The organism is Microscilla marina ATCC 23134 (genome assembly GCF_000169175.1).
Lineage (GTDB): Bacteria > Bacteroidota > Bacteroidia > Cytophagales > Microscillaceae > Microscilla > Microscilla marina.
The window spans coordinates 1-41,579 of the sequence record NZ_AAWS01000068.1 but is presented as its reverse complement, the minus strand read 5'-3'; the positions used below and the strand labels follow the sequence as shown (position 1 = coordinate 41,579).

General features: G+C 44.3%; 41 protein-coding genes and 2 pseudogenes. 29 read left to right on the top strand and 14 right to left on the bottom strand.

Annotated elements, in window-relative coordinates; genetic code table 11:
* Positions 1-70: 70 nt before the first annotated feature.
* The 3 genes from M23134_RS34085 to M23134_RS34075 form a co-directional block, all read right to left on the bottom strand.
* A complete protein-coding gene (locus M23134_RS34085) occupies positions 71-568 on the bottom strand; it encodes a YceI family protein (RefSeq protein WP_002704755.1) in 498 nt (165 codons plus the stop codon).
* Between the two features lie 102 nt (positions 569-670).
* A complete protein-coding gene (locus M23134_RS34080; protein WP_002704753.1) occupies positions 671-1,078 on the bottom strand; it encodes a VOC family protein in 408 nt (135 codons plus the stop codon).
* A 451-nt stretch (positions 1,079-1,529) separates the two neighbouring features.
* Complete coding sequence (locus M23134_RS34075) at positions 1,530-2,933, bottom strand: neutral/alkaline non-lysosomal ceramidase N-terminal domain-containing protein (RefSeq protein ID WP_157558787.1); 1,404 nt, start codon at positions 2,931-2,933, stop codon at positions 1,530-1,532.
* A gap of 454 nt (positions 2,934-3,387) precedes the next feature.
* On the opposite strand from M23134_RS34075, the gene M23134_RS34070 reads away from it, so the two are divergent.
* Positions 3,388-6,387 carry a TonB-dependent receptor gene (locus M23134_RS34070; RefSeq protein WP_002704748.1) on the top strand — a complete coding sequence of 1,000 codons (3,000 nt, stop codon included), beginning with the start codon at positions 3,388-3,390 and terminating at the stop codon, positions 6,385-6,387.
* Positions 6,388-6,432: 45 nt separating this feature from the next.
* Here the strand turns inward: M23134_RS34070 and M23134_RS34065 are convergent, their stop codons facing one another.
* From M23134_RS34065 to M23134_RS41560, 5 genes are all read right to left on the bottom strand, one after another.
* Complete coding sequence (locus M23134_RS34065; protein ID WP_002704746.1) at positions 6,433-6,945, bottom strand: hypothetical protein; 513 nt, start codon at positions 6,943-6,945, stop codon at positions 6,433-6,435.
* Positions 6,945-7,463 carry a hypothetical protein gene (locus M23134_RS34060; protein WP_002704744.1) on the bottom strand — a complete coding sequence of 173 codons (519 nt, stop codon included), beginning with the start codon at positions 7,461-7,463 and terminating at the stop codon, positions 6,945-6,947. The genes M23134_RS34065 and M23134_RS34060 overlap by 1 nt, the downstream gene beginning before the upstream one ends.
* 3 nt (positions 7,464-7,466) lie before the next feature.
* The gene (locus M23134_RS34055; RefSeq protein ID WP_002704743.1) at positions 7,467-8,024 is read right to left on the bottom strand and encodes an alpha-ketoglutarate-dependent dioxygenase AlkB; all 558 of its coding nucleotides are present in this window, start codon (positions 8,022-8,024) and stop codon (positions 7,467-7,469) included.
* Between the two features lie 161 nt (positions 8,025-8,185).
* A protein-coding gene (locus tag M23134_RS34050; protein WP_085986349.1) for an IS3 family transposase occupies positions 8,186-9,303 on the bottom strand; the annotation gives its coding sequence in 2 pieces (ribosomal slippage) (positions 8,186-9,024 and positions 9,024-9,303; 1,119 coding nt in all).
* Between the two features lie 18 nt (positions 9,304-9,321).
* Entirely contained in the window at positions 9,322-9,480 is a 159-nt protein-coding gene (locus M23134_RS41560; protein WP_157558786.1) for a hypothetical protein, read from the bottom strand.
* A gap of 144 nt (positions 9,481-9,624) precedes the next feature.
* On the opposite strand from M23134_RS41560, the gene M23134_RS34040 reads away from it, so the two are divergent.
* The 11 genes and pseudogenes from M23134_RS34040 to M23134_RS40255 form a co-directional block, all read left to right on the top strand.
* Positions 9,625-10,209, top strand: coding sequence for a CRISPR-associated endonuclease Cas6 (locus M23134_RS34040; RefSeq protein ID WP_002704735.1), 585 nt, complete (start codon positions 9,625-9,627; stop codon positions 10,207-10,209).
* 701 nt (positions 10,210-10,910) lie between these two features.
* Complete coding sequence (locus M23134_RS34035) at positions 10,911-11,102, top strand: hypothetical protein (RefSeq protein ID WP_002704734.1); 192 nt, start codon at positions 10,911-10,913, stop codon at positions 11,100-11,102.
* An 836-nt stretch (positions 11,103-11,938) separates the two neighbouring features.
* Positions 11,939-12,433, top strand: a complete 495-nt coding sequence (locus tag M23134_RS34025) for a hypothetical protein (protein WP_045114892.1) — start codon at positions 11,939-11,941, stop codon at positions 12,431-12,433.
* Positions 12,434-12,451: 18 nt separating this feature from the next.
* Positions 12,452-14,071 carry a hypothetical protein gene (locus M23134_RS34020; RefSeq protein WP_002704732.1) on the top strand — a complete coding sequence of 540 codons (1,620 nt, stop codon included), beginning with the start codon at positions 12,452-12,454 and terminating at the stop codon, positions 14,069-14,071.
* Positions 14,061-14,678 (top strand): hypothetical protein, encoded by a 618-nt coding sequence (locus M23134_RS34015; protein ID WP_002704731.1) that lies wholly within the window; start codon positions 14,061-14,063, stop codon positions 14,676-14,678. The genes M23134_RS34020 and M23134_RS34015 overlap by 11 nt, the downstream gene beginning before the upstream one ends.
* Before the next feature lie 38 nt (positions 14,679-14,716).
* A complete protein-coding gene (locus M23134_RS34010) occupies positions 14,717-16,570 on the top strand; it encodes a phage portal protein family protein (RefSeq protein ID WP_002704730.1) in 1,854 nt (617 codons plus the stop codon).
* A 56-nt stretch (positions 16,571-16,626) separates the two neighbouring features.
* Complete coding sequence (locus M23134_RS39385) at positions 16,627-17,115, top strand: phage virion morphogenesis protein (RefSeq protein WP_002704729.1); 489 nt, start codon at positions 16,627-16,629, stop codon at positions 17,113-17,115.
* Positions 17,116-17,117: 2 nt separating this feature from the next.
* Complete coding sequence (locus M23134_RS34000) at positions 17,118-17,597, top strand: hypothetical protein (protein ID WP_002704728.1); 480 nt, start codon at positions 17,118-17,120, stop codon at positions 17,595-17,597.
* 291 nt (positions 17,598-17,888) lie between these two features.
* A complete protein-coding gene (locus tag M23134_RS33995; protein ID WP_002704727.1) occupies positions 17,889-18,077 on the top strand; it encodes a hypothetical protein in 189 nt (62 codons plus the stop codon).
* Positions 18,078-18,280: 203 nt separating this feature from the next.
* A complete protein-coding gene (locus M23134_RS33990; RefSeq protein WP_002704726.1) occupies positions 18,281-18,727 on the top strand; it encodes a WG repeat-containing protein in 447 nt (148 codons plus the stop codon).
* A gap of 112 nt (positions 18,728-18,839) precedes the next feature.
* Positions 18,840-19,073 (top strand): annotated as a pseudogene (locus M23134_RS40255) (energy transducer TonB); the annotation flags it as partial.
* Between the two features lie 100 nt (positions 19,074-19,173).
* On the opposite strand, the gene M23134_RS41555 reads toward M23134_RS40255, so the two are convergent.
* Both M23134_RS41555 and M23134_RS33985 read right to left on the bottom strand, forming a co-directional pair.
* Positions 19,174-19,332 carry a DUF1660 family phage protein gene (locus tag M23134_RS41555; protein WP_002704723.1) on the bottom strand — a complete coding sequence of 53 codons (159 nt, stop codon included), beginning with the start codon at positions 19,330-19,332 and terminating at the stop codon, positions 19,174-19,176.
* Positions 19,329-19,802 carry a hypothetical protein gene (locus tag M23134_RS33985; protein WP_002704722.1) on the bottom strand — a complete coding sequence of 158 codons (474 nt, stop codon included), beginning with the start codon at positions 19,800-19,802 and terminating at the stop codon, positions 19,329-19,331. The genes M23134_RS41555 and M23134_RS33985 overlap by 4 nt, the downstream gene beginning before the upstream one ends.
* A 184-nt stretch (positions 19,803-19,986) precedes the next feature.
* Between M23134_RS33985 and M23134_RS33980 the strand changes: the two genes are divergently transcribed.
* From M23134_RS33980 to M23134_RS33970, 3 genes are read left to right on the top strand one after another with little or no spacing between them, the layout of a single operon-like run.
* Positions 19,987-20,610, top strand: coding sequence for a hypothetical protein (locus tag M23134_RS33980; RefSeq protein ID WP_002704721.1), 624 nt, complete (start codon positions 19,987-19,989; stop codon positions 20,608-20,610).
* Positions 20,603-20,851: a hypothetical protein gene (locus M23134_RS33975; protein WP_002704720.1), complete on the top strand. Its 249-nt coding sequence runs from the start codon at positions 20,603-20,605 to the stop codon at positions 20,849-20,851. The genes M23134_RS33980 and M23134_RS33975 overlap by 8 nt, the downstream gene beginning before the upstream one ends.
* 33 nt (positions 20,852-20,884) lie before the next feature.
* Entirely contained in the window at positions 20,885-21,595 is a 711-nt protein-coding gene (locus M23134_RS33970) for a hypothetical protein (RefSeq protein ID WP_002704719.1), read from the top strand.
* A gap of 724 nt (positions 21,596-22,319) precedes the next feature.
* Here the strand turns inward: M23134_RS33970 and M23134_RS33965 are convergent.
* The 4 genes from M23134_RS33965 to M23134_RS33960 form a co-directional block, all read right to left on the bottom strand.
* On the bottom strand, positions 22,320-22,751 hold the full coding sequence (locus M23134_RS33965) for a hypothetical protein (RefSeq protein WP_002704717.1): 432 nt from the start codon (positions 22,749-22,751) through the stop codon (positions 22,320-22,322).
* 197 nt (positions 22,752-22,948) lie between these two features.
* Complete coding sequence (locus tag M23134_RS42365) at positions 22,949-23,104, bottom strand: hypothetical protein (protein ID WP_002704716.1); 156 nt, start codon at positions 23,102-23,104, stop codon at positions 22,949-22,951.
* The gene (locus M23134_RS42360; protein ID WP_232296861.1) at positions 23,088-23,180 is read right to left on the bottom strand and encodes a hypothetical protein; all 93 of its coding nucleotides are present in this window, start codon (positions 23,178-23,180) and stop codon (positions 23,088-23,090) included. Before M23134_RS42360 ends, M23134_RS42365 begins: the two co-directional genes overlap by 17 nt.
* A 159-nt stretch (positions 23,181-23,339) precedes the next feature.
* Positions 23,340-23,588, bottom strand: coding sequence for a hypothetical protein (locus tag M23134_RS33960; RefSeq protein ID WP_002704715.1), 249 nt, complete (start codon positions 23,586-23,588; stop codon positions 23,340-23,342).
* 522 nt (positions 23,589-24,110) lie between these two features.
* On the opposite strand from M23134_RS33960, the gene M23134_RS33955 reads away from it, so the two are divergent.
* The 14 genes and pseudogenes from M23134_RS33955 to M23134_RS40245 all read left to right on the top strand — a co-directional run.
* The gene (locus M23134_RS33955; protein ID WP_002694119.1) at positions 24,111-24,389 is read left to right on the top strand and encodes a hypothetical protein; all 279 of its coding nucleotides are present in this window, start codon (positions 24,111-24,113) and stop codon (positions 24,387-24,389) included.
* A gap of 10 nt (positions 24,390-24,399) precedes the next feature.
* A complete protein-coding gene (locus M23134_RS33950) occupies positions 24,400-25,677 on the top strand; it encodes a Clp protease ClpP (protein ID WP_002704714.1) in 1,278 nt (425 codons plus the stop codon).
* Positions 25,678-25,908: 231 nt separating this feature from the next.
* Positions 25,909-26,796 carry a hypothetical protein gene (locus M23134_RS33945; RefSeq protein ID WP_002704713.1) on the top strand — a complete coding sequence of 296 codons (888 nt, stop codon included), beginning with the start codon at positions 25,909-25,911 and terminating at the stop codon, positions 26,794-26,796.
* Positions 26,797-26,953: 157 nt separating this feature from the next.
* On the top strand, positions 26,954-27,424 hold the full coding sequence (locus M23134_RS33940) for a hypothetical protein (RefSeq protein ID WP_002704711.1): 471 nt from the start codon (positions 26,954-26,956) through the stop codon (positions 27,422-27,424).
* A gap of 228 nt (positions 27,425-27,652) precedes the next feature.
* Complete coding sequence (locus M23134_RS33935) at positions 27,653-28,867, top strand: DUF2586 family protein (RefSeq protein ID WP_002704709.1); 1,215 nt, start codon at positions 27,653-27,655, stop codon at positions 28,865-28,867.
* A 75-nt stretch (positions 28,868-28,942) separates the two neighbouring features.
* A complete protein-coding gene (locus M23134_RS33930) occupies positions 28,943-29,371 on the top strand; it encodes a hypothetical protein (RefSeq protein WP_002694114.1) in 429 nt (142 codons plus the stop codon).
* A gap of 122 nt (positions 29,372-29,493) precedes the next feature.
* Entirely contained in the window at positions 29,494-30,114 is a 621-nt protein-coding gene (locus M23134_RS33925; protein ID WP_002704706.1) for a hypothetical protein, read from the top strand.
* Positions 30,115-30,146: 32 nt separating this feature from the next.
* Positions 30,147-30,332: a hypothetical protein gene (locus tag M23134_RS33920; RefSeq protein ID WP_002704704.1), complete on the top strand. Its 186-nt coding sequence runs from the start codon at positions 30,147-30,149 to the stop codon at positions 30,330-30,332.
* 285 nt (positions 30,333-30,617) lie between these two features.
* Complete coding sequence (locus M23134_RS33915) at positions 30,618-31,214, top strand: DUF6046 domain-containing protein (protein WP_002704702.1); 597 nt, start codon at positions 30,618-30,620, stop codon at positions 31,212-31,214.
* A gap of 98 nt (positions 31,215-31,312) precedes the next feature.
* Entirely contained in the window at positions 31,313-32,374 is a 1,062-nt protein-coding gene (locus M23134_RS33910) for a DNA cytosine methyltransferase (protein WP_002704700.1), read from the top strand.
* A gap of 386 nt (positions 32,375-32,760) precedes the next feature.
* The gene (locus M23134_RS39380; RefSeq protein ID WP_002704698.1) at positions 32,761-34,236 is read left to right on the top strand and encodes an IPT/TIG domain-containing protein; all 1,476 of its coding nucleotides are present in this window, start codon (positions 32,761-32,763) and stop codon (positions 34,234-34,236) included.
* 100 nt (positions 34,237-34,336) lie between these two features.
* Positions 34,337-38,995 carry a T9SS type A sorting domain-containing protein gene (locus tag M23134_RS33895; protein WP_002704695.1) on the top strand — a complete coding sequence of 1,553 codons (4,659 nt, stop codon included), beginning with the start codon at positions 34,337-34,339 and terminating at the stop codon, positions 38,993-38,995.
* Positions 38,996-39,173: 178 nt separating this feature from the next.
* Entirely contained in the window at positions 39,174-40,787 is a 1,614-nt protein-coding gene (locus M23134_RS33890; protein ID WP_002704693.1) for a helicase associated domain-containing protein, read from the top strand.
* Between the two features lie 280 nt (positions 40,788-41,067).
* Positions 41,068-41,579 (top strand): annotated as a pseudogene (locus tag M23134_RS40245) (fibronectin type III domain-containing protein); the annotation flags it as partial.

The window sequence follows — 41,579 nt, the reverse complement described above, 5'->3', positions numbered from 1 at the left end:
ATATGGCGTTTACGGTTACGTCTACCCCTACCCCACGCACCGCCTGGATCACAGGTTTGCCATTTACTTTTCATAAGCCATATTTGCTAATGTCAGGAATATTGAACTGAGCAAAGCCTACTATTTCTTTTCTGCCAGTTTTAAGTTGTCCGGTAGCTTTGATAGACCTGGTTACTCCACGCATGGTCAGCTCACCTTCTATGACTATTGCATATTCCCGCTTTTTTCTAAGTTTAATTCTAGCAAAGTCAACAATTTTCCCTTTGAATTTAATGAAGGGATATTTTTTTGAATAAACCAATCCTGGGTAATTGAAATACTTTTGAACAATGGCTCGCTTAAACTTAAACGCCTGGACAGGTACCGTAAATAACATTTGTCCGGTTTTGGGGTTTAGAGCACTTGTAGCACTTTGGTTCTCACCTACAATACTCCCTGCTTTGGTGGCAAAATCAAGCTTAACCGTGGAGTTTTTGGCTACATACTGTTTTCTTTGGGCTTGGGAGTCAAAAGCAAACCCCAGGCAAAACAGGGTGAATAAAACAGGCAACGAATGGGTTTTCTTCATTTCATTATTTTTTAATTATATGTATCATCGTATTCAGTCTGCAGTTCATAGTCCCTCTGTAGTAAAATTTGCATGAGTTATTCAACACTAACTTACTTTTTGCTACTCGTTTATTCCTGCTTCTTTGGGTTCTACCAGGTCCCACAAGTTGCCATAGAGGTCTTCAAACACCGCTACTGTGCCATAAGTCTCCTCGCTGGGCTCCCTTACAAACCTGACCTTATTTTCGGTCATTTTTTTATAATCACGCCAAAAATCATCGGTATGCAAAAACAAAAATACCCTTTGTCCAGTCTGGTCTCCTACCCTTATTTTTTGGGCGTCGTTTTTGGCTTTTGCCAACAGCAAACGGCTCTCGGTAGCCCCTGGCGGCGACACTATGACCCATCTTTTGGTTTCACTCATCACGGTGTCTTCTATGAGGGTAAACCCTAAGCTTTTGGTATAAAACTCAATGGCTTCGTCGTAGTCGTTTACCAACAAAACAATATTGGCGATTTTCTGTGTCATATTTTTTTTATTCTATAGTTTAAGGTTCTAGGGACTAGATGCTAGGTTTTCGGTACACCTTACTACGTTAAGCTCATCACAGCAAGCTGCTGTAGATTCGGTTTATAGGCAACTAACAAAATCGAGAGTTTCTACCGATTTTATAAACCGCTAAAATCAACGAGTTATAAAACCAGTAGAAACTGGCAGAGCAAAGTGTAAAACCAAGTCTTATTGAAAACCCATACAAACTCACTTGTAGTGGTCTTAAAGCTTTTGGCAAGACCAACACAATGCATGTTCTTCGCTATCGTTACCCGCTCTCTTGGTCTTAAGACCAAGAGGAGGGGACAGTGATGGCTTTTAGACGTAGACATACAAAAAAATTAGTGTACAGGTAATGGCAACGATTTGGTATAAAACCCAAAATACTCAGCTCCTGGTGGACGCTGTAAAAGCTCCCAACTAACTACTACATGGTTTCAATTACTTTTTGGATTACTTCGGTAAAATAAGCCCCATTGTAAGGCCCAAACCAGTTCATGTGGCGGGTTTCAGGTTCGTTTACGTTGTACCACTTATCATAGGTAATGTAGCCTACATAGCCTCCGTTAAAACTGGTAATAATAGTTTCTACTCCTTTGCGCTGGCTCACAGCATCGAACTGGGGCACTAACTCACCCGAAAAGTCGCAAGGAGTGCCTACAAATACCAAATCACCCAGACGCAATGCCGTGATATAAGCCGGGTAATCGCCGTACAAGGCATAAAACAACCAGGGGCGTAAACGCCAATCTTCTGAGATTTTTACTTGTGGAGCACGCAAGTCTATCTTGAGCGAACGCATAAACAATTGCTTGTTGGCTTTGGTAGAAACACTGTCTATTTTATCGAGCACCAACGCCGACATTTTCGTCGATATATTTTCCAGTTGCTCATAGTCGTTGCCACCGGGCACATCTATAGGCGCATGGCTGCCCATGGCTCCAGCAAAAAATGCGGCAAAATCTATTTGAGGGCTTTTTTCCAACAACTGAATGACTCGATTGGGATAGTCACCCGAAATAGGTTTGCGCTCAGAGGCGAAGCAGGTAGAGTGGGCGGCAAAGGTAAAAAGTGTGGCTACCTTGCCCGATTGCTTTTTTATTTTTAGCAAGCGCAACCAAGGATCTACAATGCCTTTTTCGCGCACCAGGCGATTGTATAGCAAGTCTTTAGCGTTTATTTTCACATATCCGAGTTGGGCGTACTCTTTGGTTTGGTCGGCTTGTTTGATCGCCCTGATCACCGCACGGGCTATATTATCTACAACACTTTGCTCATAACTTCCGGCAAGCAACCGCCCTACGACTCTCGATCCCCAATGTCCTACGCTATTGTGGCTATGGGTAGCCGAAAAGTATACGTTTTCTTTGGCAAAACCAATGGTTGAGAGCTGTTGGTGTATTACGGCAAGTATGGTAGGGGGCACTATGAGTAAGTCTATGGTAACCATCGCTACTTTACGATTGCCATTATCAAACACAAAAGCCCTTGCCCGCAGCGAATCCTGTAAACCTACGCTATTGCCGTAGCGGTCGCCATAGCCTGCCAGGTGTACCGGGTGGTTGGGCGTAAAATCTGCCTTGCCCCAGCCTGCTTTTATTGAATCGGTTTGATTGCTTACCACAGGAGCAGGTGTATTTTTTAGCGCTTTTATACGCTCCATAGTGGTGCGGTAGTAGGGCATTTCTTTGTAGGGGGTACGGTCTATTTTGGTCAGGTTTGCCCCAATAAAAACCAACAACAGCAGGATAAAAATACCTAATGCTTTTAAAAAGAAAAAGGTGATTTTTTTAGTTATTCTCAATGCTTTTTTAACGCCTGGATTCATCATATCAATGCTCATGTAAACTACAAGGTGTTCGTGCTCTGGGTACTAAATCCCTTACACATTAGCTTCGCAGAGCTCGCCACAGCATAGCTGTAGGCTCGGTTTTCCAGTCTCTTTTGCCTGCTGACTTCACCTAAAAAAACTCACGTAGCTTAGGCTATGCTCGTTTTTTGGAGGTTTGACAGCCGCCAAAATAAACTCGAAATAATGTAGAATTTACTTAGCTCCCAAAGCACTCGTGCTTGGCAATCGGCAAAAGTACACATTTTTTTCGAATAGCCCGGCGTTGATTCAAACGATGTCCCCCACCCCGAACACCTCCAGGCATTTTATTTATTTTATCGGCTGTCCTCTTGCAAACTTCAATAAATTATCACGATATTTTGCGCCAGTATCTGGCATTGGTTTAGCTCAACCGGGCTTTCCAGGCTTTCTCAATCAATTGATGATAACAACTGTGAAAAAACTAATTACCCTCATTTATATCGGCTGTTTGCTAAGCCTTGCTTCGTTTGGTTGGGCTCAGGTAAACTTAGAGGTAAGTCTTCTTCGCTTGCCTGACCTCCAGCCAGTAAAAAACATTCAGGTATACCTTGAAAACCCTGCCATTGGTTACCGCACCCAAAGCGTGAGCAATGCCCAGGGCAAGGTATGGTTTAGGGGTTTGTCTACGCTGGGGGCTTACCAGGTAAGCGTGCCAGAAAATGGGCAATACTTAGCCGCCAAAATCACTGGGATAGATCTCCGTGCCCAGGCAAAACCCAGTGTGCAACTGTTGTTGACCCGCAAAAATTCAAAACAACTCGATGAAGTAGTAGTATCGGCGGCCACTTCTAAAATAAACACCATCAATGCCGAAGTAGCCTCAGACCTCCAGCTCAAAGAAATTCAGGCGTTGCCTATAGAGGGGCGCGACATTACCCGGGCTTTGTATCGTTTGCCCAACATTACCCAGGCCACAGGGTTTTATCCCGAAGCTCCCAACATCAGCATCAACGGGGCCAATAGTCTGTTTACCAATTATATGATAGATGGCATGGACAATAACGAACGCTTTTTGGGTGGGCAAAAATTTGCCATTCCTGTAGGATTTACCAAAAACATTACGGTGCTTACCAACAACTATTCTACTGAGTTTGGGCTCACGGGCAATGGCATTGTCAATATCACTTCGCGTTCGGGCAGCAATCAGTTAAGCGGCGAAGTTTTTTTGCTTGTCCGTCCTGGGTCGGTCATTGACTCCCCCTCAGAATTTGCCCAACGCGATTTAAGCGGCAATCAGGTAAAAGATGGTTTTCAACGTTACCAAACAGGATTTGGGCTAGGGGGAGCTTTGATTAAAAACAAGACTTTCTACTACATCAATGCAGAGCAAACCATCGATGTAAAAGACAACTTGCTCAACTCGCCCGACCTCAATATAAACGAAACCGTGAGGGGGCAAAACAGGTTTACCTACCTTTCGGGTAAAATAGATCATTTCTGGAGCAAGTACTGGTCTACTACTTTGCGGGCAAACGTGGGCATAAGTGCCATTGAACGGCAAGGCGGCGGTTTGGAAGGAGGCACTTTGTTTCCTTCTGCGGCAAGTTTGCAAGATAGAAACTCGACGTTGATTGCATTAAAAAATCTCTATACGGGCAAACAACTGACCTGGGAAAGCAATGTGCAGTTTGCCCGCTTTCGCTGGAACTATGGCAGGCCTCAAAACGGGGAAAGCCCTCAGGTAAATATTTTAGTCAATAATCTTCCTGCAGCGGTATTGGGACACCCGGGGTTTATTTTTGACTCTCACGAAAAAACCTGGCAAATTCAGCAAAAGCTGGAATACTCGCTGAACAGCCAACACACCATCAAAGCCGGCCTTGAGCTCCTGAGTGCCCAGCACTCGTTGTTTGGCGGGGGCAACATCAATGGCAACTATACCGTCTTGCCCACCAATGCTGAACTTGCCTCAATTATTGCCCAAAACAAAGGGGCAAACCTCCAGATTGACGATGTACCCGCTACAGTGCAGGTACTCAGCGCCAGCGTAGAACTCAGACCCAACTCGTTTGGGGGTACACAAAACATTTACAGTGCTTATGTAGAGGATGTGTACTCGGTCACCTCGCGCTTGAATGTGATCTTGGGGCTGCGCTACGATTTTGATAACTTATCGCAAACCGGAGCAGGCAAAGGAGATTTTAATAACATTGCGCCTCGCTTTAGTTTCAATTATAAGTTGAATGCGTCGAGTTCGATCAGAGGTGGTATAGGCACTTTTTTTGAAAAAATACTGTATGCGGTGTATAGCGATGCCCTACAGCAAAACACCAGGTCTGACAATTACCTGTTACAATTGCAACAGCTACAGGCACAAGACCTGATCGATCCATCGGCAGATTTGAACCAACTCGTTTTTGATGGCAATCTTACGGCAAATGTAGACAATGTGGGCTACCTTCAGGCACCTGCCGCCTTGCAAAACGAAAGAAATAATATATTCAGCAACGAACGCCGCATATTATCGCCCAATGGCTGGCAAAACCCTTATACCCATCAAATATCGTTGGGGTATCAATATGAGTTTGACCGCGATTTTTTGTTTTATGTTGATCTGGTGCACAATCAGTCGTATAACTTGTTTAGGCTGCGCAACCTCAATGCTCCCAAACCGTTTAGCCCTAGCCAGGCAAAGCCAGTACGCACCCAAACCGAAGCGGATTTTACCCGCCCAGTACCCATACTTACCGATGCCAATGGCAGTTATGCCATCATCAACGGACAACGCATCAGTGGCATAGCACGCAATGTGGTTGTATCAGAAACCGCCGGGAGGTCTACCTATTGGGGGGCGAGTTTTAACCTCCAGAAAGCCCAAGGCAAAAGTAAAGTGAGTTACCGTTTTACCTATACTTTGTCGTTGCTGGAAAACAACACTGAAGACATTAACTTCAGGGCAATGGATGCCAACAATTTTGAAGCAGAGTGGGGACCCGCCCTCAACGATCGCCGCCATGTGATCAATGGGGTGATCAATTTTTTTCCTATTAAAAATTTCACGGTTACTACCGCATTTTTGCTACAAAGCGGGCAACCCATCAACCGTATTCCTGATGCCAGTATATTTGGCACCACCGACCTCAACGGCGATGGCAGGTCGTTTGGTGATGCTTATGTGGGAAACAGTGACCGCTCGCCAGGAGAACCCCGCAACAGCGACCGCTTGCCTTGGTCTAATACATTTGACTTGAGTTTGCGTTATCAAATACCTTTGGGTAAAAACAGTCGCCACAAGTTCGAGATAAGCGCCGATGTGTTTAACGTGTTTGATGCAGAGAACCTGAGTGGATTTTCAAACAATGCCAGTCAAAGCAACCAGATTCAGGTGGGACCTCGTGCTTCGGGCAATTTAACCATCAGAAATGCCGCCCCACCCCGACAGTTTCAATTTGGGGCGAGGTATGTGTTTTAAAAGAGTAAAAGGTAAAAGCAACAAGGGAAAGTAACCTTGCCGTTTTTACTCTTTGGAGACCTTGTTTTGCAAAAACTTTTCAATATCGTGGCTCAAGGCATTTTGGCAAGCACCTTCAGGGTCGTTTATCTTCATCAATATAACAAATAGTGCTGCCAAACCTATTATATCTTGTAACCAATCAGGAGTAGCAGGAGATAATATCTCTTGTGAAAACTCATCCTGGATACGTTCCATTTCTGCCCGAAGTACTTGCTTTTTTTTATTGAAGTAAGGAAGCTTGTACTTCCAGCTTTTTAGTGTTTTTTCCAAATAGGCGAGTCGTTCATGCTGTTGCATCGCCCTCTTGCCTTTTTCTATACCATAATATACTCCATTATAAGCACAAGTAACAGTGTTGTATACTCTTTCGAGAAGGTCGAGACTGGGAGGATGAGGCAAAAACAAAAGGGCATAATCTTCATCAGTTGTTACCTTTGCCCGAATGGTTTCCAGGTCATTGCGCAACATTTCGTCAATTACTTTTAATACCAATGCTGTATTTATTTCCTCAATCATTACTCAGGGCGAATTGTGTTGGCTATGCGTTGCTTAAAAAGTTGCCCAATATCGTGAATCAAGGCATTCTCAATCACGCTTTCAGGATCATTTATTTTCAGTACATCAACCAAACAGCGGGCAACTGAACCATACTGTTGAACCAAATTAGGAGGGCCTAACGGGGAAGCCAGGTTACGGTGCAATAGATCACGTTTTTTTTCAATAATACCGTCTAATTCCGCCTGCAACTCTTCTTTCACGGCTACGCTTACAGGTTTACCCAATGCCTGGATCAAATAAGCTTCCCGCTCGTCCCAATAGGCTATATTGACAGCCTCTTGCTTGTGTTTTTCTACTGCCTCATAAGCATCATTGACAGCGAAGTGAATGCTCCTTAGTTTAATAGGTTTGGGTAAAACCAAACGCGCATCACCTGGGTCAGTTGTTAACTTTAACCAAGCGGTTTCCCAATCGTTGTCCAATACATTTGTCACTATTCGCAACATCAGCGAAGTGTCTACATCATCATTCATCATTACTTATTTTTTATATTCATCTTTTACTGTTCTAAAAGTAAGCGAAACCCTGCGCTTTTGTACATTTACAATGCTATGTTGCCAATGGTGGCGGACTTCGCCTTGCATCACCAGCAAACTACGGGCTGCCAACGACAAGGTCTGCTTACCTTGTCCAGCCTCTGGCATTGGCTCAAGCTCCATGATACAGTCTGCCCCCAGGCTTACAATCAAAATGGTTTCACCAAAAAGCAGTGGACTATCTATGTGAGGCTTAATCCCCTCTCCTACTTTGTATTCGTTTACGATTAATAAGTCGGGTAGGGTGTTTAAATATTGCTTTATTAGAAAAGCGTGGGTAAGTTGGGCAGCCCAACCGGGCAAGGGGGTATGTGTAGACACGTGATCCATTGTACGCTTAAGGAAGTGATACCTATAGCCATATTGTTGTACTCGTCTCACATAGAGGTCTTCCCAGGTGGCACTGGCTATTTCCTTCAGCAGCTGCTTTTCTTCTTTTTTATTTACAAAATCGGGCACATACTCTAGTCCCTCTATGGGGGGTAAAACAGAATTAGACATAGTTGAGCGGTTTATTGATGATTGCCTCTGCCATTGCGGTGGTTTTGATTTCTGAATGATCCGATTAAGCCGAAATGAATTGAATAGAATAAGGTACTCTCCAATGGTTGGACGTCAAAAATTTGAAATATTAGAATATGGCAAATTAAACCATAATTTAATTATTCTAATATTTGAAAATAGACTTGTGCTGAGGTTTTGTAGGTGAGAGCAGAGTGAGGTTTTCGCTCATTATACAATATAAAATATTGTTTCAACCCTTGATACAAACTTAGCCCATCCTCATAATCATAGATGTAAATGTGATTACATTTTACATCTCTCCAAAGTCTTTCAATAAAAATATTATCCAAAGCTCTTCCTTTACCATCCATACTTACCTGTATGCCTTTGTCTAACAAACGCTTCACGAATGCATTTGCAGTAAATTGGGTTCCTTGATCAGTGTTGAAAATTTCTGGCTGACCATTTTGAAAAGCACTGTCAAGTGCATTGAGGCAAAAGCTCATTTCCAAACTATTAGACAGTTCCCAAGCTAACACATAACGACTGTACCAATCCATTACTGCCACCAAGTACAAGAAACCTTGTTTCATCGGTACATAAGTAATATCAGTGCTCCACACTTGATTAGGTCTCTCAATAGAGACATTCCGAAGCAAATATGGATATAGCTGGTGCTCTGGATGCTTACGGGATAGGTCAGGCTTAGGATAAATCGCTTCTAACCCCATCTTTTTATACAAACGCCGAATACACTTTTTATTCACCTCATGCCCCAAAGAACGAAGGCGAGCCCACATCAAACGATAACTATAAAAAGGTGTTTGTAAATATTGCTCATCCATTAAACGCATAAAATAAAGATTTTCAGCACTTTCTCCTAATGGCTCATAATAGTAACTAGACCGAGTAATCCCTAAAAGCTTGCATTGCTGGGCAATACTTAATTTTGGATCACTTCTCACTAATTGCCTTCGTTCTTCAAGAGTCAGGCTTGAACTTTTTTTTTTAGCCAAGTTAATTCTACCTGAAGCTGACCAATTTGTTCATACAATAAAGATTCCTTTTTTTGGCGTTCTTCCTCTGATTTTTTTTGCTTGGATGGGGAGGCAAAAACACCCTCAGCTAATTCTAGAAGTGCCTGTTTCCATTTACAAATTTGGGAAGCAGCAACCTTATATTCAGAAGATAATTCAGCCATCGTTTTCTGTTCCTTAAGCGCTTCCAACGCAACTTTTGCTTTAAAGGAAGCTGAATGCTTTTTGTACTTTGCCATGAGCTAAAGTTAGACATTTTAAGCCAGTATTCTAAATTTAGGCATTTTCAATGTCCAGTTTTTGGGGAGCAGTATATAGTCTTGCCAAATCACTTGCAACACCGTATCAAAATAAGCCTGTACTGTCTCTTGAAACAAAGGGGTTTCGAAGTATTCTTCTTTAAGAGCGTATTTCATAAATGTGATGCTTTGCAATGTCGGTGCTCAGCAAAGCCAAACCGCCCCTTCAGTGCTTTTCAAGGTTGCGATCAGCTCGTGGAGACACCATAGCCGTCAGGCTACTATTTTTTTACCCCTGAAACATCTTTCAGTATCCAAATTTTGGCGATTCGATCACACCACTGGTTTCATAACCACCTCCACAACAAAAAATACCTGTATCGTTACCCCAAAATTCAATACAAATGTATCAAGGGGCACCCTGTGTTGCTTTGTGTGCACAAAGGGGTAGAAGAAATCCATAAATTGTTTGACCAAACCGACTGGAGCTTGCGCCTCCACGACCGGGCACTGGCCATGCGCATTGACCGCCTGGATATGCGCGAGCTGGAACTAAAAACCCTGCACCCACCCCAAAAATACCGCATTTACCGCTGGCTGGGGCTCAACCAGGAAAACTATGCCCAATACCAACAACTCAAGTACCAAACCGATCAATTGTTGTTTTTGGAGCAAAAGCTGGTGAGCAATATCATTAGTTTTGCCAAGAGCGTGCAATGGCACATCGGCGCCCGCTTTGAGGTAAAAATTACTCAGCTCCACCGCCAACACTGGGCGAGGTACAAAGACCAACGTTTTGCCGCTTTTGATCTCAATTTTGAGACTGAAGTATTGTTGCCCAAAAACATTGGCTTGGGGCATAAGGTAAGTGTGGGGTTTGGGACGGTTATACCCGTGAAAACTTAATTACACACATGTCAGGTTTTCAGCGTCATCTTACTATTCCATACCTGTCAGGTAGAAGATAGCCTGAATTAATCAACCTTCAGTACAAAGGAAAATTCCTACAAAAAAATAAGGAGAAGGGTTTTATTTTGCACGAGGCAGTGGGGGTTATCTTCAACCGTTATTACCTTTGCCTCCTATTATAGGATGGTTACTTAAGACCAAAGCCGACAGAAATTTTGTTGGCTTTTTTATGAAGTGCCTTGGCAATGGTTAAAACATTTTGGTGATTATAGGACAGACTAATTCTTAAATGGATTGGGACAAGCCCTGTTTTATCAATGAGATTTTTTCTGAGTAAGAAAAGAGTACTGAAGCCCATATACTTATTTTTTTAGCTACCTATTTAGCTACCTACAGCTACTACATAAAACTACTCAAACCTACATGCTAAAGCAAAAAAAAACCGTCTAAAAGACGGTTCTGAGTGGAGAATATCAGATTCGAACTGATGACCTCTACACTGCCAGAACTCTGCTCTTTACATATAACTCACTTATAATAAATGCCTTACAAAACACATCTACCACCATAGTAACCACTTTAGTAACCTCTTAATTTTTTTTAATAAATGGTATGTAATGGTTAAAGTTTTGTCAAATTTTCTATTAGTTAAATAGTTTGTTGCTATATTCGTAAGCATTGGTAATCACAGTTACCAAATGCTTTATGAACACTACTTTTTAAATCGAGGCTCAATTATAACAAAAGATCAAACCTCCACTCCCGAAAAACTACATTCCCGCATTTTAGGCTTAGAAATGATTGACTGGAAAGCAATGAAGTTTATCCAGCACGAAAACATCAAGGCATCTACCAATGAACAATACCAAAAAGTGGTCAGCCACTGGTGAACAACCAGTTTGTGGTACCCTTCTATGGCATGACAGCACTGGCAACCACTGGTGTGTAGACGACAAACCGTACTTCGGTGCATTGAAGCCCAAGGTGGGACTAAGGTACACGATGCCGATACCGGATAAAATCAGTTCTACGAAATTACTATCCCCACAGAACTACCTGCCCTTATCATCGAGGCAGACCCCAAAGAAGAAGCCGCCAAGTTGGTGCTCCTCTATTCCTCTGGCTACGGCGAGGTGACCCAACAAGGGCTTGCTGAATTCATTGAACAGTAAGTATGACCTCAACTTTCCCTGAATTCAAGTTTGAGACGGTGAACTTTTAGATGAAACCGCTTCAGCTCCCTCCCCTGTTACCCAAAGCTCCTACTAGGAAAAGTGAGACTTAACTCTTCTTCTTGTGGAAATTCAAGTTGAAACAATATATCCGTTGATATTTGTACTTTAGATGGAAAACCGGATAAGCAGACCTGATTAGTCCAACCTGTTGATTTATTCTCCAATAGGTTTTGACATTTCTTTGTTTTATTTTTTTTACCTTCGTTTTGCATGGTTTACACGTATTCTGTTTTCTATGTGAATAGCCCAGAGGTGTAAGACGATCAACCTCAATACACCTTGAACTTTTTGTTATATACTATCATACAACATTGAACGTAAGTTACGAAAAATACCGCGCTGACAAAACTGTAAAATGACAAATGTGTGAGCATTGATAACTTAAATTGACTTTTCTTTATAGTGTTTGTATATTTATAAACCAACGGTCTTGAGACGATCGAGACGGACTTACATGCGTGCGCACGTATCAGGGTTTGAAAATAAACACTATGAACAAAAACACTCAGAAAAAACTTAACACTTCTCAACCGCCTACCCAAAGAAATCAACGATCAACTGCCCAAAAGAAAGCTGACTTTTTAAAAGCTATGGAAAAAAGCCTAGGCATTATTCAAACTGCTTGTGACATGGCAAAAGTTAACCGTGGCTCTGTCTACCGTTGGCTGGAAAACGATGAAAAGTTTCTCCAGGCAATTAGGCGGGACGTTAGAGATGTATCTTGTGAGTTTGCCGAAAGTAAACTTTTACAAAGAATACAAGGGATGACTTATGAAGAAGAAGTCGTGGTACGATTAGGGAAAAATGATTTTAAAATTGTTAAAGTAAAAAAGTACCTCCCACCTGATACCAAAGCCATTGTAGATTATCTTGGAGCTCGAGGAGGGCATCTGGGCTATGGCAAGCAGAAATTAGAGCACTCAGGGGAAATCACTACCAAAAGTTTTCAGGTAATGATCGAAAATCCACACAAAAAAGAGGATTAAAAAAGATATAGAACAATCATGGCAACTAAAAAAAATAGTTCTCCTTCTGCCAAACTCATCGTTCGCCCCAGTAAGCCCCAGTTTGATATTTATGCATCACGCACCCCGGTCAACTTGTTTATGGCGGGGCAGGGAGCAGGCAAAACGCACGGGGCTGGTTTAATCTCGTTTCGTTTGATTACCAACTTTCCCGGAGTGTTTGGTTTTATGGGCGCCAACACCGATATGCAGCTCACTGACTCTACCTTGTACCGGGTCTTTTTGGTCTGGAAAGATTTGGGGTTGGAAGAATATGACGAATACCTGGGGCAGGGCGACTATGTGGTGGGTACCCAACCCCCCAGGCACTTTAGCCGGGAAGGGCACGCTTTTAAGAGTTACCGCAACAAGATTAGTTTTTGGAATGGCTGCGTGGTGTTCATTGGTAGCCTGGAAAACTACAAAGCCCACGATGGGAAAGAGTTTGCCTGGGCGATTTTGGATGAAACCAAGGACACCCGTGAGGAAGCCGTGCAGGAGGTAATTCTAGGAAGGCTTCGCCAACAAGGGCTTTATATCAGTGAGGCAACACAGGCACTTACTAGTGAGGAATATGATGAAGGAAGCCCTGTAGTCGCTAACCTCCCTTTTAATCCTTTGTATATTTTTACATCACCTGCCAAGGTGCCCTGGATCAACGATTGGTTTGAGTTGAGCGAGTATGAAGAAGAAATCAAGGCAAAGATTTACAATCCACCCCAGTACTTTAAAAAGAAAGTAGGCGGGGACTCTAAGTTTGTAGTGATTTCGGCGACTCACCTAAACCTCAAAAACCTGCCCTCCAACTATATAGAAAAACAGGAAGCCAACCTTGCCTCTCATCGGCACGGGATGCTGATTTATGGTGACCCTCTGGCCAAAAGTGGAGGCGAGTTTTGGAAACAATGGGACGCCAGCGTGCATACGGGACATTATTACGATGCAGTGTATGACCCTGCCCACCCCCTGGATATTACCTGGGATTTCAATGTGCACCCTTATGTGACTTGCGTAGTCATTCAGGTATTTGTACGCCCAGAGGAAGGAATGATTGATGTGTATATTTTAGACGAGATACTTAATAAAACCCCTCGCAACACCACCCCTCATACTTGTGAGGATTTTTTGAAAATATACCAATCCCACCAGGGGCGAATCTATATCCACGGTGATCCATCGGGCAAAAACCAGCAAACCAAAACCAGGGACAAGCGCTCCGATTTTAAGGTGATTTTTGAGCAGCTCAAACCTTACTTTACCAGCCTGCGTGATATGGTGCTGATCAAGGCACCAGGGGTTTCGGAGAGTGGGGACTTCATCAACCTGATCTTAGAAAAGCAGAGCTATGGCATTCGGGTACACGTAGACAAAGCTCGTTGCAAAACGGTGATTCGGGAGTTTGAATACACCAAAGAGGCGGAGGATGGCACCATCAGCAAGAAAACGATCGAAGACACCAAACTCAAAATTCGCTACCAACCCTTTGGGCACATTTCAGATGCCTTGCGCTACTTTTTTGTGGCAAAATTTGCGAAAGCATACAAGAAGTTCAGAGGGAAGGGCACCAGCCAACGCAAAACGCAAACTGTACCAAGAAAACGATCAAAAGATGCATTCTAACTTTTTACACCGCTACGACTACCGCCGAAGGTTAAGCGAGGCGGACTTGCTTGATTTTATAGAAGGGGATTGGGGCAAGCTTGCCGAAGCCCAAAAATCGGCCATCGAAGAAATGGGGGAGTACATGGCTGCCCGGTCTTCGTTGCCAAAAATATTTATCCGACTGTTTGCCTATAACGGCACTGGCCAAAGCTTTGCGGCGGGGGAACTGGCGTGGGTAAACGCTGTGGGGGACACCAACCTGCCTCCAGAGGTTCAATATTATAGGGCAGTGAAAGCCAACCAAGGTATTACTCCATCCAGCGATAACCCTGCTTATTGGCAGCCCCTGACCACCGATCCCCGCAGTACGATTGTACGTGATTTTGCCGTAGACATTGCTCTTTATAGAGTGGTTCCTGCCAATAGCCCCGTAGAGATTGCCAGTCAGTTTAGGCAATTCTATGACGACGCGATTGCCTGGTGCAAGGTGTATATGAAAAACGAACGTCCTACACAGTTGCCTCAAGAACCTCCGGGGGACCGGGGGATACTGATTGCGGGTGGGAAAGTGAAACCTGGCAACGACAGGCAGGATAGCCGGGGGAATGATTATAAAGGGTGGTAGAATTTAAAAGTTACATACACATTACAAATGATTGCCAAATGTCTAAAAAAACAAAAAAACGAGCTACTGCTGCTCATCACCTGAGCGCTTTTGCCTCAGTGTTTCAATACGGCAGGGACCGGGTAACCATTGCCGACTGGATGCAAGCCTGGCGCATTGCCGAAAGCCCAGTAATGCCCCGCACCTATCCTTTGATGGAAGTCTATGATATGGTGTGCATCGATGCCGAAGTAATCACCGCCATCAACAACCGCAAAAACAAAGTACTGGGTGAGCCTTTTCTGGTGCTTGACCCTGACGGTAATTATCAGGAGGTTGCCACCAAAAAATTAAGAGGCAGTTGGTTCGATGATTTCATCAATGCGGTGCTCGATGCAGAGTTTTTTGGTTACTCGCTGATTGAGATAGGGCAAGATTTACATGATAACTATTCAATCAAAGAAATCAACACCGTTGAGCGACGCAACATTATTCCTTCTCGGAAGCTGGTACTGCCTTACCCTTTCTCTGCCTATCAGGAAGGCATTGATTTTAGCGCCGATTATCTGAAGCGTTGGTACATCTTCTGCCATAGCAAACGCTTTCCTCTGGGCTTGCTGTTGTACGCGGCTCCTTATGCCATTCTCAGCAGAGATGCCTTGGTAAAGCACGCTGAATTTAATCGGGATTATGGCAAGCCTTACAAAATAGTGCATACCGACAAGGAAGGGGAAGAACGCCGTGAAGTATTGGATGCCTTACTGAATGTAGAAGAAGAGCTCAATGGAGTGTTTGATATTGAAGAAAAGGTAGAGGTTGCTTTTCCCTCCGGAGGGGGTGGTACCGTTGATACCTTTGACAAAATGGATGAGAAGGCAAGCAAGAAGCTGCTCAAAATCATTCAGGGGCACGTCAAGTTAAGCAATGATACCGATGGCGGTGCCCAAACCTACATGAATAAAGACAGCATTGCCAAAACGCCCAGCGAAGAAATCAGAGAATACGATATGGCAAGGGTAGAGTCGGTAGTGAATGAAGAACTCTTTCCCCGCCTGCTGGACTTCAATTACCCGTTTACCGGGCATTCGTTTATTTTTCTGGATACTTACCTACGCGAGCTCCAGCGCCAAAAGAAAAGTATCTCTGAGAAAGCCCTGGAGCTTGCCCTGAGCCATTTTGAGGTAAGCACTGCCGAGTTTGAAAAAGCTACGGGAATCAAGGTAAAAAAGAAGGCAACCTTGCCAGTAGACCAAAATATGAAGGCAGTAGTAAAAAAGAATGCTGAGAATGATACAAACACTAACACTGCCACGGATTCTGAAGCTAATCAGGAAACAGGCAATCAAGTGGATAGTACGAGTAATCTTGATACTAATGTCGAAGTTGCCAAAAACCAGGACTTTTTTAAGTATGGATCGGTGACCCTGCCCATTAGAGATAAAAAGCTATGGGCAAGCCTACTGCCAGACATCGAAGTACACGACTTATACATCTGCCCCAAGGCTGGAGTCTACGGCTATGAAGACACGCCTCACATCACTGCCTTGTATGGGCTACACGCCTTGCCCAATGCCTCAAAAAAACTTGAAGCGTTGCTTTCTGCTGCTACCCAAAAAGCGCTTGAGGTACAACTCACCGCGATTTCGGTGTTTGAGCAAAAGGACAAGGACTATGAAGTACTTAAGTTTGAGGTGACAAGCCCTGCCTTGGTAGCACTCCACGAAGCATTAAAGGCGGAGCTCAAACATACTTTGCAGTATGAAACCTACCAGCCCCACGCCACCATTGCTTTTATTAAAAAGGGAACAGCAAAGAAATATACTTTGACTCAACTTGAGCAACCAATCAAGCTATCTCTAAGCGAAGCGATATACAGTGATGGTAGGGGTAACAAGACACTCATCAAACTCTAAACGACGCTTTGCGCTAACGCCATAAAACCATTGAACCATAAAACCATAGAATCTAAATGCTGATGATCAACGAGCGAAAGTTTAGAAAAGTGATGCGTGGGGTGCCCCAGGGGATAGGACGGCTAATGCTGCGCTATGTTCAAGGCAATTTTGCCAGTGAGTCGTACCGGGGCAGCGCCTGGCAACCCCGCCAAAACCCCAACAACCGCAAACCTTTACTTAATGATACTGGCAAACTCAAAGCTTCTTTTAAAGTAAGAGAAGCCAATTGGCGAGTAATTAGGGTGGGCAGCGATCGGCAGGCAGCAAGTGGCAACGTTCACCTTGCCCAGCTCCACAATGAAGGGGCTAAAGGCGCTGCGACCGTTCGCACCTATACCCGGAGGGGGCGTAACGGCTCGGTAAGGGTACGTAGCCACCGTAGGCACGCCCACCTGCCCCAACGACAATTTATGCCCATTCCAGGTAAAGAACCACTCCCTCCGGAACTTTGGGCAGCCATTGAAGATTTTGTAAGTGTAGAGTTAGACAAAGTATTTAAGTAGAAATGATCAATTTATACAACGCACTGGAAGCTCGGCTAAAATCTCCTGAAGTAGGCATCCGCCATTTTAACTTGTGGGAAGGACAATTTGATAATACCAGCGAAAAATTTCCTTACCCTTTGCCTGCCGCCTACCTGGAAATCACCCGCGAAGACACCAGCCCACTGGGGGACAAGGTGCTACTGGTCAAGTCTAGTTTTACCCTGCACCTTGGTTGCAAAGACTACCGTCCCACTACCACCGGGACCAAGGTTACCACAGGCAAAGGTATACTGTTGCTCTCCCAAGTCATCACCGCCCAGCTCCACGGTTGGCAATCGGGTAAGTTTGGTACGCTTACCCAAACAAGCAGGCGCACCGTGAATGGCAACGGCTATTTGTACAGGGTGGAGCAAAGCTATGAAATGAGTTACAAGGATTATGGGGCGCAGGTGGAAAGGGAGAAGATTGGTGGAGTTAATCTAGGTTTCAATTTAAGATAGTAGTGCAAGATTATTAGGCAGTTGTCTGTTGGTTAAAAACTATTTTTAGAATATATGGATAATAATTATCCATTGAACATAGCAAAAAACGGTATATAATTATTAGAAACTATGAAGAATTCCTTGATAGGCTCAATTTGATACTTATGATATACCTGAACAGTGCCCTAATTGCGGAGAAGAGGGTACAACCCTGATGACTACTTTTTTTACCTTTGCAGGTCTTCTTTTCTTAATTTTTCCTCTGAGAAAAAGAAGGCTGCTACCCGCTGCACCTCCTGTGAATTTGAAATGAGTGAGCAATCCCTGCCAGAAAATTTCAAAAAGATATTTAACAGAGCCAAGCACTACAAAAGCGCACCTCTGTGGGTATTTTCAGGTTGGTATTTGCCAGTAGCATTGACGATTGATGGGATAGATAATCTATATTCCAAGCCTTTTTCTGCTGAAAAGATCATTCTTACAAAAAAACAAGAATAGGAAATGTATAATAAAGGGGTGGTTATAACTGCCTATTAACCACCTCTGGCATAAAAACCCAACAAAAAACAACAAAGGTCAGAGTACAATAGCAAATAAAGTTAAAGATAGAATTCATTTGATTTTGTCCGATTCCAATAAATATTTATAGTTAAAATAAGTTTCTGACTAGTGTAAGCAGTATTCACCAAAACTATCAAACAATGAGAACACATTTTTTTATTATTTTACTTTGTTTTTTATGTACCCTTGATCACACCTCTTTAGCTCAAAAGGCTACAACGTTTCAAAATGCACAGGGCAAGTGGGGGTATAAAGATAAAAATGGTAAAGTAAAAATACCTGCCAAATATGACTATATCAGAGTAGCCTCTCTGAAAAACAGTAAAAGATTGATTGTTATAAAAGACAAGAAATATGCATTATATACTACTGATGGTAACGGCATTACAGGTTTTACATATCAAATGATATCAGTCCCTAACCCTGATAGTCAATTGATTTTAGCAAAAAAATCAGAGCTTTATGGTTATATCAATTCACAAGGAAAAACGGTTTTACCCTTCAAATACAGTAATGCATCGAACTTTAAAGATGGTAAAGCAAACGTGTGGCTAAACCGTAGATTATTTATGATAGACACTTCATGAAATGACACCAAAGAAGTATCAACAGCTATTCTTATTAGTGATCATATAGCAAAGCCCAAAATAAGATTCAAAAAATACTTTATATGATTATCTTAAGAAAAATCTACGCTATCCTGACGAAGCTCGTAGACTGGGAGTAGAAGGACGTGTTTACATACAGTTTTATGTAGAGAAAGACGGTAGTTTGTCTAACTTTCAAGTTTTTAAAGGCATTGGCTCAGGGTGTGACAAAGAAGCCATTCGTTTAATCAAGGAAGGACCTAAGTGGATTCCTGCCAGGCAAAGAGGAGTAACAGCGAGGACAAGAAAAATGATTCCCATTAACTTTAAAATTACAGGTAATTAAGCAACTTTAAGTATCCAGACCTTACAAGTTTATTAGCCCATTGAATAAAGAAGCGTTTCAGTGTCTATTGAAGCGCTTCTTTATGTAGTTGCCAAAATCCTCAAACATCTACCCACCCCTCCACCGAATACCTCGATACCTGGGTTTTGCCACAGCGGGTACAACGCCTTTTGAGGCTGTCGCCTTGCCATTTGTGCCCCCATATTTTGCAGGCAAGTGGGATTTTGATGGGGGCAGGATTATGCATTGTTTTTTTCATAATTGGCTACTCTTTAAAATCAACCTTACGGTATTTGGGCGCAGGTAATATATGTAACCTAGCAAGCTACATACAAAGCTAACTTCTCCTAAGCTTTGCCACTTTATAAAAGCAGCCTGAACATCTTGATGACGCCGCTTACCATCCATCCAGTAAGGCGATGACTTTATGTGTTCCCTAATAGTAAAAAGCTCACTGACACTTATTTTTGTCTCTACAAATGCAGGATTAGCTATTTTATCAAGTCCTCTATTAATTATAGTGTGTACTGAACGAGGGCGGTAATAATACTTATAAGCTAATACCTGACTCATGATTGCCATAGAACCATACCTAATCCGCTGCAAGTATTTGAAATTACGCAATAAGTCGTTTTGCCTTCGCTCAGTAGGGGTTTCAGTAAGAGAGTCGTTAACTCTTTCAATAACCCGCTCTAACTCTGTAAGTGTTACTTGATCCACTTTTATCATCTTATTCATTATTTGTTCATAGTATTTTGTGTTTCTACCTCTAATTTACAAAAAAACATTGAATGCTAACATAGTACCTACCTATGCTCATAATATCACCATTTGATATACACAGTTTGCCAAACTAGGAGGTAATACTACATTTTTGATTTGTTCATTTATTAAAACAAAAGAGGTTGGCGCTATGGAGCTTATTGCCAAGTATGGAGTATCTGTTATCATCAGTACATTCGTGGCAGGTGATTTTTTTAGAAAGAAGTTTATCCAATGGAGAGATAAGCGTAAGGTAAAACAAATCAATCTCACCGAGCATCCAGTCATTCAGCTCTTGTTTGATATAGACATGTATGTACAGCAACGCAAAGCAGCAAATGAGTTTTATAAGCAAGTCATTAAGGTCTACACAGAGTGTTTATTTAGCGCTCTTACCGAGACCATTATAAACAATGTTATTCCTTTTGGTGAGGAACTGGAAGACAAAAGCAATGCTGAGTTTTTAAAGTTTTATAACCACTTGCGTAGGTTGTTCTTTGAACGGTATCATTACAAGGTAAAACATAGTGGCATTGACCTCAGGCTAGTTGCTTATTATGACCTGATTGTTTCAGGCACTGCCCTTATGGCAGTCAAAACTATCAGCAACGAACTATCTTCAGCTACAAAAAAACATAAAAAACTCAGGGCATACAATGCATTGAGTATTGTGGCAGATTTTATTGAGATTTATAAAAACAATGCTATTCCGCTATTCAATGCTGCTAATGGCAAGTTTAAAGGTTTGAAGTATAAAAGTTACACCAATGACTAACCTTATAAAAAAAACTACTCGTGCTATAGGCGATAAGTTCTTCAGCTTCTTACCCTTTCTCGTAGGGTGCGCCATCATTGTGTCATTTTGTGCCATCACCATCACGGTCATAGTCAACCCTGCTTCACTCAACGCTAAAGATAACCCCACTATTGGAGGCATTGTAGGAACCATCAACACCTTGATGACCATGCTTGCTACCTATTTCTTTACAAGAAGAATGAACTCTACCAACGAATAACACTTCATATCAATTATAATTTAAACAAATACTATGAACATTGAGACAAAAATTAAAACCAAACACAAAAGGCTAGTGCTTCTATTGGGCGTATTAATAGTAGGAACCTGTCTGGTAGTAGGTTGCCACAAAATTATTCGGGTAAGCAAAACCCCGGATGAAAAACTTAGCCCTGAAAAAATGGTATTGCCTCGTTTTGTGGCAAACAAGCTCACCCAAAAACTACGGGAGGTGCTACCCGATACTTTTGCCCGTGTAGAGACCAGGCAAATATTGCCCTTGGGCGACACCAAAACGGTGTTCATCGAGGGCAAATATGCCGTAGGTGGCATCCAATTTCTGAAGGAATCAGCAGATAAAGTGGGGGTGGCACTCTCTTATGACCTGGAACAGTTCTTTGCTTTTATGGCAGCCAAACTCAAAGAAGAACTCACTGCCAGGGGAAAGGCAAACCCGGAGATCATAGAAGCATTGGATCTATCGCTGGACATTTTGTTTGCTTATTACGAAACCAAAGCGAAAATACCTGTGCAAGGCAAGCTCAACACAGTTTTCCCGAACTCAGCCGCCGCCACTGCCCAGGTGTTTTTATCTCAGCTTCGATTGCTTTACTTTCAGATAGTAAGCCGTGGTGATGGCGATGGAGTAATACTTAAAATAGGTTGGAATGCAGATATGTTTGAAGTCTTTTTGACCGATGTACTCGCGGGGAAGTATAAAGTGAAGGTGGTAGAGAAGGAGTAAACACCACCAGTTGTCCCTCTCTAAAGTAAAAAAAACTTGAAGGAAAGTAGATTAGCATCTACCTATCCTCCAAGATCCTTTAACCAGCTATGCATTGCAAAGGTATGTTTCTTTTTGGTAATTTAAAATATCTTTGCTGTTTTTTTTAACATTTCAACCAAGTAAAAACTTTTTAAAATTAACTGTTGCCAAGGGATTGAATAAAACATCACAAAATATCCTTTAAACAAACCATAAAAATTGAAATCATTAAATTCTCTAGGTTGATGTCAATCTTATCAGGGCTATACCAAGGGCAGTAGGTGGCTTCAACGGTAAAGTTTCTTTTGTTTTGTTGTTGAAGTAAAACTATCTTTCTGATCAAGGTGCTGTAGTAGTGTTGGGGAGAGTTCTTTCGGGGGAATAACATCTGACTAAGTAGAGGTAGGTATTGAAAGTATGGCTACCTGGAAGCTTTCTTGTTCGAATTGACTCGCATCTGAGTCCAATGACCCTCAGGGTAGGGCGAAAACAACAAATTCTGCCTGTTTATCGATTAAATAAGCGATCAGTGTTAAAGCTAATTAAATATTATTCAATTTGTTATTTTTTAAAGGTAAAAGTTAGAAAAAATCCCGCTTGGGAGATGTGTGTCAAATTATCTAACGTTGACACTATTTGTCAAAAGTTAAGAGCCCCTTGGATTGTATATGATTGCACTACAAATCAGGCAATATATACTACACTATTGATCGCATTCCTGAAGCCACTTCACCGCATGAGCTTTGGCAGCAATAGGCATGATATGCAAGCAACCACTTGGGAACAGTTTATTCAAACGGCGTGAGAATCCAAATTGATAAATTACGTTTTCAGGAAAAGTAAAGGCAATGTAGTGTTTGCAGCCTATGGTTTTGGTAATTTTAGGAATCCATTCATCCACCACCCAATCAATGTCTTCGGGGCTTGCTGAAAAATTTTGTAAGTCTAAAAACCATTTACCCACTTGGTATTTTTTGGCATGTTGACCAACTTCCTGAAGTAAACCTTTGAAATCTTTTCTTGGACAATGTCCTTTGCTTTTAATAATGAAAATTCCTTCTGAAGCCATTAAATCAGCGCTGATGTAGTTGCTTCTATAAATATCGGTAATTTTAGTGTTTGTTGTAGTGCTCATTGTTAATGATTAATCGTGAAATTTTGTATTAAGTATTTAGTTTGATAGTTGGCAAAAACCAAACAAAGAGATTAAGCAATTGATTATTAATCATTTAAATTAACAAGAACAAGCGTTAAATAACCATTTAGAGAAAAACTCCCTATTTGGGAATAATAAGTTAAGCATGGCTGTTCATTGGTAGAATCCTTAGTTGCTCAATAACTTGCTTCACGTAATACCTTTTTTAGGTGCAGGGTAGTAAGTATTTTATGTTGGTCGAAGTAAACAATGGCTTGTTGTTTCACTGCCTCATAACTCAGTTTTTTGAAGCGCAGGGTGTGGTATTCAAACTCCTCATTTACCGGGCTCAAATAAAATATTCAATTCGTTTAAACGGACGATGTATAGTTTGCGCCACTCTCCTTTGTCGAGATCGTAGTAGTTAATCCAGTCTTGACCTTTAGGTGGGCAAGACGTTGCTGGCTTATGCAGGTATATGAATAATAGTCGTTCGTTTTATTAATTCTATCTTTTATTTTTTTGGTTGAATCCACCTAAAAGAGTGCTCCACTGACTTCATCTAAAATTGACGGGACATTCTTTTGCTTAGCCTGCCTCACGATTTGCCTCCGCAAGCTGCTCGGTTTGTTCCATCAAGAGGCTGAGTTCTCCGTCTAGTCTATCAATAATTTCGAGCTCTTTTTCATAAAAAACTACCTCTACCAAAGACCGGGAATCTTTAGCCTGTTCCAGGGCTCTTTCGGCAAGCAACCGTTCTTTGCAGAGTTCTTCACTGCGTACAGTAAGCAGGGTATACAATGCTGCCTGGGCATTCATTTGATCTTTATTATTCATATTATTATTGTATTTGGTAATAGTTCAACTGTGTTTTACTTTGAATCAAAGTACGACAAACATGCCTCCACTACCCAGGACTTAATTACCTGACAGCGAAGCAAATAAGGTTTCTTACAAAACGCACATTACGCTCTCCAAATAAACCAAACTACCCCAATATATCCTGATTCACCCCAAAAAACCTCCACTGTTTTTACCATTTGTTATCATTTGCCTATAGCATTGCTATTCTATTGCATTATGGTAAGTGTGATTTTGGCAAAGACAGCTTATATGATGTTAAAATCAACGAAGAATGGTAGAATGCCAATGTACGCTACTGGGGCTTTAAATTTGAAAACCAACAACAAGCTGATGGAGTTAATCGCTCTGCCAGCTTGTTGTTTTTAGCTGCTCTCGATCTATAAAATAGCTTATTATTACACTCGTATACCAGCAAACCTACACTCCCATAAAACCCCTCTTTTTACCCTGCTCATTCCTTGCTTAATAGCTGCCCAAACCAAACAAAGAAAACTGATGGCTTTAAGATACACAGGCGATTGCCACGTGGCAGGCAGTCGCGCCGAAATACTGGACTTGAAAAATGGGACCAACACCACGGGCAGCAATCCTGATGTGCGCACACTCGCACCGGGGCTGCTTGCCACGGTGACCGATGCCACAGGTGGGGCAGTGCAACTCGCTGCGGTGAGCACTTCACAGTTTGCCGCGCTTGCCGCCCAGGAAGATGGGGATGCCCCCTGGAAACCGATTACATACAACATTGACACCGATACGGCCACGGCACTGAGCTAGGCGAAACTGCATGGAAGAATACAAATATTTTGACATTCGGAACGCCGCAGGAGAGGTTGCCCATATTTTACTCTATGACAAAATCGGGGTAAATGAAGAAGGTAAGGGTATCTCCGAGCAACGGTTTGCAAAAGAACTGTACTCGCTTGCCCGAAGGTACCGCCGCCTCAATGTACGCATCAACTCGCCCGGCGGCAAAATTACTGATGGCTTGTCTATTTGCGCTGCAATTCTCAACATCAACCAAAGTACGCCTGGGGTGCGCATTGATACTTATGTAGACGGGCTTGCCCTGAGCATTGCGGGGCTGATTGCGGTATGCGGCAAAAAAGTAGGCATGTGCAATTTTGCCAAATTGATGCTCCACAACCCTTTTATTGGGGGCAAAAACAGCACTAACCCCAACGAGGCAGGGCAACACGAAACCTTGATGCAGGTCAAAGAAATGTTGCTCACTTTGCTTGCTACCCGCACCGGACAAAAGGTGGATACGCTATCAGCCATGATGAACCAAACGACCTGGCTGAGTGCAGCTGAGGCAAAACGACAAGGCTTTGTGGATGAAGTGTTTGAACACCCCAGAAAGAAAAGCATGGCTACATCAGTGGCTGCTGCCGAAAACGATGTGGCAAGCCTCTTTGATATTTTCAATCAATACCCCATAAAATTTTTACCTGAACCTACAAATACAAATCACCCTATGAGTTTAACATCTGAACAGGCAGAACAACTTCGTAATGAGGTGCTGGGCTATAAAGGCGACCTGACCGCTGTGCTCAATGCCTGTGGGCTACCCACCGATGCCGGACGCGACGGCATTCTTGGCCATGTCGAAGGACTTCGCAACGAGATCAAACGCCTTAAATCGCTTGACCTCAAAATTGAAAGCTACAAAACCAATGTCGAAAACCTGGAAAACGAAAAGAAAAGGTTACACGACGAGGTAGCCGAAATGAAAAAACACGAAGCCATTGCCTTGGTAGAGAATGCCATCAAAGAAGGGAAAATTGCTCCGGTAAAAAAGGAAAAATGGCTTAACCACGCCTATGACAACTATGACATGGTGCGCGATACGCTTGCCGATATGCCTACCCACCCCAACCTGGTCAGTAAGATCAAGGCCATGGGTACCAGCAACGAAGCCGGGGCAAGTGCTGGTTTTGAGGAGTTAAGCTTTAGCGAACTGTCCAACAAGTTTCCGGAAAAACTGATGCTGATCAAAAACGAAAACCCGGTGCTTTACAAAGAGCTGTTCCGCAAGGAATACGGTACTGAGCCAGTGCTCTAAGTTATACTTAAACAAAAATGGTTTTGAGGATGGACTTTGACTAATTGTCTGAATACCAACATTAATCAACCGAAGCTACAGCTTTGCTGTGCTGAGCTCAGCTTCAGCTAATCCTATAAATCCTAAAATCACTTTAATCCTAGTATAGTTTTTTAGTCAGTAGTCGGGAGTCAGGAGCTTTATCAGACTTCCGATTATTTCAAAACATTTACACTAAATATTCAAAATTTTATGGCAGGAGTTCATAAGGAAATCTGGACGGGTGAGGTAATTCGCAAGTTCAGAAAGGATACTTCATTTATGAATCGCATCCCGGATCGCAGCGATCTGGTCAATAACAAAGTGATTCACCTCACCGAATTGGGGGCTGACCCCAAGGTGCTCATCAATAACAGTACTTACCCCATTGCTACGGTAAACGATGTAGACTCGGATGTGGCCATTAGCCTGGACAAGTTTGACACCGAAAACACCTCGGTGTCGGACGATACCTTGTACGCCATTTCGATTGATAAAATGGGCGAAACCACCACCAAGCACACCGAATCAATGCGCGAGGCAACGGGCGACAAAGCCATTCACGCTTTTGCTCCGGCGAGCAATACCGCGCGCACTCCGGTGATTGTGACCAGTGGCGAAGCCGTGAGCGAAGATGGGATTACCCGTAACCGCATGGTGCCTGGCGATGTGGCTCATCTCAAGCGACGCTGGGATGATAACAATGTACCCAAGCAAGGCAGGGAATTGATTCTTTCGCCTGCCCACATCCAGGATTTGATTACTACCCACGAAAGCTTTCGTGACCAATACGCAAATATTAGAGAAGGGCAACCCCTGCGTTTGTATGGCTTTATGATCGGCGAATACACCTCTTTGCCTTATTATGCCGACAGTGGCATCAAGAAAGCTTTTGGCAGCTTATACAACCCTGGCACCGACCGCATTGCCAGCGTGGGTTTTGTAAATTCTGAGATGTTTAAGGCACGCGACCGGGAGGTAAAAATGTACTGGCAGCGCTCTGAAAACAACCCTCGTTTGCGCCAACACGAAGTGGGCTTCCGCATGTACTATGTGGCGTTGCCCAAAGCTAACCGGGCAGTTGGAGCGATCGTGGGGTAAAACTCAATTGTTGTTGCCTACGGCTCATTGTTCCATTTTAAATGGTTTTATGGCTCTATGTTATGGTTGGGCGAAGCCATTCTACTGCGCCTTGCGAACTATTTAACAATCTAACAATCCCAACAATTATTTTTTTAACAATCATAACAATTTAAACATGACACAAATCAAACAATACAACAAAGAAGAGCTTCGGGCAATATTACCCGAAGCCTTTCAGCGCTACCGTGATCAGGCAACCCTACTGGTGCTCTCAGACACCAATATTTTTGCCGATGACCCTGGCGGTCAGAGCCTCGCGGTCAAGCACTCGCATAAGTTCCACACCCGCATTTTTCGGTTTCAAAACCCCGAATATGCCGAAGGTCGCCAGGAACAAGCCTTTGGAGTGATAGAAGATGTAGAGGAAGAAGAAGCCACCCCCAAGGTAGGCAAAACTTCGGCGAAAGCCACTGCTAAAAAAGTAGTGGAGAGTGAGCCCATAGTGGAAGATAATGTAGAAGATAAGGATGATATTTCGGCAAACCTCACAAAGCAGGTAAAAGCAGAGGAAAAAGCAGCCGAGGCTAAAAAAGCGGCAACTACAGTACGCAAAAGTGGTACGGCTGGAGTGAAAGCAAAGAAGTAGAAATAGTCCAAAGTTGGGAGTTGGTAGACAGGAGTTTCTACAGCCTTAAGCTTTTAGCCATTAGCTTTTAGCTTGAGGCTGTTTTTTAAGCAGGTAACCAACTTTATAGCACGTTGATTTTAGATAGGTATAAAGTTCACAGGCCGAAGCTTAATCACTTTTGCAAATCTAATAATACTACATTACTAACTATGGTCTCCCGACTACTAACTACCAACTAAAAAAACTATGAACAACTTACCAGACGTTTCGGTCAATTACCTGGATGGGCAACTCGGCGGGGCGGGTTTTAGCAACGACGGGGTGGCGGCCATGCTGCTTTCGGGCGTTGCCGTGCCCCTTTCAGGGGATGCAGGGTTTGATTTGGGGACAGTCATTGGTCCCTTTTTCGGGATCAAAGATGTGCAGAAAAAAGGCATTACTGCCGAATATGACACCAGCAATTCGCTGAAAGTATACGCCCATTGTGTAGACTTTTACCGTCAGGCGGGTGAAGGAGCTGAACTCTACTTGATGCTTGCCCCCAAAACAGTAACGATGGCAGAAATGCTGGATACCGCTGGTAACTATGCCCCTGATTTGCTCAACCAAAAACAAGGCAACATCAAACTATTGGGAGTGGGCAGGGTACCCGATGCGGCGTATAACGCCAGCCCCAGCGAAGAGTTAGACCCTGATATCCTGGCGGCTTTGGCAAATGCCCAACTACTTATCAATACTCAACAGGCATTGCACCAACCTGTGCAGGTGATATTGGAAGGGCGCGACTTTCAGGGCAATGCTTCGGCAGTGAGTAATTTACGCACTCAAACCGCCAACCGGGTATCGGTGTGTTTGGGTTGGCACGACGATACTTACGAAGGCAGTTGGCTGGGCTTGGTACTGGGCAAAGTAGCCGGGGTGCCTGTGCAACGCAACATTGGGCGGGTAAAAGACGGCGACTTAGGCATTCAAAAGGCGTATATCGTCACGGCTGCTACGCCTAAAAAAACGGTAGAAGAGTATGGACAGGGCAACCTCAACTTGTTGCACCAACGCGGCTACATTGTCCCCCGTGCTTTTGCCAACCGTGCCGGGTATTACCTCAACGGCGACCCGGTGGCCATTGCGCTCATCACCGACTACAACAGCATTGGCCGGGGCAGGGTGGCAGATAAGGTGGCGCGCATTGCCTACAATGTGTATGTGCAGGAACTCCTGGACGATTTTCAGCTGGAGCAAGGCAAGTTACCTGTGGCCAGGGTGAAGGCGTTTGAGCAGGACATCAAAAAAGCCCTGGACTTGCAAATGACCAACAACGGAGAGGTGTCTTCGGTCACTCCGCTGATTGACCCTGACCAGGACGTGATTGCCACTGCCGAGCTCAAGGTGAAAATTGACATTGAACCCGTGGGCATGGCGCAAAAAATCACCATTGATTTGGGGTTTGTGAATCCAAGTTAAAAAAGTATGGTTAGATGGTTGGGCAAAGCCATGCAATACAACACCACTACAATGAACAATTTAAAGATTTAAAAAATGGCTAATAACTCCTCACAACTCCCCTTTGAAATAGGCTGGGAAGATGTAACGATCACCCTGTTTGGGCGAATTGTAGACGGCTTTCGCGGCTTTAAATACAAGGTGTCAAAAAGCAAGGCAAACATCCACGGGCGGGGTAAAGACCCGATTGCCCGTGCCAAGGGAAAGAAAGAATACGAGGGCAGCATCAAGCTGTTGTTTCGGGAAGTGATTGCCTTAGAAAAAGCCGCCATCCAGAACGGTGGAGCTGACCTGACCGACCTCGATCCTTTTGATATTACCCTGGTATATGCTGAGAATGGGCTGGTAGTCACTCATATTCTGAATAATGTAGAAGTAACTGAGTATGAACTTACCATGGAGCAAGGTGATGACTTTATGGAAGTTGAACTGCCTATTAGTATTGGGAAGATTAGCAGGCAGTAGCAGTGTTCAATTGTTGCGCTTCGCTTATTGTTAAATGGTTTTATGGTTGGGCGAAGCCACTCTGAGTCGCTTTGCGAACAATTGAACAATACCAGCAATTTTTAACAATCTTTTTTTAAAACATGACACAAATAAAAGAAAATACTGCTCCCGAATTTTTTACTCACGGAGAACAAAAGTACCGAAGCACTCCACCTTCCAAAGAAGAAGAAGCTCAGTGGAAAGTTACCTTTGGAGAAGTGCTTGCCGCCGATGATGGCGAAGGACACAGGCTTTGGCTGCGCCGACCTGATTTACCCATTATGCGGGTGGCCATTGCCCAGTTTAAAAAAGGCAAAACCACCATTGATTTTGAAGATTTACTCTTTAAGAGCTGTTGGCTGGCGGGCAATGAAGCCTGGCTTGTGAACGAAGATTTGTATGAAGCTGCCCTGAATGAGTTTGAGCCTTGGGTAGAAATACCCGATGCCGAAACCCGTTTCCTGGCAGACGAAAACCTCTACGAACTTAAAGTCAAAGGCTTTGTGGGTAAGGTGGCAAAACCTAGCCGCAGGCAACGCAAACAAGCCGAAAAACGCAACACCGCCAACAAACCTTTTGGCACTGAAATGCACTTGCTGGAAATGATTTGGCAGGAAGGCGACCTGAACGGGCTCCGCCAGGACGACTTTGCCTATATGGGCGTACTTGCTGCAATTCAGGAACTTAAAACCCGGAAAATAGTAGAGCTGGTAAAAAAGTAGCCGAGTACCGCATCAAAGGCGAAAAAGTGGACATGGAACAATGGGAAGCCATCCACGAAGGCTTTTTGCGGTACTATTTTTCCCTGAGCAGCACCGAGATAGATTCGCTTTCAGACGACGAGTTTGCCCGTCAGATTGCCCTGTTGGAATACATCAGAGAGGAAGAACGCAAGCAAACCGCATTGAATGTGAGTCAGTCGGGAGTCTATAGTCAGTAGACGAGAGTTTTCAGTTACAGCCTCAAGTCCTTAGCCATGAGCTTCTCCGTGCGGCGGAGTGGAGCAAAGCTCTCATTAGCTTTAGCCCGTCGCAGATGGCTCACGCGTCTGTTTGTTCAAATGCTCAATCCTTAAGGAATCGAACGTAGTGCGATGGCTCACTGCTATATTCTGAAATCTTAAGTAACAGAAATTAATGAGTATGAAACACTTACTCTCATTATTGCAAATTTAATAATCGTATAATAAAAAACTCCCGACTACCAACTCCTAACTCCCGACTAAATGACCTACGACTTAAACCAATTATACCAAAGAGCCTTCGGGCGATTTATTGTGTATCCAGGGCTCACCAAACCAAGCAAGCTATTAGAAAGCTATACCCCTTTGGCGCTTTTGGGTAAGGGCAAAAAACAAAGTTTGTTGAGCACGCCTATTATGATGCCGCTGAAGCTGGATGATTATGCTTTTCCCCTGGAGCCGCTCATTGAGGTGAGTACCTCTAAATCTATTGTGATCAATCAAATGGTGAACGCCGAAACCAATGTATTGGAGGATATGGGGCTGGACAATTTTAAACTCACCATTCGGGGCTTTTTGGTCAGCGAACAAGCAGGCAGCGCTCCGCTGGATGAGCTACGCAGGTTGATGAAACTTATCAGGAAACGCAGCAGCCTCAAGGTAAACAATGAACTACTTGGTGCCTTTGGCATTCGGGAGCTTGCCATCTTGTCGGCGCGCTTTGGCGACCCCGAAGGAGGCATTGAGTTTAAGCCTTACACGCTGGAATGTATTTCAGACGAGGCAGTGGAGTTAAGGCTCAATCAAGATAAAGCGGACGCGTTTACTGATACCAGCCCGCTTCCCGAAGATTCAAGATAAATAGTCCACAGCGTTCAGTCAATAGTTGGTAGCTGTGGTGTACGTATAAACTGCTAGTAATATACTGAAAACCAATAGTATAAACACAATTTTTATTTATGAGACACGCCAGCCTCTTTAGTGGTCTGGGCGGCTTCGATTTAGCCGCCGAAAGGATGGGCTGGGTTAATGTTTTCACCGTCGAAAACAACCCCTTTTGCCAAACCATTCTCCGCCATTACTGGCCAGACAGCACCCATTATGAAGACATCAGGCAAATCGACTTCAGTCCCTATTACGGGCAAATCGACCTCCTTACCGGAGGATTTCCCTGCCAGCCATTCAGCCAGGCTGGAAAACGCAAAGGAATTAACGACGAGCGTTATCTCTGGCCGGAAATGCTCCGCGCTATACGAGAGATCAGACCCACTTGGGTGCTGGGTGAAAACGTTGCTGGAATCGCCACGATGGTACTCCAGCCGCGTGTTACTCACCTGGAAAGCGGGGCCAATGCTGAGGGCGAAACAATACACCGAACAATGGAAGCCGAAGCCGTTATCCACCGAATATGTGAAGACTTCGAAGCCCTCGGTTATAGCGTCCAACCGATGGTTATTCCGGCTTGTGCCGTTGAAGCGCCCCACCGAAGAGACCGGGTCTGGTTTTTGGCCTACACCCACCGTAGTGCAACGCGATCATCCCGAAAGAGTAGCACGCCTCAAAGCAATGGGAGCCAAAACCATGACAAGCCGAATGGCAGGCAAACTACGCCCCAACAGTATACTAGACTATGCCATGTTTCATTCGCTGCTGCCTACCCCCACTACCCAGGAACCAGGCAGCCTCTGTACCCTTACCCCCAATGGGAGACGGCAGAGCAAAGATGGCAAGAACAGCTACAGCCTGAACTTGGGCAGGATGGCGACTATGAAGCTACTGCCCGTTGCCAACCTAAATGGCGATATACCTACCCCGCCCCAAGGCAAGACTACAGGTTCCGCCCCAATTGGCAAACTCAATCCCCGGTTTGTGGCGGAGATGATGGGTTTCCCGCCCCTGTGGACGGAATTACCCTTCCTCGCCTCCGAAATGAGTCGATCAAAGGCTACGGAAACCCGGTAGTGGTGCCACTGGTGTTGGAGATTTTTAGGGGGATTGAGGAGGTGGAAAACACATTATAAACATACCCCATGAGCTCTCTGAGTAGCTGATGGGGTGTTTGCATTTTGCGAATAAATTTGCAAATCGTGAATTTTCAAGACAACACCACTCATACAACCCCAAATAAGGCTATTCTCTTCTTTACAAATCAATAAAACCTACGCCTGACATATTATGGCACAAAAAGACCTGAATTTTATGTCTTGATTGGCTATTTTTGAATTCTTAACCCTTTTCCCTTCCACAAAAGACCTTCATCCTTGTCCAACTATCCCTTTAATGGCGATATTTGCCTCTATATTTATTTTTTTCATTAAAAAAGTATCCAAATCAACGGTATGATTTGGGTATAAATATTAAGAAAGCTTTTCACTTACTTAAATCCGAATTTGTAAATTCAATTTCCATGCGATTAATCCAAAAACAATTACCTTGGCTGTTGTCAGCTTTATTTTTGTTCACCCTTGGTTGTAAGAAAAAAGAGGAAGACCCTCAACAACCTGCCCAGACCAGCCTGAGTACTTTTATTCCTACTTCTGTAGATTTTACCTCGGTCACCCTCAAAGGAAGCATTTCGACCGTAGGCGATGGAGGCATTACCGACCACGGTTTTGTCTGGGGGGAAACTGCCAGCCCTGACCTCAACTCGGCGGGCAAACATTCGCTGGGAGCAAAAACCGAAGCAGGGGCATTCGAACACGCCGTGACTGGGCTTACTGCGGGCAAAACCTACCACGTGCGCGCCTACGCCACCGATGCCCAAGGAACAGTCTACGGCGAAGATAAAACCTTTAGCACTACCAACAGCCCCACCATTACTGAGTTTACCCCCACCGAAGCCGGGCAGGGCGATACCATCACCATCAAGGGAACCAACTTCAACGCCACCACCGCTGAAACAAGCATTAAATTTGGCACTACCGCCGCTACTAGCATTATTAGTGTAGCTGAAACTGAAATAAAAGTAGTGGTCCCTGCTGGGGTAACCGAAGGCGTCAATAAAATCACCGCAACGATCAAAGGGCTAGAGGCTGCTTCTACCACTGATTTTACTTACCTAGGTGGTTTGTGGACACAGAAAAAGGATTTTGGGGGAGTGGCAAGAACTGAAGCAGTAAGTTTTACCATCGGAACCAAGGGTTATATAGGTTTGGGCAGGTCTGGTTCGGCATCTTCAACGGCTTTGGATGATTTGTGGGAATACGATGCTACCAATGATGTTTGGACACAAAAAGCCAATTATTCTGGGGGTAAGAGGTCATTATCAATCAGTTTTGTAATTAATGGTGTTGCATTCGTTGGTTTAGGCGGTGATGTAGATGGAAAAGGTAAAAAGGATTTTTGGCAGTACAACTCTACTACTAATCAATGGAGTAAAATTGCTGATTTTGCAGGGGATAGTCCCAATGGATCAGAGTGGTCTTTTTCTTTGGGAGGTAAAGGATATGTGATTAGACCTGCTGCAAGTGAGCTTTGGGAAATAGATACTGGTGTGTGGTCAAAGAAAAATAACTTACCCATGGCAGGAGCAGATTTTGTTTTTGTTCTGAATAATGTGGCTTATTTGGTAAAAGCTAACGAGAAAGTGTGGAAGTATAATGCTGTAGCTGATACTTGGAGTTCCTTGAAGGAATTTCCTGGAAAGGTAATTTTGGGTGGAATGGTGTTGGATGGTAAAGGTTACGTTGCTTCTTCATCTGATGATGGTTATATATTTTGGGAGTATACTCCAGCCACTGATATCTGGGCGAAGAAACAAGGTTTAGCAAACCGGGTGGGCACTCCTTTATATTCAGAAGCTTTTGTCGTAGGAGATAAAATTTATATTAGAGAAGGAGGTACCTTAAGAGCTTCGGTATGGGAGTTTGATCCCACTAAATAAATAAAAATATTGAGGGGCAAGAAGTCAGCATTTGTCGCTGGCTTCTGTTTTTTCTTTTTGATCAAACGATACAAAGATTACCTATTTTAATCTATCCATCATGAAATTTACAACGATTACGACATTCAAGCACTTTATCACCTTTTTTTTACTCTCGGCGGGCATTCAATTCACTGCCCAAGCCCAAATTGCGGGCAATATTACCGTCACTACCTCTGGCATAGGTGCTTCCGAATCTTACATTATATTTTTTAATGGGGAAAACAAACTACCTGGAATTTCAAAAGGGCATTTCTACCCTGACCCTTTGGTGCAAGACGGAGGGTGTGAGTATGCCACCGAAGTAACCACCCTTTCCGATTACGATGCGGGGGTGCTTTATGATCAAACTGTAGTACCGCTCAATACCAATGAGTGTAGCAACCGGGTATTTGCATTTAGGTGGACGCCTCAATTGATGCATGAGCCCAAGATTGATAACAACACAGTGTGTTCAGGGAGTAGCTTTACCTTGAACTTAGTGATGGGAGACAATGATAGGATTGACCAGTACCACTGGCAACAATCTACCGATGGCGGAGCTACTTGGGTAGATGCTGCCCATACCAGTGGAGGGACAGCTTATACTACTGTACCGTCTTTGGTCATTAATGTGCCAACAGTTGCTAATATATTGTATCGGGCAAGGGGTTTTCGTTATGGTAAGTTGGTGGCTCCCGTCGGGCCTGCTTTGCCTGTTTATGTTTCCCAAGCAGCTCCTGATGCTTATACCAATACCCAAAGTCCTACTTGGGTACCTACTGAAACAATTCCACTGAGGATCAATGGGGTGATAGTAGGATCAATTAACGTCACTCATAGTACTTGTAGCGTGGGAGGCTTGGGCAACGGCAAAATTAATGTGACCTTTAATCAAAATGTAGTAGGCAATTATTATTATAGTCTTGCTAATGATGATGTAGTGGATGAGACGATGCCTCCTGATAAGGCTTTTAGTCTATTGCCCGAAGCAGTGATGAATATCTCTCCAACCCAACTTTCTCATACTTTTCCTGATGATGCATCAGCCAACAAATTTGACCTAAATAATGGAGACTATACTCTAGCTATAGAAAACTTGATTGGAGGGCAACGCTATTGTTTTGAAAAATACCTTATCAAAATCAAATCCCCCTCTCCAGTCACCCTCACTGAGCAAACCGCCCAAAGACGTGACCCCAGTTGCATTGGTGCAGCCGATGGACAAATTGTACTCACCGCAGGTGGGGGAGCTGCGGCACAATCTGCGGCTCATAAATATACGATTTTAAAATACCGCAATGGTGCCCTCGCCGAAACCCGCCCCAATTTGTCACCAGGTCCCCACACCTTTGGGGGGCTGGATGCCGCAGGCTACCATTTTGAAATTAGAGAATCGGGTTGTGGAGCCAACACTTTGGTTACTTTGCCCAACCCTGGAGCCATTACCTTGTCCAATCCACCCACCACGGTGGCTACTTCGGCAGTTTCGGCACCCATTATTTGCGAAGGTGGCACGGGTAGTATCGGAGTGAGTTTTACCCAAGGCAATACGAGTGGCACCTACACTATAGAAGCTTATAAAGACGGGGCAAGTACCGCCCACGCCACCGCTAACGGCATTACCCATGCTTCGGGAGGGTATACTTTTACAGGCTTACCTGCGGGCAGCTATACTTTTAAGTTGAAGCACTCTTGTAGCAGTGGAGGCAACTACGACATTACCACTCCTCAAACCCTGACCAACCTGGTGCCTGTAGCGGGTACCCTGGCGGGGATTCCACAAACGGGCAGCACCCACGCCATTTCCTGTAAAGGCGGCAGCGACGGAAGACTGGGCGTAAAAGTAACTACAGGCAACGCTACAGCCCCCAATACCGCTTATACTTTGGTGCTCAAACAAGGCGGAGTGGTGGTCAATGCTCCTACTTTTATGGGCTTTGGCACCACCTCACTTACCGGGGTCACCGTAGGTGATTCGGTGGTATTCACCGGACTGGCGGAAGGGGCATACAGCGTAGAAATTAGCCAAAACAATTGCCCCCAACCCGCCAAGGTCTTGGGCAGTGTGACCCTCACCGCCCCGGAAACTTTGACGGCAACGATTACCCCAGTACTCCGTTTTGCTACCTACCACGTCACTTGTGCCGATGGTGAAGACGGACAAATCAGGGTAGACAATGTAGCGGGCGGCAACGGCAACTACAGCATAGAACTCAACGAAAACGGCTCGAAGATCGCCACCCAAACGGGCGTTTCGGCTTTGTTTACAGGCTTGCGCCCAGTAAACTTCCAGGGGGGAAGTGTCAACTACAGCATTCGAATAGTGGACAGCAAAACCTGCGAGTACATTAGCCTACCCATTCAACTACAGGCACCCGCCGTGCTCACTACCGCACTTACTCCGGAGCGGGTGACCTGTAAAGGCGAAAGCAACGGAAGCATTGCTGCTACCATTAACGGTGGTGTCAAGCCCTATACGATTCAATGGGTAGATGGAACTGGTACTGCCATTACTGGAGAAATTACTTTGGGAGCGACTGAAGGCACGGCTACTTTGGATAACCGCCCGGCGGGTGCTTACGCGCTCCGGGTGAAAGACAGCAAAGGTTGCCACAATTTTGTGACCGGGGGTTGGTACGAAACGACCACCACTATAGACGAACCTGCGGTGGCTTTTGCCTTTGAGGTCGCTTCTTTTACAGTAGATTCGGTGTCTTGTCACGGGGGCAACGATGGTCGTTTGAGCCTGGCGGTAGCCGGGGGTTGGGGTGGCTATACCTATTCTAAAGACGGCACCAACTTTCAGGCATCAGCGGCCTTCAGTGGCTTTGCCGCAGGCGACCATACCCTGTACGCCCGTGACGGCGAAAACTGTACGATCAGTACTACTGTCACCATCAAAGAACCATTGCCGCTTACGCTGACTCAGCAGCAAATTACCCACGTCAGTTGTCAGGGAGGCTACAACGGGGAATATATTTTTGAGGCCAAAGGGGGCAACGATGCGGGCACCGAGCCTTATACCATCTTAGTCAATGGGGCACCCTACGCCGAAACCGACTGGTTCCACTGGACTAGCAACCGTCAGATTGCCCTGCGGGGTCTGGCAGCGGGGAGTTATACCATAGAGGCGACTGATCACAAGGGTTGCCAGCAAACCTTGAGTTTTACCATTACTGAACCCGCTCAGCTGGAAGCCAACATTACCAGTATCACCACGGCTACCTGTGGTTTGCCCAACGGCAGCGCAACGGTGGTAGCGACCGGAGGGACAACGCCTTATAGTTACACTTGGAAAAAATATGAAGCAACCTTGGGGACCTTAAAAACCTGGAGCACTTCGGCGAGCCTGACGAATGCCGAAGGGGGCGCTTACGAAATGATTGTAACCGATGCCTTGGGTTGTTCGGTGACCCAGGTAGTGCAGCTATCCAACGCTGATGCCGCCACGGTTACCAACCAAAACATTGCCCCGGTGAGTTGTGCGGAGGCAAAAGACGGTGTGGCTACTTTTAGCGTAGCTGGAGAGTTTCCGATTACTGTGAACTGGGTAAACAGCAGTGAAACTGGGCAGATTGCCTGGCAAGATGCGACTACCCTAAAGCTCAGTGGCCTAACGAAGGGTTACCACGATTTCCAGACCCAGGACGCCAAGGGCTGTATACGTTTCGAGCGGGTGCTCGTGCCCGGTCCCGAATCTTTGCTCATTACCCGTCAGACGAGTGGGGATCCTACCTGCCACAACGGAACCAATGGGAGCCTGGCAATTGCCATCAGCGGAGGTACTGAACCTTACCAAATCGTCTGGGACCAAGGGCTGACTGCGGGAGCCACTTCTTTTGACAACCTTGGTGCGGGCACCTACACCGTAGTAGTGACTGATGCCCAGGGTTGTACTCGGCAAGCAGGTTTTGTACTTCAAAATCCCCTGCCAATCAGCGTAGACCTGGGGATAGGCAGCACAGTATGCGCCGGGCAAAGTGTGACTTTAAAGCCAACCATTCCGGCGGGCAACACCATTGCTACCTACGCCTGGACTTCGGCGAGTGGGAACTTTAGCAGCAGCGAGCCCCAGGTGACCGTAAACACGGCGGATACCTATTTCCTGACTGTGACCACCACCGCAGGTTGCAGTGGCAGCGGTGAGTACAAGCTGGCAAACTCGGCGAACGCTTTCGAGGCTGATTTTCTAATGCCTTCCGACGCAGTCGTAGGCGATACAGTAGTGCTGATAGAGATTTGCCGCCCGGCACCTACCACCCTATTTTGGGACATTGAGGGGCTCGATCAAGACGTGTTCTTGTTAGAAAGCACCGTGACCAATCCCAAACAAAATTTACTGGTTCCCAAAGAAGGAACTTACACCGTGCGTTTATATGCCTCGTTGGGGGGTTGCCAGGACGTGTTCGAACGCCAGGTAACGGTAGTGAAACCCGAAGGGAAGCGTTTTGCTCAGGCTGGCAAGGCAAGCCAAAAGATCACCGCCCAGGTATCACCTAACCCGGTGAGTAATGGCAAGATAAACATTGGGGTCTCTTTGGCGCAAACCGCCCCGGTGTCGGTAGAAATTTTCAACATTTCGTCGGGCAACCGTTGGCGTTACCCGCAACCGATCAAAGGCAGTGGAAAAACCGATTACCATTGGTCGCTCCACATTCCTGAAATGACCCAGGGGGTGTATGTGGTGAGGATACAAACCCCTACCAGCCAGAAAATGGTGAAGGTGGTGGTGGAGTAGAGAGACTATGCCACTTGAAATGACAAGGAGGAAGTAATGGGTATTCTATTCTACTACTTGAATATAGCTTAAGAAAAGCCTGTAGCCTTGGTTACAGGCTTTTTTTGAAGTTAAAATGAGCGGTTAAAATAACCATCAAAACCTGAACATTTCCAAAATATTGCTTATTTTAGGTCTTATGGAAGACAAAGAATGGACTTACCCTTTTGACAAACCCCATAGCTGGGACTGGCGCGATGAGCAATGGTACGTGCGTTACCTAGAGCTGAAGGCCTACAAAAAAATATACGGAGACTGTAGAGTACCCGTTGGGTGGGCGAAAAACAAAGCCTTGGGAAATTGGGTATCTGCTCAACGAATCAATAAGATGAGAATGGTTTCGTGGCGAAAAGAGTTGTTGAACAAGTTGGGGTTTACCTGGCAAGTGCAGAAGCAGGTAATTTCAGCAAAATACAGTCATTTGTCCAAAAAAGAGGGGGTTTGGATGACAACTTTTGACAAGCTGTCGGCTTATTTTAAAAAAACAGGGCATATTACGGCAAGCCGTCAAACTCCAGAAGGGATAAAGCTAAGTTGTTGGGAGAGCAAACAACGCGGGCGCCGTAAACAGGGCAAGCTATCTAAAAAACGTATTGAATTACTGGATAGCATCGGATTCTCCTGGTCATTAAAAGAAAAATGGTCAAGCTTGCCTGTATATGATGACTTATGGAATGATAGATTTGCTGAGCTAAAGGCATTTCAGACCAAGCATGGGCATTGTAACCCTTCTTCAGAAATCAAGGAAACTAAAACTTTAGCACATTGGGTTCTTTCCCAGAGAGAGAGGTTTAAAGGAGGGAAGATTTTGCCCCATCGCAAGGTTCTTCTTGATGGGCTTGGTTTTGAGTGGTCACGGGAAGACAAAGCCAGGGCTTCGGTGGTTAGAGACAAACGTTGGCTTGAAAGGTTTGAGGCACTCAAAGCCTTTTATGCGGAACATGGGCATTTTAGGGTACCCAGAACTAATCAGGAACTTTCTGTCTTGTGTACTTGGTTAGTTACCCAAAGGTATTACTATAGAAAAGGTCTGGCAAGCCAACAACATATAGAGTTACTCAACAGCATTGGTTTTGATTGGGAAAGTAAAGAAACCGAGAGAGGTTGGCTAAAGATGCTGGAAAAACTTAAGGCTTTTCATACTGAACATGGACATTTTCGGGTACCTCATAGTTCAGAGGAGTTAAAAGAGCTCGCAGATTGGGCTACGACACAAAGGCATCGTCTTAGAAAAAACAAGCTGGATTCAGACAAAGTAAATCTTCTTCAGGAGATTGGAGTGAGTCCAAATGATGGAGTTGAGGCAAAATTATTAGACGAGGAAAATCGTTGGACAAAACGATTTAATGAGCTCAAGGAATTTAAGCGTATAGAGGGGCATTTTCAAGTACCTACAGACAAACCAGTATTGAGAAATTGGGTAGGTACTCAAAGAGCACTCTTAAAAAAAGGAAAGCTCAAACCAAACCGGAAAGCGTTGCTTGACCATATTGATTTTGCTTGGTCATATAAAGGAAAACCCCCCGTGTTAGAACAGGCGTGGGAAGTAAGGTTTAAACAATTGAAGGCATTTAGGGCTGAACATGGGCATTTCAATATTCCTAAAAGAGATCCAATATTGGGCAGTTTAAACGTCTGGGCAGCTTACCAAAGGGCTCGTTTCAAAAAGGGGACCTTGTCTGAAGGTCGAATAAACTTGCTTAACAGCATTGGTTTTGTCTGGAATTTTCCAAAAACTAAGAAAACGAATTAAACCTTACCCCGACAGTTTCAAGGGCAAATTGTGAGCGTAAACCTACTTAAAATGACTATCTTTGAACAAGTAATGCCTGCCTTTCCATATTTTTCAAAATGTTTTTTGTTAAAACTGTCCAAAACCACCACTGAGATGGGTATATCTAATCGATAGCCTTTCAGTCAATAGCCAAGATAAAGAAAAGGCTAACAGTTAAAGTTCGACAGAGCCTAAAAGCCAGGAACAAAAAAGCTAATGGCTAAAGCTCAAAACCAACTACTTAAACCAAACCAAGGTAATGCGCATCCATTTATTCAAGTGCCTCCTAATTGTGGGAGCTTTGCTTTTAGGAGCCAGTGATCACACCACTGCTCAACGAAACTATAGCGTCAAGTTAATCGCCACAGTCAGTCCTCCTCATAGCCCCTTTTTACACTCCTATAGCTATTCTAGCGCCCTTACTCTCCATCTTATATTAAATGGAGTGACCGCTTATGCGGGTTATTTACGTATCAAATTGGAAAGTATGGATGGGCGGGGAATTGTCATCCAAACCAGGGCTAACTATTTGCCCTTGCTCGATTTGGGACCTAGCCAAACAATGAATGGCTCCGATTTGTCGGATTACTTCGATGTAAGCAACTTAGATTTTCACGGGTATTCTCGGCAGCAGTATTTAAAGACGAAAAGAATTCCTGATGGTATCTACAAGCTAACCTTCTCATTTGTAGATCGTTACCGCCCTAGCGTGTCGGTGTCCAATGTAGATATTTTATCAGAGAAACACTGCGGGTATTTGCTTTGCAGCCA

Coding starts and splice junctions, on each gene's coding strand:
- M23134_RS34085 (WP_002704755.1), bottom strand. CDS start 568: ATGAAGAAAACCCATTCGTTGCCTGTTTTATTCACCCTGTTTTGCCTG.
- M23134_RS34080 (WP_002704753.1), bottom strand. CDS start 1,078: ATGACACAGAAAATCGCCAATATTGTTTTGTTGGTAAACGACTACGAC.
- M23134_RS34075 (WP_157558787.1), bottom strand. CDS start 2,933: ATGATGAATCCAGGCGTTAAAAAAGCATTGAGAATAACTAAAAAAATC.
- M23134_RS34065 (WP_002704746.1), bottom strand. CDS start 6,945: ATGATTGAGGAAATAAATACAGCATTGGTATTAAAAGTAATTGACGAA.
- M23134_RS34060 (WP_002704744.1), bottom strand. CDS start 7,463: ATGATGAATGATGATGTAGACACTTCGCTGATGTTGCGAATAGTGACA.
- M23134_RS34055 (WP_002704743.1), bottom strand. CDS start 8,024: ATGTCTAATTCTGTTTTACCCCCCATAGAGGGACTAGAGTATGTGCCC.
- M23134_RS41560 (WP_157558786.1), bottom strand. CDS start 9,480: ATGAAATACGCTCTTAAAGAAGAATACTTCGAAACCCCTTTGTTTCAA.
- M23134_RS34035 (WP_002704734.1), top strand. CDS start 10,911: ATGCTTTATGAACACTACTTTTTAAATCGAGGCTCAATTATAACAAAA.
- M23134_RS34025 (WP_045114892.1), top strand. CDS start 11,939: ATGAACAAAAACACTCAGAAAAAACTTAACACTTCTCAACCGCCTACC.
- M23134_RS34020 (WP_002704732.1), top strand. CDS start 12,452: ATGGCAACTAAAAAAAATAGTTCTCCTTCTGCCAAACTCATCGTTCGC.
- M23134_RS34015 (WP_002704731.1), top strand. CDS start 14,061: ATGCATTCTAACTTTTTACACCGCTACGACTACCGCCGAAGGTTAAGC.
- M23134_RS34010 (WP_002704730.1), top strand. CDS start 14,717: ATGTCTAAAAAAACAAAAAAACGAGCTACTGCTGCTCATCACCTGAGC.
- M23134_RS39385 (WP_002704729.1), top strand. CDS start 16,627: ATGCTGATGATCAACGAGCGAAAGTTTAGAAAAGTGATGCGTGGGGTG.
- M23134_RS34000 (WP_002704728.1), top strand. CDS start 17,118: ATGATCAATTTATACAACGCACTGGAAGCTCGGCTAAAATCTCCTGAA.
- M23134_RS33995 (WP_002704727.1), top strand. CDS start 17,889: ATGAGTGAGCAATCCCTGCCAGAAAATTTCAAAAAGATATTTAACAGA.
- M23134_RS33990 (WP_002704726.1), top strand. CDS start 18,281: ATGAGAACACATTTTTTTATTATTTTACTTTGTTTTTTATGTACCCTT.
- M23134_RS41555 (WP_002704723.1), bottom strand. CDS start 19,332: ATGAAAAAAACAATGCATAATCCTGCCCCCATCAAAATCCCACTTGCC.
- M23134_RS33985 (WP_002704722.1), bottom strand. CDS start 19,802: ATGATAAAAGTGGATCAAGTAACACTTACAGAGTTAGAGCGGGTTATT.
- M23134_RS33980 (WP_002704721.1), top strand. CDS start 19,987: ATGGAGCTTATTGCCAAGTATGGAGTATCTGTTATCATCAGTACATTC.
- M23134_RS33975 (WP_002704720.1), top strand. CDS start 20,603: ATGACTAACCTTATAAAAAAAACTACTCGTGCTATAGGCGATAAGTTC.
- M23134_RS33970 (WP_002704719.1), top strand. CDS start 20,885: ATGAACATTGAGACAAAAATTAAAACCAAACACAAAAGGCTAGTGCTT.
- M23134_RS33965 (WP_002704717.1), bottom strand. CDS start 22,751: ATGAGCACTACAACAAACACTAAAATTACCGATATTTATAGAAGCAAC.
- M23134_RS33960 (WP_002704715.1), bottom strand. CDS start 23,588: ATGAATAATAAAGATCAAATGAATGCCCAGGCAGCATTGTATACCCTG.
- M23134_RS33955 (WP_002694119.1), top strand. CDS start 24,111: ATGGCTTTAAGATACACAGGCGATTGCCACGTGGCAGGCAGTCGCGCC.
- M23134_RS33950 (WP_002704714.1), top strand. CDS start 24,400: ATGGAAGAATACAAATATTTTGACATTCGGAACGCCGCAGGAGAGGTT.
- M23134_RS33945 (WP_002704713.1), top strand. CDS start 25,909: ATGGCAGGAGTTCATAAGGAAATCTGGACGGGTGAGGTAATTCGCAAG.
- M23134_RS33940 (WP_002704711.1), top strand. CDS start 26,954: ATGACACAAATCAAACAATACAACAAAGAAGAGCTTCGGGCAATATTA.
- M23134_RS33935 (WP_002704709.1), top strand. CDS start 27,653: ATGAACAACTTACCAGACGTTTCGGTCAATTACCTGGATGGGCAACTC.
- M23134_RS33930 (WP_002694114.1), top strand. CDS start 28,943: ATGGCTAATAACTCCTCACAACTCCCCTTTGAAATAGGCTGGGAAGAT.
- M23134_RS33925 (WP_002704706.1), top strand. CDS start 29,494: ATGACACAAATAAAAGAAAATACTGCTCCCGAATTTTTTACTCACGGA.
- M23134_RS33920 (WP_002704704.1), top strand. CDS start 30,147: ATGGAACAATGGGAAGCCATCCACGAAGGCTTTTTGCGGTACTATTTT.
- M23134_RS33915 (WP_002704702.1), top strand. CDS start 30,618: ATGACCTACGACTTAAACCAATTATACCAAAGAGCCTTCGGGCGATTT.
- M23134_RS33910 (WP_002704700.1), top strand. CDS start 31,313: ATGAGACACGCCAGCCTCTTTAGTGGTCTGGGCGGCTTCGATTTAGCC.
- M23134_RS39380 (WP_002704698.1), top strand. CDS start 32,761: ATGCGATTAATCCAAAAACAATTACCTTGGCTGTTGTCAGCTTTATTT.
- M23134_RS33895 (WP_002704695.1), top strand. CDS start 34,337: ATGAAATTTACAACGATTACGACATTCAAGCACTTTATCACCTTTTTT.
- M23134_RS33890 (WP_002704693.1), top strand. CDS start 39,174: ATGGAAGACAAAGAATGGACTTACCCTTTTGACAAACCCCATAGCTGG.